The 55,727-nt window shown below is 66.0% G+C and carries 53 protein-coding genes (2 of these 53 cut by a window edge); 19 read left to right on the plus strand and 34 right to left on the minus strand.

Annotation, left to right across the window (positions count from 1 at the left end):
• The 7 genes from gshB to ACSVDO_RS19995 form a co-directional block, all read right to left on the minus strand.
• Positions 1 to 187, minus strand: the 5' portion of a protein-coding gene (gene gshB / locus ACSVDO_RS19965) for a glutathione synthase (protein ID WP_332539768.1). Its footprint begins 764 nt before the window's first position; only the first 187 of its 951 coding nucleotides appear in the window; the start codon lies at positions 185 to 187; its stop codon lies off the left edge, out of view.
• Positions 188 to 270: 83 nt separating this feature from the next.
• Positions 271 to 1,449: a benzoate/H(+) symporter BenE family transporter gene (locus ACSVDO_RS19970; RefSeq protein WP_332684369.1), complete on the minus strand. Its 1,179-nt coding sequence runs from the start codon at positions 1,447 to 1,449 to the stop codon at positions 271 to 273.
• A 62-nt stretch (positions 1,450 to 1,511) separates the two neighbouring features.
• On the minus strand, positions 1,512 to 3,380 hold the full coding sequence (locus tag ACSVDO_RS19975; RefSeq protein WP_489594223.1) for a potassium transporter Kup: 1,869 nt from the start codon (positions 3,378 to 3,380) through the stop codon (positions 1,512 to 1,514).
• A 101-nt stretch (positions 3,381 to 3,481) separates the two neighbouring features.
• Positions 3,482 to 4,777: a glutamate--cysteine ligase gene (gene gshA, locus ACSVDO_RS19980; protein ID WP_332539772.1), complete on the minus strand. Its 1,296-nt coding sequence runs from the start codon at positions 4,775 to 4,777 to the stop codon at positions 3,482 to 3,484.
• Positions 4,778 to 4,873: 96 nt separating this feature from the next.
• Complete coding sequence (locus tag ACSVDO_RS19985; RefSeq protein WP_489594226.1) at positions 4,874 to 6,340, minus strand: TrkH family potassium uptake protein; 1,467 nt, start codon at positions 6,338 to 6,340, stop codon at positions 4,874 to 4,876.
• Between the two features lie 9 nt (positions 6,341 to 6,349).
• Positions 6,350 to 7,798, minus strand: a complete 1,449-nt coding sequence (trkA, locus tag ACSVDO_RS19990; protein ID WP_489594227.1) for a Trk system potassium transporter TrkA — start codon at positions 7,796 to 7,798, stop codon at positions 6,350 to 6,352.
• A gap of 34 nt (positions 7,799 to 7,832) precedes the next feature.
• A complete protein-coding gene (locus ACSVDO_RS19995) occupies positions 7,833 to 9,113 on the minus strand; it encodes a glutamate-5-semialdehyde dehydrogenase (protein ID WP_489594229.1) in 1,281 nt (426 codons plus the stop codon).
• Between the two features lie 124 nt (positions 9,114 to 9,237).
• Here ACSVDO_RS19995 and ACSVDO_RS20000 point away from each other — a divergent pair, with 124 nt between their 5' ends.
• A complete protein-coding gene (locus ACSVDO_RS20000) occupies positions 9,238 to 9,540 on the plus strand; it encodes a hypothetical protein (protein ID WP_332539776.1) in 303 nt (100 codons plus the stop codon).
• Between the two features lie 384 nt (positions 9,541 to 9,924).
• On the opposite strand, the gene holA is transcribed toward ACSVDO_RS20000, so the two are convergent.
• Genes holA through leuS form a run of 3 tightly spaced genes read right to left on the minus strand, consistent with a single transcriptional unit; the run spans position 9,925 to position 14,198 of the window.
• On the minus strand, positions 9,925 to 10,971 hold the full coding sequence (gene holA, locus ACSVDO_RS20005) for a DNA polymerase III subunit delta (protein WP_489594231.1): 1,047 nt from the start codon (positions 10,969 to 10,971) through the stop codon (positions 9,925 to 9,927).
• A gap of 7 nt (positions 10,972 to 10,978) precedes the next feature.
• On the minus strand, positions 10,979 to 11,482 hold the full coding sequence (locus ACSVDO_RS20010) for an LPS-assembly lipoprotein LptE (RefSeq protein WP_489594233.1): 504 nt from the start codon (positions 11,480 to 11,482) through the stop codon (positions 10,979 to 10,981).
• Between the two features lies 1 nt (position 11,483).
• Positions 11,484 to 14,198: a leucine--tRNA ligase gene (leuS, locus tag ACSVDO_RS20015; protein ID WP_489594235.1), complete on the minus strand. Its 2,715-nt coding sequence runs from the start codon at positions 14,196 to 14,198 to the stop codon at positions 11,484 to 11,486.
• 326 nt (positions 14,199 to 14,524) lie between these two features.
• Between leuS and ACSVDO_RS20020 the strand changes: the two genes are divergently transcribed.
• A complete protein-coding gene (locus tag ACSVDO_RS20020; protein WP_489594237.1) occupies positions 14,525 to 15,784 on the plus strand; it encodes a mechanosensitive ion channel family protein in 1,260 nt (419 codons plus the stop codon).
• A gap of 51 nt (positions 15,785 to 15,835) precedes the next feature.
• Here ACSVDO_RS20020 and ACSVDO_RS20025 read toward each other — a convergent pair whose 3' ends face one another.
• From ACSVDO_RS20025 to ACSVDO_RS20040, 4 genes are read right to left on the minus strand one after another with little or no spacing between them, the layout of a single operon-like run.
• Entirely contained in the window at positions 15,836 to 16,279 is a 444-nt protein-coding gene (locus tag ACSVDO_RS20025) for an ExbD/TolR family protein (protein WP_489594239.1), read from the minus strand.
• Positions 16,280 to 16,289: 10 nt separating this feature from the next.
• Positions 16,290 to 16,967, minus strand: coding sequence for a MotA/TolQ/ExbB proton channel family protein (locus tag ACSVDO_RS20030; protein ID WP_489594241.1), 678 nt, complete (start codon positions 16,965 to 16,967; stop codon positions 16,290 to 16,292).
• An 8-nt stretch (positions 16,968 to 16,975) separates the two neighbouring features.
• Positions 16,976 to 17,806 (minus strand): 4-hydroxy-tetrahydrodipicolinate reductase, encoded by an 831-nt coding sequence (dapB, locus tag ACSVDO_RS20035; RefSeq protein ID WP_332539126.1) that lies wholly within the window; start codon positions 17,804 to 17,806, stop codon positions 16,976 to 16,978.
• A 50-nt stretch (positions 17,807 to 17,856) separates the two neighbouring features.
• Complete coding sequence (locus ACSVDO_RS20040) at positions 17,857 to 18,417, minus strand: outer membrane protein assembly factor BamE (RefSeq protein ID WP_332539125.1); 561 nt, start codon at positions 18,415 to 18,417, stop codon at positions 17,857 to 17,859.
• Positions 18,418 to 18,568: 151 nt separating this feature from the next.
• Between ACSVDO_RS20040 and fur the strand changes: the two genes are divergently transcribed.
• Positions 18,569 to 19,000, plus strand: a complete 432-nt coding sequence (gene fur / locus ACSVDO_RS20045) for a ferric iron uptake transcriptional regulator (RefSeq protein WP_332539124.1) — start codon at positions 18,569 to 18,571, stop codon at positions 18,998 to 19,000.
• Between the two features lie 55 nt (positions 19,001 to 19,055).
• On the opposite strand, the gene hprK is transcribed toward fur, so the two are convergent.
• The 3 genes from hprK to hpf form a co-directional block, all read right to left on the minus strand.
• Positions 19,056 to 20,009: an HPr(Ser) kinase/phosphatase gene (hprK, locus tag ACSVDO_RS20050; RefSeq protein WP_489594244.1), complete on the minus strand. Its 954-nt coding sequence runs from the start codon at positions 20,007 to 20,009 to the stop codon at positions 19,056 to 19,058.
• A 20-nt stretch (positions 20,010 to 20,029) separates the two neighbouring features.
• The gene (locus ACSVDO_RS20055; RefSeq protein ID WP_213297095.1) at positions 20,030 to 20,503 is read right to left on the minus strand and encodes a PTS sugar transporter subunit IIA; all 474 of its coding nucleotides are present in this window, start codon (positions 20,501 to 20,503) and stop codon (positions 20,030 to 20,032) included.
• 137 nt (positions 20,504 to 20,640) lie between these two features.
• Positions 20,641 to 20,988 carry a ribosome hibernation-promoting factor, HPF/YfiA family gene (hpf, locus tag ACSVDO_RS20060; protein WP_332539122.1) on the minus strand — a complete coding sequence of 116 codons (348 nt, stop codon included), beginning with the start codon at positions 20,986 to 20,988 and terminating at the stop codon, positions 20,641 to 20,643.
• 349 nt (positions 20,989 to 21,337) lie between these two features.
• Here hpf and ACSVDO_RS20065 point away from each other — a divergent pair, with 349 nt between their 5' ends.
• Positions 21,338 to 22,258, plus strand: coding sequence for a phosphoribosylaminoimidazolesuccinocarboxamide synthase (locus ACSVDO_RS20065; protein WP_332539121.1), 921 nt, complete (start codon positions 21,338 to 21,340; stop codon positions 22,256 to 22,258).
• 268 nt (positions 22,259 to 22,526) lie between these two features.
• Here the strand turns inward: ACSVDO_RS20065 and ACSVDO_RS20070 are convergent, their stop codons facing one another.
• Entirely contained in the window at positions 22,527 to 23,483 is a 957-nt protein-coding gene (locus tag ACSVDO_RS20070) for a tetratricopeptide repeat protein (RefSeq protein ID WP_332539119.1), read from the minus strand.
• A 92-nt stretch (positions 23,484 to 23,575) separates the two neighbouring features.
• Between ACSVDO_RS20070 and purE the strand changes: the two genes are divergently transcribed.
• Genes purE through ACSVDO_RS20090 form a run of 4 tightly spaced genes read left to right on the plus strand, consistent with a single transcriptional unit; the run spans position 23,576 to position 27,265 of the window.
• Positions 23,576 to 24,073, plus strand: coding sequence for a 5-(carboxyamino)imidazole ribonucleotide mutase (gene purE / locus ACSVDO_RS20075; RefSeq protein WP_332539130.1), 498 nt, complete (start codon positions 23,576 to 23,578; stop codon positions 24,071 to 24,073).
• Positions 24,070 to 25,248, plus strand: a complete 1,179-nt coding sequence (locus tag ACSVDO_RS20080) for a 5-(carboxyamino)imidazole ribonucleotide synthase (RefSeq protein WP_332539117.1) — start codon at positions 24,070 to 24,072, stop codon at positions 25,246 to 25,248. The genes purE and ACSVDO_RS20080 overlap by 4 nt, the downstream gene beginning before the upstream one ends.
• Before the next feature lie 14 nt (positions 25,249 to 25,262).
• On the plus strand, positions 25,263 to 26,255 hold the full coding sequence (locus tag ACSVDO_RS20085) for an L-threonylcarbamoyladenylate synthase (protein ID WP_489594249.1): 993 nt from the start codon (positions 25,263 to 25,265) through the stop codon (positions 26,253 to 26,255).
• A 53-nt stretch (positions 26,256 to 26,308) separates the two neighbouring features.
• On the plus strand, positions 26,309 to 27,265 hold the full coding sequence (locus tag ACSVDO_RS20090) for an SGNH/GDSL hydrolase family protein (RefSeq protein WP_332539114.1): 957 nt from the start codon (positions 26,309 to 26,311) through the stop codon (positions 27,263 to 27,265).
• A 47-nt stretch (positions 27,266 to 27,312) separates the two neighbouring features.
• Here the strand turns inward: ACSVDO_RS20090 and ACSVDO_RS20095 are convergent, their stop codons facing one another.
• A complete protein-coding gene (locus ACSVDO_RS20095; protein WP_489594251.1) occupies positions 27,313 to 28,854 on the minus strand; it encodes an alpha/beta hydrolase family protein in 1,542 nt (513 codons plus the stop codon).
• Positions 28,855 to 28,916: 62 nt separating this feature from the next.
• Positions 28,917 to 30,383, minus strand: a complete 1,467-nt coding sequence (dacB, locus tag ACSVDO_RS20100) for a D-alanyl-D-alanine carboxypeptidase/D-alanyl-D-alanine endopeptidase (RefSeq protein ID WP_442881531.1) — start codon at positions 30,381 to 30,383, stop codon at positions 28,917 to 28,919.
• A 148-nt stretch (positions 30,384 to 30,531) separates the two neighbouring features.
• Between dacB and tsaB the strand changes: the two genes are divergently transcribed.
• The 4 genes from tsaB to corA all read left to right on the plus strand — a co-directional run bounded on the left by tsaB (position 30,532) and on the right by corA (position 33,709).
• Positions 30,532 to 31,218, plus strand: a complete 687-nt coding sequence (gene tsaB, locus ACSVDO_RS20105; protein WP_489594254.1) for a tRNA (adenosine(37)-N6)-threonylcarbamoyltransferase complex dimerization subunit type 1 TsaB — start codon at positions 30,532 to 30,534, stop codon at positions 31,216 to 31,218.
• On the plus strand, positions 31,215 to 31,700 hold the full coding sequence (gene rimI / locus ACSVDO_RS20110; protein WP_332539111.1) for a ribosomal protein S18-alanine N-acetyltransferase: 486 nt from the start codon (positions 31,215 to 31,217) through the stop codon (positions 31,698 to 31,700). The genes tsaB and rimI overlap by 4 nt, the downstream gene beginning before the upstream one ends.
• A complete protein-coding gene (locus ACSVDO_RS20115) occupies positions 31,691 to 32,488 on the plus strand; it encodes a uracil-DNA glycosylase family protein (RefSeq protein WP_332539110.1) in 798 nt (265 codons plus the stop codon). The genes rimI and ACSVDO_RS20115 overlap by 10 nt, the downstream gene beginning before the upstream one ends.
• A gap of 234 nt (positions 32,489 to 32,722) precedes the next feature.
• A complete protein-coding gene (gene corA / locus ACSVDO_RS20120; RefSeq protein WP_332539109.1) occupies positions 32,723 to 33,709 on the plus strand; it encodes a magnesium/cobalt transporter CorA in 987 nt (328 codons plus the stop codon).
• 64 nt (positions 33,710 to 33,773) lie between these two features.
• On the opposite strand, the gene ACSVDO_RS20125 is transcribed toward corA, so the two are convergent.
• From ACSVDO_RS20125 to ACSVDO_RS20160, 8 genes are all read right to left on the minus strand, one after another.
• Positions 33,774 to 34,505 carry a 5'-methylthioadenosine/adenosylhomocysteine nucleosidase gene (locus ACSVDO_RS20125; protein WP_489594257.1) on the minus strand — a complete coding sequence of 244 codons (732 nt, stop codon included), beginning with the start codon at positions 34,503 to 34,505 and terminating at the stop codon, positions 33,774 to 33,776.
• Positions 34,506 to 34,568: 63 nt separating this feature from the next.
• Positions 34,569 to 36,257: a long-chain-fatty-acid--CoA ligase gene (locus ACSVDO_RS20130; RefSeq protein ID WP_489594259.1), complete on the minus strand. Its 1,689-nt coding sequence runs from the start codon at positions 36,255 to 36,257 to the stop codon at positions 34,569 to 34,571.
• A gap of 105 nt (positions 36,258 to 36,362) precedes the next feature.
• Positions 36,363 to 37,049, minus strand: a complete 687-nt coding sequence (locus ACSVDO_RS20135) for a hypothetical protein (RefSeq protein ID WP_489594260.1) — start codon at positions 37,047 to 37,049, stop codon at positions 36,363 to 36,365.
• 267 nt (positions 37,050 to 37,316) lie between these two features.
• Positions 37,317 to 38,381, minus strand: coding sequence for a class II fructose-bisphosphate aldolase (gene fba / locus ACSVDO_RS20140; RefSeq protein ID WP_332549410.1), 1,065 nt, complete (start codon positions 38,379 to 38,381; stop codon positions 37,317 to 37,319).
• Between the two features lie 171 nt (positions 38,382 to 38,552).
• A complete protein-coding gene (gene pyk, locus ACSVDO_RS20145) occupies positions 38,553 to 39,995 on the minus strand; it encodes a pyruvate kinase (protein ID WP_332549411.1) in 1,443 nt (480 codons plus the stop codon).
• A gap of 218 nt (positions 39,996 to 40,213) precedes the next feature.
• The gene (locus tag ACSVDO_RS20150; protein WP_489594263.1) at positions 40,214 to 40,993 is read right to left on the minus strand and encodes an abortive infection protein; all 780 of its coding nucleotides are present in this window, start codon (positions 40,991 to 40,993) and stop codon (positions 40,214 to 40,216) included.
• A 58-nt stretch (positions 40,994 to 41,051) separates the two neighbouring features.
• Entirely contained in the window at positions 41,052 to 42,440 is a 1,389-nt protein-coding gene (locus tag ACSVDO_RS20155) for an aminopeptidase P N-terminal domain-containing protein (RefSeq protein ID WP_332540037.1), read from the minus strand.
• A gap of 153 nt (positions 42,441 to 42,593) precedes the next feature.
• The gene (locus ACSVDO_RS20160; protein WP_489596453.1) at positions 42,594 to 43,313 is read right to left on the minus strand and encodes a nucleotidyltransferase family protein; all 720 of its coding nucleotides are present in this window, start codon (positions 43,311 to 43,313) and stop codon (positions 42,594 to 42,596) included.
• A gap of 224 nt (positions 43,314 to 43,537) precedes the next feature.
• On the opposite strand from ACSVDO_RS20160, the gene tkt reads away from it, so the two are divergent.
• From tkt to ACSVDO_RS20175, 3 genes are all read left to right on the plus strand, one after another.
• A complete protein-coding gene (gene tkt, locus ACSVDO_RS20165) occupies positions 43,538 to 45,580 on the plus strand; it encodes a transketolase (RefSeq protein ID WP_489594265.1) in 2,043 nt (680 codons plus the stop codon).
• Positions 45,581 to 45,624: 44 nt separating this feature from the next.
• A complete protein-coding gene (gap, locus tag ACSVDO_RS20170; RefSeq protein ID WP_332540039.1) occupies positions 45,625 to 46,629 on the plus strand; it encodes a type I glyceraldehyde-3-phosphate dehydrogenase in 1,005 nt (334 codons plus the stop codon).
• A gap of 200 nt (positions 46,630 to 46,829) precedes the next feature.
• Positions 46,830 to 47,804, plus strand: a complete 975-nt coding sequence (locus ACSVDO_RS20175; protein ID WP_489594268.1) for a Bug family tripartite tricarboxylate transporter substrate binding protein — start codon at positions 46,830 to 46,832, stop codon at positions 47,802 to 47,804.
• Positions 47,805 to 47,847: 43 nt separating this feature from the next.
• Here the strand turns inward: ACSVDO_RS20175 and ACSVDO_RS20180 are convergent, their stop codons facing one another.
• The 4 genes from ACSVDO_RS20180 to ACSVDO_RS20195 all read right to left on the minus strand — a co-directional run bounded on the left by ACSVDO_RS20180 (position 47,848) and on the right by ACSVDO_RS20195 (position 50,971).
• On the minus strand, positions 47,848 to 48,822 hold the full coding sequence (locus ACSVDO_RS20180) for a tripartite tricarboxylate transporter substrate binding protein (protein WP_489594270.1): 975 nt from the start codon (positions 48,820 to 48,822) through the stop codon (positions 47,848 to 47,850).
• 36 nt (positions 48,823 to 48,858) lie between these two features.
• On the minus strand, positions 48,859 to 49,734 hold the full coding sequence (locus ACSVDO_RS20185; RefSeq protein WP_332549739.1) for an amidohydrolase family protein: 876 nt from the start codon (positions 49,732 to 49,734) through the stop codon (positions 48,859 to 48,861).
• Positions 49,735 to 49,994: 260 nt separating this feature from the next.
• A complete protein-coding gene (locus ACSVDO_RS20190; RefSeq protein ID WP_332540062.1) occupies positions 49,995 to 50,498 on the minus strand; it encodes a pyridoxamine 5'-phosphate oxidase family protein in 504 nt (167 codons plus the stop codon).
• A 170-nt stretch (positions 50,499 to 50,668) separates the two neighbouring features.
• On the minus strand, positions 50,669 to 50,971 hold the full coding sequence (locus ACSVDO_RS20195) for a hypothetical protein (protein ID WP_489594273.1): 303 nt from the start codon (positions 50,969 to 50,971) through the stop codon (positions 50,669 to 50,671).
• 220 nt (positions 50,972 to 51,191) lie between these two features.
• On the opposite strand from ACSVDO_RS20195, the gene ACSVDO_RS20200 reads away from it, so the two are divergent.
• The 3 genes from ACSVDO_RS20200 to ACSVDO_RS20210 all read left to right on the plus strand — a co-directional run bounded on the left by ACSVDO_RS20200 (position 51,192) and on the right by ACSVDO_RS20210 (position 54,120).
• On the plus strand, positions 51,192 to 51,602 hold the full coding sequence (locus tag ACSVDO_RS20200; protein WP_332540064.1) for an OsmC family protein: 411 nt from the start codon (positions 51,192 to 51,194) through the stop codon (positions 51,600 to 51,602).
• A 12-nt stretch (positions 51,603 to 51,614) separates the two neighbouring features.
• Complete coding sequence (locus ACSVDO_RS20205) at positions 51,615 to 52,529, plus strand: pirin family protein (RefSeq protein WP_489594274.1); 915 nt, start codon at positions 51,615 to 51,617, stop codon at positions 52,527 to 52,529.
• A 190-nt stretch (positions 52,530 to 52,719) separates the two neighbouring features.
• The gene (locus tag ACSVDO_RS20210) at positions 52,720 to 54,120 is read left to right on the plus strand and encodes an aspartate ammonia-lyase (RefSeq protein ID WP_489594276.1); all 1,401 of its coding nucleotides are present in this window, start codon (positions 52,720 to 52,722) and stop codon (positions 54,118 to 54,120) included.
• Positions 54,121 to 54,193: 73 nt separating this feature from the next.
• Here ACSVDO_RS20210 and ACSVDO_RS20215 read toward each other — a convergent pair whose 3' ends face one another.
• Positions 54,194 to 54,553, minus strand: coding sequence for an HPF/RaiA family ribosome-associated protein (locus ACSVDO_RS20215; protein WP_332540069.1), 360 nt, complete (start codon positions 54,551 to 54,553; stop codon positions 54,194 to 54,196).
• Positions 54,554 to 54,761: 208 nt separating this feature from the next.
• Here ACSVDO_RS20215 and ACSVDO_RS20220 point away from each other — a divergent pair, with 208 nt between their 5' ends.
• Entirely contained in the window at positions 54,762 to 55,637 is an 876-nt protein-coding gene (locus tag ACSVDO_RS20220; RefSeq protein WP_332540070.1) for a gamma-glutamyl-gamma-aminobutyrate hydrolase family protein, read from the plus strand.
• 5 nt (positions 55,638 to 55,642) lie between these two features.
• Here ACSVDO_RS20220 and ACSVDO_RS20225 read toward each other — a convergent pair whose 3' ends face one another.
• A protein-coding gene (locus ACSVDO_RS20225) for an FKBP-type peptidyl-prolyl cis-trans isomerase (RefSeq protein WP_213297279.1) crosses the window boundary here: on the minus strand, positions 55,643 to 55,727 show its final stretch. The gene runs 386 nt beyond the window's last position; only the last 85 of its 471 coding nucleotides appear in the window; its start codon lies beyond the right edge, outside the window; the stop codon is at positions 55,643 to 55,645.

Raw genomic sequence — 55,727 nt, forward strand, 5'->3', positions numbered from 1 at the left:
CATCGCCCGTCAGCACGATGTCACGCACCAGCGCCGACACCTTGCTGCCGCGCTGCCAGGAAATGCTTTGCACTTCGCAGGCGGAGATCGCATGACCGCGGCGCTGGGCTTCGCGCATCATGGCGAAGGTGGTGTCCTTGTAGATCTTGAAAGATGCGAGAGGGTCGGCGATGAAAAGAAGGTTCATGGTGGTCACAACAGTTGCAGCCTCAGGGGGCAGGCCATTCGCCGCAGAATCAGGCGTTGCGGCGGGGCAGAGACAACGCGCACTCAGGCACGGCGACCATACTGTTGCACAAATAAGGCAAGGCTGCCGGCGAGCACCCCCCACAGGGCCGAACCTATGCCGAAGATCACCACGCCGCTGAGCGTGACCAGGAAAGTGATCAGCGCCGCTTCACGGTGTTTTTCCTCGGCAAAGGCCGATGTCAGCCCCGCGCCTATGGTGCCCAGCAGCGCCAGGCCCGCGATCGCTGCGATCAGTTCGCGCGGAAAGGCAGTGAGCAAGCCGGTCACCACGGCGCCGAAAGCCCCTATCAAGATATAGAACACACCACAGGCCGCTGCCGCTGCGTAGCGCCGCCGTGGATCTGCATGGGCCTCGGGCCCCATGCAGATCGCCGCCGTGATGGCGCTGAAATTGAGCGCGAACGCGCCGAAAGGCGCGAGCACCAGCGTCACCACCCCGGTCATCGTGATCAGGCGCGACACCGGCAGTTCATAGCCCGAGGCGCGGATCACGGCAATGCCCGGCAGGTTCTGCGAAGCCATGGTCACGATGAACAGCGGCAACGCCAGGCTCACGGCCGCCGACCAGGACCATTCGGGTGCAGTGAACAACGGACTGGCCAGCGACCAATGCACGGACGTCCAGGCCATATCGCCGGCAAATGCCGCAAGCGCCAGGCCCACAGCCAGTGTCCAGACCACGCAATAGCGTGGTGCCAGACGACGCGCGACCAGATAGGTCAGCAACATGCCCAGTACCAGCGGCAATGCGGTCTGCGCCGCGGCAAACGCCTGCATGCCGAAGCGCGCCAGCACGCCGGCCAGCAGCGCCGAAGTGATGGCCACGGGAATGTGCCGCATCAGGCGCTCCAGGGCACCGCTGGCGCCGACGATGATGGTCAGCAAAGCGGCGAGCATGAACGCGCCTACGGCCTGCGCCATGGTGAACCCGTCGCCCGCGAGGCCGGCCGTGGCCAGTACCGCCGCTCCCGGCGTGGACCAGGCGATCATCACGGGCTTGCGCAGCCACAAGGACGGCAGCACGGTGCACAGGCCCATGCCCAGGCCCAGGGCCCAGATCCAGGATGTGACCTGCGCGGGCGTGGCGCCGAAAGCCTGGGCGGCCTGGAACACCAGCGCCAGCGAACTGGCGAAAGCCACCAGCATGGCGACAAAGCCTGCCGCGACCGTGGAGAGGCTCGAATCACGAAAGAAATGCATGCCCGATTCTGTCAGAGCATGCAGGCCGCCGACGGTCGCCGGCGCGCCAGCGGCCGGCGCCTTTACAACTCGATCTTGGAGCCGAGTTCGACCACGGAATTGCTGGGCAGGCGCAGGAAGTCGGACACGCGGCTCGCGTTGCGGTGCATCTGCGCGAACAGCTTCTCGCGCCACGGCGCCATGCCCTGGCGCATGCCGGGAATGACGGCGTCGCGCGAAACGAAGTAGCTCGTTCCCATGGGGTCCAGCGGATAGCCCAGCCCGGACAGCTGGGCCAGCGCCTTGGGCAGGTCGGGCTCGTTCTTGAAGCCATAGTGCACGGTCACCTGCCAGCAATGGCTGCCCAGCGATTCGGCCTGCACGCGCTTGTCCATGCCCACCCAGGGGACCTCATGGTTGCGCACCGTGACAAACAGGTTCTGCGCATGCAGCACCTTGTTGTGCTTGAGGTTGTGCAGCAGCGCCGAAGGCACGGTGCCAGGCTCGCCCGACAGGAAGATCGCAGTGCCCGCGACGCGCTGCGGCGGATGCTGGACGAGCGCACCCAGAAAGCCCGACAGCTCGATCGACTCGCTGTGCAGGCGCTCGTGCAGCAGCTGGCGGCCACGCCGCCAGGTCATCATCAGCAGGAACACCGCGCTGCCTATGGCCAATGGGAACCAGCCGCCCTCGAACAGCTTGAGCAGGTTGGAGCTGAAGAACGCCAGGTCGATGACGAAGAAGCAGCCCGTGGCCGCCCAGCACAACAGCCAGGGGTAATGCCAGCGGTAGCGGATCACGAAGAAGGTCAGCAAGGTGGTGATCAGCATGTCGAGCGTGACCGCGATGCCATAGGCCGCGGCCAAGTTGCCGCTGGAGCGGAACAGCATCACCGCCATGACGATGGCCGCAAACAGGCTCCAGTTGACCAGCGGGATGTAGATCTGGCCGGCCTCCTTGGCGCTGGTGTGGCGGATTTCGAGGCGCGGCAGGTAGCCCAGCTGTATGACCTGGCGCGTGACGCTGAAGGCGCCGGTGATCAATGCCTGCGAGGCAATCACCGCGGCCATGGTCGCGAGCAGCACCAGCGGCAGCAGCGCCCAGGCGGGCGCCATGCGGAAGAACGGGTTCTGCACCGCATCGGGCTGAGCCAGCAGCAGCGCGCCCTGGCCGAAGTAATTGAGCGTCAGCGCGGGCATGGCGACACCGAACCAGGCCAGGCGGATGGGCTTCTTGCCGAAATGCCCGAGGTCGGCATAGAGGGCTTCGGCGCCCGTGACGCACAGCACCACGGCGCCCAGGATGATGAAGGCCACGCCGGGCTGGCGCCAGATGAAGCCCAGCGCATGGTGCGGGCTCAGCGCAGCAAGGATTTCCGGGTGGTCGATGATCTGCCATATGCCCAGCACCGCCAGGCATCCGAACCACAGCAGCGTGATCGGCCCGAAAAACTTGCCTATTCCCGCGGTTCCGCGCTTTTGCACCGCGAACAGCGCCAGCAGCACCAGCAGCGCCAGCGGCAGCACGAACTGGCGAAAGTGCGGCGACACCACTTCGAGGCCTTCGACCGCGGAGAGCACCGAGATCGCGGGCGTGATCACGCCGTCGCCATAAAACAGCGAGGTGCCGAAAATGCCTATGGGCAGCAGCACGGCGCGCAGCCGGGGCTGATCCTTGACGGCCTGGGAAGCCAGCGCGAGCATCGCCACCAGCCCGCCTTCGCCGTTGTTGTCGGCGCGCAGTACCAGGGTCACGTACTTGAGCGAGACGATCAGCGTGAGCGTCCAGAACAGGATGGAAAGCACGCCGTAGACATTGGCATGGGTGAAAGGAACATGGCCGGAGCCAAAGACTTCCTTGACGGCGTACAGCACGCTGGTGCCTATGTCGCCGTACACCACTCCAATTGCACCCAATGTGAGTGCTGCCAGCGAGGATTTTGGTTTGTTCACTGAACGCACCCGGAGCCGCTGCGGCGCCGGGTCTCCCTGTCATGGTGTGAGAGTCGTTGGGTCTCGCCGGCAGGCAGCATGCCCGCCGACGACGTCACGCATCAATCGTAGATTTCGGCGTCGGGGTTGGTGGCTTCGAGCTCATAGCTCGCCGCGAGCATCGCCAGTCGGCCGATCACGCCATACATGTAGAAGCGGTTGGGCGCGCTTGCGCCCGGGCGGGCGCCGAGTTGCGGCAGCTGGGTGCTGTGCTCGAAAGCCAGCGGCACGAAGCTCGAGCCCGGGGCGTTGAGATTCTCGTCCACGCCGCGCTCGGGGTGCATGCGGTAGAAGCCGCCAACCACATAGCGGTCCATCATGTAGACCACGGGTTCGGCGACCGCATTGTTCATGCGCTCCTGCGTCAGCACGCCTTCCTGGATGATCACGTCGTGCACCGCCTGGCCGTCCTTGATCACGCCCATCTTGTTGCGCGACTTGCGCGTGAGCACTTCGAGGTCCTTGGCGTCGCGCACGGTCATCACGCCCATGCCGTAGGTGCCATGGTCGGCCTTGACCACGACGAACGGCTTTTCCTTGATGCCGTATTCCTTGTACTTGCGGCGCACCTTGGTGAGCAGCATGTCGACCTGGGCGCTGAGTCCGTCCATTCCGGTGCCGTCGTTGAAGTCCAGGCCTTCGCAGTGGGTGAACATCGGGTTGATCAACCAATGGTCAATGCCCAGCAGCTTGCCGAAGCGCTTGGAGACTTCCTCGTAGCTCTGGAAATGGCGGCTCTTGCGGCGCACGCTCCAGCCCGCGTGCAGCGGCGGCAGCAGGTATTGCTCGTAGAGCTCTTCCAGAATGCCTGGCGGGCCGGCAGACAGATCATTGTTCAGCAGGATGGTGCAGGGATCGAAATCCTTGAGTCCCAGGCGGCGCTTGCTGCGGATCACGGGCTCCAGCGTGACCGATTCGCCGCTGGGCAGATTGATCACGGTGGTCTTCTTGATTTCGCGGCTGATGGAGCCCACGCGCACGTTGAGCCCGGCCATCTTGAAGATGCGCTGGAGCTGCACAACGTTGTTCAAATAGAACGTGTTGCGCGTGTGGTTTTCAGGAATGATCAGCAGGTTGCGCGCTTCGGGACAGATCTTTTCGATCGCCGCCATCGCCGCCTGCACTGCCAGCGGCAGCATTTCCTCGGTCAGATTGTTCCAGCCACCGGGGAAAAGATTGGTGTCGACAGGGGCGAGCTTGAACCCCGCGTTGCGGATGTCGACAGACGAGTAGAACGGAGGCGTGTGCTCCATCCATTCCAGGCGAAACCAGCGCTCGATCGCGGGCATGGATTCGAGAATACGCTGTTCAAGCTCGTTGATGGGGCCGGTCAGAGCCGTGATGAGATGCGGAACCATTGGTACCCTCAAGAGACGGTGGTGTATTGGATTGTAGGGATTTGGCAACGACGTCGGCATTTACCCACCACCGATGGTAGTCCCGACGGCGTTGCGTCAGCGCCGCCAAAAGGAGGGTGTCAGCAATGCCATGAAGCTCAGAATCTCCAGCCGCCCCAGGAGCATGGCCAGCGTGCAGACCCAGATCTGGAAATCCGTGAGTCCCGCATAGTTGGACGCGGGACCCACAGTTCCCAAGCCCGGGCCCATGCAGTGCACACTGGCCAAAATGGCGGTGAACGCGGTCACGGGATCAAGGTCGGTGAGCAGCAGCAGCATGCTCAGAGTGATCACCGTGGCGCCGTACACCAGCATGAAGGCCAGCACGGAGAAAATCATGCGATTGTCCACTACTGTCGATCCAAGCCGCACAGGTTGTACTGCCCGGGGGTGTACCAGGTGGGTCAATTCGCGCCGCGCCTGCTTGAGCAGAATCAGCATGCGCACCATTTTGATGCCGCCGCCGGTCGAACCGGCACTGGTCGCCACGCCCGACAGCAACAGCATCATCACCGGCAGGAAAACCGGCCAGCCGAGGTAGTCGACGGTAGCGAAACCCGTGGTGGTGGCAACCGAAATCACATTGAAGACGCCGTAGCGCAAGGCTTCCAGCGGCGCATAGACGCCCTTGACCCACAGCAGCAGCGCGGCAAACAGGCCACCGCCCACGAGCACGCCGATGGTGGCGCGCATTTCGGGGTCGCGCCAGAAGCCCTGCAGCTGGCCCTTGCGCATGGCAACGAAGTAGAGCGCGAAGTTGCAGCTGGCCAGCAGCATGAAGAACAGCGCCACGGCTTCGAGCAGCGGCGAGTCGAAATATGCAAAGCTCGCATCATGCGACGACAGCCCGCCCAGGCTCACGGTGGTGAACATGTGCATCAACGCGTCCATGGGCGTCATGCCCCCGGCCCAGAAAGCCAGGCCGCAGGCAATGGAGAAGATCGCATAGACGCCCCACAGCCCCTTGGCGGTCTCGGTCATGCGCGGCGTCAGCTTGGTGTCCTTGATCGGGCCCGCGGCCTCGGCGCGAAACAGCTGGCTGCCGCCCACGCCCAGCAGCGGCAGCACCGCCACGGCCAGGATCAGAATCCCCATGCCGCCCAGCCACTGCAGGAAAGTGCGCCAGACGTTGATGGACATCGGCAGGTCGTCAAGCCCGGTGAGCACCGTGGCGCCCGAGGTCGTCAGGCCCGACACGGCTTCGAAGTAGGCATGGGTGAATGAGATCGGCACGTCCAGCTGGTGCAGCGCGAGCATCAGCGGCAGGCAGGCGCACAGCGGCAGCACCAGCCAGACCAGGGTCACCAGGATCACGCCGTGGCGCGGCTGCAGCTCGCGGCGAAAGCGGTTGAGCCCCAGCCACAGCACCATGCCGACAATGGCCGCGACCGCGATCGACAGCGGGTACACCCGCCATATGCTTTCATGCTGCTGCCAGGAGACGGCCAGCGGCAGCAGCATGGCGAGCGCAAACATCACCAGCAGCATGCCCAGCACGCGCAGAACGGGAAACAGATCACGCATGGTGGGGCGTCAGAAGAAGGTGGCGCTCACGCGGAACAGCTTTTCCACGTCCCGTACCAGGCGCTTGTTCGGCAGGAAGAACACCACATGGTCGTTGCTTTCGATCACCGTGTGGCTGCGCGGAATGATGACCTGGGGTTCGGGGGCGCCCTTGTCCGCTTCGGCATCCTCGAGTCCGCGCACGATCAGGCCGATATGCACATCGAGCGGCAGGCGCAGATCCTCGACGCGCCGGCCGACGACGCGCGAGCTCTTGCGGTCGCCACGGGCGACGATTTCCAGCGCTTCGGCCACGCCCCGGCGCAGGCTGTGCACGGCCTGCACATCGCCGCGGCGCGCGTAGGCCAGCAATTCGCCCAGCATCGCCTGGGCCGGCGACAGCGCGATGTCGATCTGCGTGCCGTGCATCAGGTCGGCATAGGTGCGGCGGTTGATCAGCGACAGCACACGCGTCGCGCCCATGCGCTTGGCCAGCAGGCAGGACATGATGTTGTCCTCGTCGTCGTCGGTCAGCGCGAGGAACAGGTCTACATCCTCGACGCTCTCGTCGCCCAGCAGATCCTCATCGGTAGGGTCGCCCTGCAGCACCAGCACGTTGGTTGGCAGCACCGACGCGAGTTCGGTGCAGCGCTGTTCGTTCTCTTCGAGCACCTTGATGTGGAACTGGCCCGGCACCTGGGCCAGCTGGCTTGCCAGGCGCTGGCCGACGCGGCCACCACCGACAATCATGATGCGGCGCACGGGCTTGGCCTGCTGGCCGCGCGGGCGGTGCAGCGCGCTGAGGATTTCAGGCAGGTGCTCGCGCGCGGCGAGCACGAAGACCTCGTCGCCGGGCTCGATCAGCGTCATGCCGTCACAGCGCACGAAGCGATCGGGCTCGTCGGCAAAGCGCCGGTAGATCGCGACCAGGCGCATTGCCAGGTCGGGCATGCTGTCGCGCAGCTCGCCAATGCGCAGGCCCACGGCCGGCGCGCCGGCGCGCGCGCGCGCCGAAGCCAGACAGGCACGGCCGCCGGCAAACGCGCGCACCTGCAGCGACTCGGGATACTCGATGAGCTTGCCGATGTAGCGCGTCAGCGACTCTTCGGGGCAGATGATGCGGTCGACCGCAAAACCTTCCTTGCCCAGCAGCGGCGAATCGGGCGCGAAGCCCGAGGAACGCACGCGCGCGATGCGGGTCGGCACGCTGAACATCATGTCGGCGACCTTGCAGCACACCAGATTGGTTTCATCGAGCGCCGCGCAGGCAATCAGCAGGTCGGTGTCGCGCGCGCCGGCCTCGGCCAGCACCGCGGCATCGGTGCCGTTACCGACCACGCCGCGCAGGTCGAAGCGCGTCTGCAGCTCGCGCAGCCTGCGGCTGTCGGTGTCGATCACGGTGATGTCGTTTTGTTCGGACACCAGGCTTTCGGCCACGCTGTAGCCCACGCGTCCCGCACCCAGAATGATGATTTTCATGAAATTCGCTGGTGATGCCGGACGCGGGTAGTCTTCAGACGCGGACTTCGCCGTCGCCCAGCACCACGTACTTGAGCGAAGTCAGGCCTTCGATGCCCACGGGGCCGCGCGCATGGAACTTGTCGGTGCTGATGCCGATTTCCGCGCCCAGGCCGTACTCGAAGCCGTCGGCAAAGCGGGTGCTGGTGTTGACCATCACGCTGGCCGAATCGACTTCGCGCAGGAACTGCTGCGCATGGCGATGGTCGGTCGTGAGAATGGCTTCGGTGTGGGCGCTCGAATAGCGGTTGATGTGGGCAATGGCCTCGTCCACACCGGCCACGACCTTGATGCTGATGATGGGCGCGAGGTATTCCTCGCTCCAGTCCTGCTCGGTCGCGGCCACGAGCTGGGCGCCGGCCACGCCTTGCAGCAGCGCCAGGGATTCAGGACAGCCGCGCATTTCGACGCCCTTGGCGGCGAACACCGCACCGATGGCGGGCAGGAATTCGGCCGCGACCGCGCGCGCCACCAGCAGGCTTTCGCTCGCGTTGCAGGGGCTGTACTTGCTGGTCTTGGCGTTGTCGGCGACCTTGACGGCCATCGCGAGATCGCAAGGGTCGTCGACATAGGTATGGCAGTTGCCGTCCAGGTGCTTGATGACCGGCACCTTGGCTTCGCGGCTGATGCGCTCGATCAGGCCCTTGCCGCCGCGTGGAATGATCACATCGACGTATTCGGGCATGGCGATCAGCTGGCCCACGGCCTCGCGGTCGGTGACCTGCACCAGCTGCACCGCGTGCTCGGGCAGGCCGGCTTCGGCCAGCGCCTGCTGCACCAGCCGAGCCAGCGCCTGGTTGGAGGAAATCGCTTCGGAGCCGCCGCGCAGAATGCAGGCGTTGCCGCTCTTGATCGACAGGCTCGCGGCTTCGATCGTGACGTTGGGGCGGCTTTCGTAAATCATGCCGAACACGCCTATGGGCACGCGCATCTGGCCCACGCGTATGCCGCTGGGCTGCTGCTTCATGCCGACGATCTCGCCGATCACGTCGGGCATCACCGCGAGCTGCTCGCAGCCCTGGGCGCAGGTCTCGAGCACCTTGGGCGTGAGGCGCAGGCGGTCGACCATGGGCGCCGACAGGCCGTTGGCCTCGGCCGGCACCAGGTCGAGCGCGTTGTCGGCCTGCAGTGCGGCGGTGTTTTCACGCAGCAGCCGCGCCAGCGCCAGCAGCGCACGGCTTTTGGTGGCCGCCGAGGCGCGGGCCATCTGTGCCGAGGCAGCTTTGGCCTGGGCACCAAGGGTGTGTGTGTATTCCACGATATTGAGCGCGTTCATGCCGCGATTTTGACCGAGTTGGCGCGCTCTGACTGCCGGGTGGCGCAGAAGCCTCATTTCCAGGCGTGCCGCAGCCCCCGGCTTGACGGCACAATGGATGCGTTGCTTCCCAGGAGAAACGGACATGACCGTCAATACCGCACTGTTTGAACTGCATGCGCTGCAACAGGCGCTGCAGCAGCTGTCGGCCGGCAAGATCACGGCCAGCGAGCTCAGCGCCCAGGCGCGCGCCACCCCGCACCTGCTCGCGCGCCTGCCGCCGCGCTATGGCCAGGTGCTGCAAGACCTTCTTGACCGGCTCGAAGCGAGCGCGCTGTTCACCGAAGAAAGCTGCTCGTTCAGCCAGAGCGAGCTGCTGACCCATTTGCAGGGCTGGGCCGACAAGGCGCAGGAAACGCTGGAACTTACGCCGCAAGTGCCGGAATGACTGCCCTTTGCTGAAGCCCCCGTTCGTGACGACTCCGTCGAACCATGAACGGCCTGCGCTCCAGCCTGAGCACAGGACGACAAATCAATGGATTAGCGATGGGTGAATTGTGGCAAACAGCGGCATCAAGCAAATAAATACCGTTCGCCCTGAGCCCGTCGAAGGGCGTTTTAGGGCGGAGTCTGCGTTAGATAACTACCCCATAGAAACAGACTTTGCCTGCGGCATAGGCCGTACGTTCATCCTTCGACAAGCTCAGGACGAACGAAAACCAACAGAGCCTCTGCTGTTTCTTGATAACGCCTGACGAGGCGAGCCTCGTCTAATTCGCTCAGGGCGAACGAGCATACAAGAACGCCCGGCCCTCGAACTTGAAACAGCGCCTTATTTGAAGGCTTGCACCATTTCAAAGGCCAGCCGGCGCAGTGCCTGCCAGCCGTCCTGCGGCCAGCCCGGAGACTTGAGGCCTTTGACGATGCCGTCGACGGTGTGTGCCGACTGCAGCAGCTGCGCCGCGGCCTGGTCGTTCAACCGCGGCACGATACGCTCGAAGAAGCGCTCCTTGGCACCCCAGATGCGCTGCTCGCGCAGCGCCATGGGCAGCGGACGCCCGCCCGCAATCGCGTCCTTGACACGATGGAGTGCACGGATGTCCTCGGCCAGCGCCCAATGCACCAGCACTTCGGCCACGCCTTCGGCCTGCAGGCCGTCGAGCATGCGCTGCACACGCGCCAGCTGCCCCGACAGCACCGCGTCGGACAGCTTGAACACGTCGTAGCGCGCGACGTTGAGCACGGCCTGCTCTATTTGCTCGCCGTGCAGCTCGCCGGCCGGGTACAGCAGCGCGAGTTTCTGGATTTCCTGGTGCGCGGCCAGCAGATTGCCTTCGACGCGGTCGGCGAAGAACTGCAGCGCGCGCTGGCCTTCCTCGCCCGCGACCACGCGCTGGCCCTGGGCCGCAAGCCGCTGGGCGATCCAGGGCGGCAGCGCCGCGCGCTCGATGGGATCGATCTGCAGCGTGACGCCATGCGCGTCCAGCGCCGAGAACCAGGCGCCGGTCTTGGTCGCCTTGTCCAGGCGCGGCAGCATGACCAGCGTCAGCGTGCTGTCGTTGCCCTGGGCGGACTCGGCAATCTGCTGCAATGCCTGGCTGCCGTCCTTGCCCGGCTTGCCCGAAGGAATGCGGATCTCGAGGATCTGCTTGTCGGCGAACAGCGACAGCGAGCCACCCGCGGCCAGCACGGCACTCCAGTCGAAATGCGCGCCGGCCACAGTGTGGCTGCTGCGCTCGGAATAACCCGCGGCGCGCGCCGCGGCGCGGATCGCGTCGGCGGCTTCCTGCTGCTGCAGCGGCTCGTCGCCGTGCAGCGTGTAAAGCGCGCGCAGACCCTTGCCGAGGTGGGCCTGGAGCTGGTTCAGGCCAAGCTGCATGCCGCCCTCACAGTGTCTTCACGGCCGCGAGCCGGCGCAGCAGCTGCTGCACCAGATCGGTCTGCATGTTGCGGTAGAGCAGCAGCTCTTCCGCCTCTTTGGACAGGGCAATGGTTTCGTTGTAGCTGATGTCGCGCTGCTGCAGCAGTTCGGTGTCGGGAATCACATCGTCGCCATTGGGCTTGCGCAGCTTGAAGCGCAGGCGCAGGCGCAACTGCAGTTCGCGCACCTGGCCCGAGGCGTTGAGACCCACGACCACGCGCTCCTGCTGCTCGCTGATCAGCTCGAAGATGACTTCGGCGTCATCGGGCGAGCGCGGATCGCGCAGCACCGTGAGCTTCTCCGTCGAAGACGACAGCGTGCGCTCGAGTTCGCGCGCCAGCATCGAGCCGCGCGGCGCCTGGATGAACAGCGAATGGAAGGCGAACTGGGGCACGCCGCGCAGGCGGAAGCCGCAAGCCGCAAACAGAGGCACCACGGACACCAGGGAGAGCAGCGTGCGTTTGCGCATGTCAGACCACCACGTTCACCAATCGGCCCGGCACCACCACCACTTTCTTGGGGGCGGCACCTGCGGCCTGTTTCAGGAAAGCGTCGCTGGCCAGGGCCAGGCGCTCGATCTCGGCCTTGTCGGCCGTCGCGGCGACGCGGATCGAGCCGCGCAGCTTGCCGTTGACCTGCAGCATCAGTTCGATCTCGTCCTGGACCAGGGCATTGGCATCGACCTGGGGCCAGGGCGCGTCGAGCAGTTCGCCCAGATGCTGGCTGTAGCCCAGGCTGCTCCACAGCGCATGCGTGACGTGGGGCGTGGCCGGGTAGAGGCAGCGCAGCAGGATGCCGAAGCCTTCGATCGCCGCGATCTGGCCGTCGGGCGTATCCGTGCCCTTGAAGCTTTCGAGCGCGTTGATCATCTTCATCGCGCCCGAGACCACGGTGTTGTACTGCATGCGCTGGTAGTCGTAATCCACCTGCTTGAGCACAGTATGGATTTCGAGGCGCAGCGCCTGGGCGTCCTTGCCGAAGGCCACGCCCGACAGGTCGCGCGCGCTCGCACCCACGGCATCGGCCGCGGCATAGTCGCCGGCCAGCAGCTTGAAGCCGTAGTTGTAGACCCGGCGCAGGAAGCGGTAGCTGCCTTCGACGGCCGCGTCGTTCCACTCGAGCGTGGCTTCGGGCGGCGCGGTGAACATGGTGTACAGGCGGGCGGTATCGGCGCCGTACTTGCTGATCAGCTCCTGCGGATCGATGCCGTTGTTCTTGGACTTGGACATGGTGCCCACGCCCTCGTAGTCGATGGCCGTGCCCACGGGCAGCAGGCCGTCGGCGCTGTCGACCGCGGTCTTGAGCTGGGCGCCGACGATCTTGCCGGCGTCATCGAGCACATGCTCGACGTCCTTGGGCCAGAAGTATTCCTTCGCGCCCTTGGCCGTGCGGCGGCTGTAGATGTGGTTGAGCACCATGCCCTGGGTCAGCAGCTGCGAGAACGGCTCGTCGAAGGTCACCAGGCCCAGGTCGCGCATCACCTTGGTCCAGAAGCGCGCATACAGCAGGTGAAGAATCGCGTGCTCGATTCCGCCGATGTACTGGTCCATGCCGCTGCCGCGCATCCAGTACTCGGTGCCCGCACCGACCATCTGTTCGCTGTTCTTGGCATCGCAATAGCGCATGAAGTACCACGAGCTGTCGACGAACGTGTCCATCGTGTCGGTCTCGCGGCGCGCGGGCTTGCCGCAGCAGGGGCAGACCACGCCCGCATGGAAGACTTCGCTCTTGACCAGCGGATTGCCCGAGCCATCGGGCACCAGGTCCTGCGGCAGCACCACGGGCAGGTCCTTTTCGGGCACCGGCTGGGCGCCGCAATCTTCGCAATGGATGATGGGGATGGGCGTGCCCCAGTAGCGCTGGCGGCTCACGCCCCAGTCGCGCAGGCGCCAGGTGGTCTTCTTCTCGCCCAGGCCCTTGGCGGCCAGCAGTTCCGCGACCTTGTCGACGGCCTGCACATGGCCCAGGCCATCGAGCACGCCAGAGTTGACGCAGACGGCCTTTTGCTTGTCGCCGTAGGAGTCGGCCCAGGCTTCGGTCGAGAAGCTTTCGCCTTCGACAGCCACGACCTGGCGGATAGGCAGGCTGTATTTCTTGGCAAACGCGAAATCGCGCTCGTCATGTGCGGGCACGCCCATCACGGCACCGTCGCCATAACCCATCAGCACGTAGTTGCCGACCCACACTTCGACCGACTCGCCGGTCAGCGGATGGGTGACGAACAGGCCCGTGGCCATGCCTTCCTTTTCCTTGACCGCGAGTTCGGCTTCGGTGGTGCCGCCCTTCTTGCATTCCTCGATGAAGGCGGTCAGCGCGGGGTTGGACGCGGCCGCATGCGTGGCCAGCGGGTGCTCGGGCGCCACGGCGCAGAACGTCACGCCCATGACGGTGTCGGCACGCGTGGTGAACACGTACATCTTGCCGTCCTGGATCAGCTGGCCCTGGGCGTCGCGGATGTCATGCGTGAACGCGAAGCGCACGCCGCTCGACTTGCCTATCCAGTTTTCCTGCATCAGGCGCACCTTGTCGGGCCAGCCGGTCAGCGTGGCCTTGTCGTTGCCGACCTGCACGTGGTCCAGCAGCTCCTGGGCGTAATCGGTGATCTTCAGGTAATAGCCCGGGATCTCGCGCTTTTCGACCAGGGCGCCGGTGCGCCAGCCGCGGCCGTCGATGACCTGCTCGTTAGCCAGCACGGTCTGGTCGACCGGATCCCAGTTCACGACCTGGGTCTTGCGGTAGGCAATGCCCTTGTCGAGCATCTTCAGGAACAGCCACTGGTTCCAGCGGTAGTACTCGGGGTCGCAGGTCGCGACTTCGCGGCTCCAGTCGATTGCCAGGCCCATCGACTGCATCTGCTTCTTCATGTAGGCGATGTTGTCGTAGGTCCACTGCGCGGGCGGCACCTTGTTCTTCAGCGCCGCGTTTTCCGCGGGCAGGCCGAACGCGTCCCAGCCCATGGGCATCAGCACGTTATAGCCCTTCATGCGCAGATGGCGCGTGAGCATGTCGTTGATCGTGTAGTTGCGCACATGGCCCATGTGCAGCTTGCCGCTGGGGTACGGCAGCATCGAGCAGGCATAGAATTTCTTCTTGCTGTCGTCTTCGGTGACACGGTAAGCGTCACGGGCGGCCCAGTGCTCATGCGCCGCGCGCTCGAGCTCGATATGGTTGTATTTGTCTTGCATGATGGAGAGCGGGTTCCGGCAGCAGGGCGCCGGTGAAAGCCAAGGTCAACCGGGATTTTAGGCCGGACGCCACACCGCACCGCCGTGACCGGCTATCTCCCTGCGCAAAGCCCCGTGCGCCAGCGCTTGAAAAAGGGTTTTGGATGCGCTGCGCGCCGGCCCGTGCGGCTCTTGCCTATGCTGTGAAACCGTCCGGGCCGGCGCGGCTCGGCGCATGGAACTTGTGTCCCGACCTTCGGTCTCACCCCGTCTTCCCCCCCTTCCCCCGCTTTCTTGAGGAGCCATTTCTGGTGCATTGGTCATTGATTTCCGAGCTGGAGCCCTGGATGCAGTCCATCGCGGGCCTGGCCCTGCTCGCGCTGCTGGCGTTCGTCAGCCGCTATCTGGCGCAATTCTTCCTGCAGCGCGTCGTGCGCCGGGTGCGCCTGGGCCTGGCCGCGAACTGGGCCGAGATCCTGCTGCACGACAAAGTCATGCGCCGGCTCGCGCAGACCGTGCCATGGCTGGTGGTGCAGATCGGCATGGCGGGCGTTCCCCATCTTCCGCCACGGTTCCATGGCCTGCTGCTGAACCTTGCGGTCGCGGTCAGCATCGTGCTGGTGCTGCGCACCTTCAACGCCCTGCTCGATGCGATGAACGAGGCCCACGAGCGCAAGGAGCGGCTCAAGCCCTCCATGCATTCGATCAAGAACTATGTGCAGCTGGGCCAGCTGCTGGCCGTGCTGGTCGCGGCCGTGCTGATCATGGCGACGATGCTGGACCGTTCGCCGCTGCTGCTGCTGTCGGGCCTGGGCGCGCTGTCGGCCGTGCTGATGCTGGTCTTCAAGGACACCATCCTGTCGTTCACCGCGGGCGTGCTGCTCGGCTCGAACGACATGATCCGCGTCGGCGACTGGGTCGAAATGCCCCAGGTCGGCGCCGATGGCTTCGTGATCGACATCGCGCTCAACATCGTCAAGGTGCAGAACTGGGACAAGACCATCACCACCATTCCCACCTGGAAGCTGATGAGCGACAGCTTCAAGAACTGGCGCGGCATGTCGCAGTCGGGTGTGCGCCGCATACGCCGCGCGCTGCGCATAGACGCCGACACGATTCGCGTGCTCGACGCGACGCAGCTCGAGCAACTGTCGCGCATCGCTCTGCTCAAGGACTATCTCGCCGAAAAGCGCGCCCAGACAGCGGCACTGCCGGCGTCCGCCATGGCACAGTCGGCGCCTTTCCACCCGCTGCAGCTCACCAACCTGGAGCTGCTGCGCGCCTATGCCTATGCCTATCTGAACGTGCACCCGGGCATACAGCACGACACCTACCTGCTCGCGCGCACGCTCGAACCCACGACCGAAGGCGTGCCGCTGGAGCTGTACTGCTACACCTCGACGTCGATCTGGGTCGAATACGAAAACATCCAGGGCAGCATCTTCGACCACCTGATAGGCGTGCTGCCCGAGTTCGGCCTGCGGCTGTACCAGCGGCCTTCGGGCAGCGATGTGCTGTCGGGGCTGCGTCCGCTGGCGCAGGGCAGCCAGGCGCAGGGCCTGGGGCCGCGCGAGGGGCCGCCAAGGCAGGCGGATCAAGGGCTTTGACGCCAAGCGCGCGTTCATCCTTCGACCAGCTCAGGACGAACGGATAGCCGTCTAGGGCTGCGCGGTCTGCGCCGGCTCGGCGACAAAGCCTATGCGCGTGAGCCCGGCCGCATGGGCCCAGCCCATCACCGCCACCACCCGGCCATAGGGCACGGCGGCATCGGCGCGCAACTGCAGTTCGGCCTGGGGCTGGGCCGCTCCCAGCGCCGCGAGGCGTTCGCGCAGCGCGGTCTCCGGCAGTTCCTCGCCATCGACCCATAGCCGTCCCTGGGCGTCGACTTCGAGCGCAATCGCTTGCGGCGGCGTAGGCGGCGCGACCGGCGTCGTGCCCTGGGCCTGGGGCAATTGCACGCGCAGCGCGGCCGCCAGCACGGGCGCGGCAAGAATCAGAATGACGACCAGCACCAGCATCACGTCGACCAGCGGCGTGACGTTGATACCGCTCAGCGGCTCGGGAGAGGAGCCGGTGCGACGGTCGAAGCGGCCGAATGCCATGGCGCCAGCGTCAGGCAGCAGGCCCGGCGGCTTCGCCAAAGACGGCCTGCAGATCGTGGGCAAAGCCTTCGAGATCGGCTTCGATGCGACCCGCGCTGCGGCCCTGCAGGTTGTAGCCCAGCACTGCGGGAATCGCCACGGCCAGACCGGCCGCGGTCATCACCAGCGCTTCGCCCACCGGCCCCGCAAGCTGGGCGATGCCGATTTGCTGGCTGTCGGCCAGCAGCGTCAATGCATGGTGAATGCCCCAGACCGTGCCCAGCAGGCCGACAAATGGCGCCAGCGTGCCGACCGAGGCCAGCAACACCTGGCCCCATTGCAGAGGGGTGCTGCCGGCCTGAAGCGCGGCGCGCAGGCCGCGCGTGAGCTGGCCCGAGGCCGCGCCTTGCTGGGCCAGCGGCAGGCCCGCGTCGGTGGAGGCAATGGGGGGATGCTGGGCGGCCAGCGCATCGACCAGCGGCAGCACCAGGCCGCTGCGGTCCAGCGTCGCGACCTGGGCGCGGGCCTGCGCCAGCGTGGGTGCGCGCCAGAATGCTGCCACACACTGCGGCACCTGGCGGCGGCTGCGCGCCAGCAGCCAGGCCTTGTAGCCCATGACCACCCAGCTCGCGACCGACAGCAGCAGCAGCAGCAAGGCCGTGGCCTGAGTGACCGCGTCGCCTTGGGTGAGCCAGAGCCAGCGGTCCATGGTTTGGATCAGCGCAGGCCGAGCACGTCGAACATGTCGAACATGCCCTGGGGCTTGTCCGCGAGGAAGCGCACGGCGCGCAGGCTGCCCTGGGCGTAGGTTTCGCGGCTCGAGGACTTGTGCGTGATTTCAATGCGCTCGCCGATACCGGCAAACAGCACCGTGTGGTCGCCGACGATGTCGCCGCCGCGCACCGTCGCAAAGCCTATGGACGAGGGGTCGCGCGCGCCGGTATGGCCGTAGCGCTCGTAGACCGCGCATTCGGCGAGGTCGCGGCCCAGCGCGTCGGCGATCACTTCGCCCATCTTGAGCGCCGTGCCCGAAGGGGCATCGACCTTGTGGCGGTGGTGGGCTTCGACGATTTCGATGTCATAGCCCGTGGACAGCGCCTTGGCCGCCATTTCGAGCAGCTTGAGCGTGACGTTCACGCCCACGCTCATGTTCGGCGCGAGCATCACCGCGACCTGCTTGGCGCCTTCGGCCAGCGTCTTCTTGTCTTCATCGCTGAAGCCGGTCGTGCCTATCACCAGCTTCACGCCCAGGTCCTTGCAGACTTCGAGGTGGGCCAGCGTGCCTTCGGGGCGCGTGAAATCGATCAGCACCTGGGCCTGGGCCAGTCCTTGGCGCAGGTCGGACGTGATGACCACGCCGCTGGCGCTGCCCAGGAAGGCCGTGGCATCGATGCCCAGCGCCGGGCTGCCCGGCACGTCGAGTGCGCCCGCGAGCACGCAGTCCTCGCTGTTATGGATGGCTTCGATCAGCATGCGGCCCATGCGGCCGGAAGCGCCGGCAACGGCAATACGATGGCGCCCGGCGGCGGGCGAGGAATTCGCGGTCATGGTGGTAATCCTGGGAAAGCGGCCGGCAGCGCAGGCGGCCGGCACAAAAATCAGCGGCCTGGCGCTTCGAGCGGCGGGTACTGCTTGGTGGCGTCCGCGGGCGCGAGCACTTCGGCATCGGCGGCCGACGGGGCGGCCGCGGGGAAGCGCGCGAGCTGCTCCGGCGTGGCCTCGAGCTGCGGCACCTTGCCGCCGGCTTTCTTCGAGCCCAGGGTCGCGACGAAGTCGGCTTCGGACGGCATTTCATCGCCTTCGTGGCGCACCAGGCGGTCGCCTTCGAAGAACACCGTCAGCTTGCGGGTCTGGATTTCTACATCCTTGCGCTTGAGCGTGAACACATATTCCCAGCGATCCGCGTGGAACACGCTGGTCAGCAGCGGCGTGCCGAGGATGTCGCGCACCTGCTGGCGGCTCATGCCGGGCGCCAGGGCCTCGACCTGTTCACGGGACACGAAATTGCCCTGAACCACTTCGACCTTGTAAGGAGTGATTGCGCTGGCAGCGCTGGCGATGCGCTGGCTCGCGCTGTCAAGGCTGCTGCAGGCAGCCAGGACGGCAACGACCACAACAGTCAGCGCCAGACGGGCACTGCAACGGGCTTGGACATGCATGGGTATGGCTTAGGGGATATGATTCAAATCATTGTAGCGGCTGGTCCTTCCAGTACTCGACATTCTCCACACCCTCGGTGCGAGGGCCATTTCTGTTGCCTGTGCTGCGCCGGTACCGGATATGCTCGCAGGCACTCCCAAAGACCCTGTCATGACGAATATCGACGAACTCAAAAGCACGGGCCTCAAGGCCACCCTGCCCCGCCTCAAGATTCTGGAAATTTTCCAGAAAGGCGCGCAACGCCACATGACTGCCGAAGACGTGTTCCGCGTGCTGCTCGACGAGCGCTCCGACATCGGCCTGGCCACGGTCTACCGCGTACTGACGCAGTTCGAACAGGCGGGCATTCTGATCCGCAGCAATTTCGAAAGCGCCAAGGCGGTCTACGAACTCAACGAAGGTCAGCACCACGACCATTTCATCTGCACCGTCTGCGGCAAGGTCGAAGAGTTCTACGACGCGGAAATCGAGAAGCGCCAGGTGCAGATCGCCAAGGCCAAGGGCTGGGTGATCCATGACCACGCGATGTCGCTGTACGGCCAATGCACGACCTGCGCCAAGGGCGCTCCCGGCCACCGCTGAAACAGTCACACACAAAAAAGGCGCCTTTCGGCGCCTTTTTGCATTGGGCTGCATTTCAACCCTTGCCCTGCTCCATCGCGCGGCGATGGCGGTCAATGAATTCCTGGTAGGTGTCTATGCCCCGCAGCTGCAGAATGGTGTTGCGCACCGCGGCTTCGACCAGCACGGCGATATTGCGCCCCGCAACCACCTGAATCACGGCCTTGAGCACGGGCACGCCCAGCACGTCCTGGGTCAGCGGCTCATACGGCATGCGCTCGTATTCGCGCTCCAGCGTTTCCTTGCGCACCAGGTGCACGATCAGCTTGAGGCGCATCTTGCGGCGCACCGCGGTCTCGCCAAAGATGGCGCGGATGTCGAGCAGGCCTATGCCGCGCACTTCCAGCAGGTTCTGCAGCAGCTCGGGGCATTTGCCCTCGATCGTCGCCTGGTTGATGCGATACAGGTCGACGGCGTCGTCGGCGACCAGGCCGTTGCCGCGCGAAATCAGTTCGAGCCCCAGCTCGCTCTTGCCCAGACCCGACTCGCCGGTGATCAGCACGCCCATGCCCAGAATGTCCATGAACACGCCATGCATGGTGGTGCGGTCGGCGAAATGCTTGGACAGGTAGGCGCGCAGCACGTCGATCACGAACGCCGAGTTCTCGTCGGTCGAGAACATCGGAATCTGCGCCTGCTCGCACATGGACAGCAGCTCGGGCGGCGCGACCTGGCCGTCGGCCAGCACCAGCACCGGCGGCTGCAGGGTCACGATGCGGGTGACGCGGCGCTGGCAATCCACGGAGGTGGACTTGGAGAGGTAAGCGATTTCGCGCTCGCCGAGCACCTGCAGACGATAAGGGTGGATGTAATTGAGGTAACCGACCAGGTCGGCACCGGAGCGCGCCGAGCGCACGGCCATTTCATCGAAACGCCGCTCCGAAGCCCCCAGGCCCGCAACCCACTCCCAGCGCAGGGAGGTACGGAACGCCTGAAACAACAGGTCGGCGCTGATTGCATTCGGTCGCATGGAGGGGACCGGTCAGGTGATCAGGACAGCGGCGCTGCCGTCGACTGCCAGCGGGCCAGCATCTCGTGCAGCAGCTCGGCGTCGTCGCAGGCCTTGATTTGTTCGCGCAATCCGGTGTCGCTGAGCAGTTCGGCGATCTCGGACAGGATTTCCAGGTGCTTTTGCGTCGCCGCTTCGGGCACCAGCAGGAAAATCAGCAGGCCCACGGGCTGCTCGTCCGGGGCATCGAAGCCAATCGGATTGGCCAGTTGGAAGACGGCCGCCATCGGCGCCTTCAAGCCCTTGATGCGGCCATGGGGAATGGCGACACCATGACCCAGCCCGGTGGAGCCCAGGCGCTCGCGCGCGAACAGGCTGTCGGTGATCAGCGCACGGGACAGACCATGCAGACTTTCAAACAACAGCCCGGCTTCTTCGAAAGCGCGTTTCTTGCTGGTGGCGTCGACGCTCACGAGGACTTGAGCGGCAGGCAGGATGGAGGCTAGACGGTTCATGGTGTTAGGGAGGAATTATGCACGCTCCGCTCCAACGGTGCCGCGAATACCCGAGGCACGTGAAAAAGCCGCCTTGCGGCGGCTTTTGCTGTCAGATGGCTCCTATATTTCGCCAACGTGGCGACAGGGACGACATATCAGGCCTGGGCGAGCACCATTGCGTCACGCTTGGGCGTATCGAAACGCCCTGATTGCAAGCGTGTCTTGTGCTCCACGACCTTGCGGTCCAGCTTGTCGACCAGTGCATCGACGGCGGCATAGAGATCGAAGTGCGCACTCTGGGCAAACAGGTCACTGCCCTTGACGCGTACCGTACATTCAGCGCGCTGGCGTTTGTCTTTTTCCTTTTGGTTCTCCACGGTCAGCAAAACCTTTACATCCACTACCTGATCGAAGTGTCGAAGAATCCGCTCGAGCTTGCTCATCACATAGCTGCGCAATGCCGGGGTCACCTCCAGATGGTGACCACTGATAATCAAATTCATACGAAAGCCTCCTTGCCCAAGGTAAAGAAAGCCCCTGCCAGCAACACTGTCACTGGCCGGGCTTGCAAGCTTGAATGCGCATTCGTTGCTTGGGTTCACTATGCGCCCAGCACCAACCAAATGCAAACCGATACCGGTATTCCGCAGTAGGTTTTGGGTCGGCTTTGCCCAAATGTCGGAAAACCACGCACAATCGTTGGAGTTGATGCACTACGCCCGGCCGGCCTGCTTTCACCGCGCCGCGCGCCGCGCGCGGATGCAAGAGGAACAAGACCGGCCCCGGGCCTTAAAATCCTGTCAGGTAAGGACCCGCACCCTGCCCAGGCCTTGATCGCAACCATTCGTACCCATGAACCAGTCCAGCCTTTCCGCTCTGCACACCTCTGCCCTGACTTCGCTGCCCCTGCTGGCGCGCGGCAAGGTCCGCGACAACTACGCCGTGGGCGACGACCGCATCCTGATGGTCGCCAGCGACCGCCTGTCGGCCTTCGACGTGATCATGGGCGAGCCCATTCCCGGCAAGGGCGTGCTGCTGACGCAAATGGCCTTGTTCTGGTTCGACAAGCTGGGTCACATCTGCCCCAACCACCTGACGGGTGAATCGCCCGAGAGCGTGGTGACTCCGGCTGAACTGCCCCAGGTGCAAGGTCGCTCGATGCTGGTCAAGCGCCTCAAGCCCATCCTGGTCGAAGCCGTGGTGCGTGGTTACCTCGCCGGCAGCGGCTGGCAGGAATACCAGGCCACCCAGTCGGTCTGCGGCGTGCCTCTGCCTGCCGGCCTGACCAATGCCGCCAAGCTGCCCGAGCCCATCTACACGCCCGCGGCCAAGGCCGAAATGGGCGACCATGACGAGAACATCACGTTCGAGCGCACGGTCGAAATGGTCGGTGTGGAACTGGCCACGCGCATCCGCGACCTGAGCATCCAGATCTACAAGGAAGCCGCGGCGATCGCGCTGACCAAGGGCATGATCATTGCCGACACCAAGTTCGAGTTCGGCCTGACCGACGACGGCGAACTGGTGCTGATGGATGAAGTGCTGACGCCCGACAGCTCGCGCTACTGGCCCGTCGAAGGCTATGCCGACGCGCTGGCCGCAGGCACCAACCCGCCGAGCTACGACAAGCAGTTCGTGCGCGACTGGCTCGAACAGGCCAAGGTCAACGGCAAGGCCTGGGACAAGACCGCGCCCGCACCGCGCCTGCCCCAGGAAGTGATCACCAAGACCGCGGCCAAATACCGTGAAGCCTTGGATCGCCTGACGGCCTGATTCTTCCTGCGCGTCTCAATGAACCGGCCCTTGTGGCCGGTTTTGCTTTTGTGGTTTTTTGAGGGCAGGCCGTTCATCCTTCGAGTTCAGGATCAGGGCTCACAGGGGTTTTCCGAGACACGGGTGAAGTCGACCGTTAGCGAGCGCCCGCCGCCCCGTTCGTGGTGAGCTTGTCGAACCATGAACGGCCGTTTTCATACCTGGAGCGCAGGCCGTGCATCCTTCGACGCGGCCGGCGAGGCAAGCTCAGGACGAACGGGGCAAGAGATCAGTTCAATGCCATGCTCAGCTTGCGCCGATAGCTGTTGAGCATGGCCGTGGTCTCGTCTTCCTGGTGCGCCGACTTGCCCATCAGCTCGATGCCGCCGGCGGTCTTGCCCGGCACGCTGGCGTCGGCCTTGGGCTTGGCTGGCGTCAGCAGCTCGAGCACACCGACATACAGCTTGCGCGCCGCGTCCTGGTTCCAGGTCTTGTCGCGCATGATGATCTCGAGGAGTTCGTCCATGGCTTCGGTCCACTGGCCTTCGGCGACCAGCACCCGGGCCTTGTCGAAGCGGGCTTCGAAATCGCGGCGGTTGGCGGCGATCAGCGCGTCGAAATCCTCGAGCGGCCAGTTGCCGCGCTCGTTGGTGTCGACAAACTTCAGCGCGTCGAGCCAGCGCGACAGCGCGTCGAAGCGCAGCGCCAGCGGAATGCGCTTGAGCGGCTCGCGCAGCAGGGCCTCGGCTTCCTCGAAGCCACCGGTGGCGATCAGCAGGCGCAGGTAATCGAAGCGCGCATCGTCATTGCCCGGATCGGCGGCCAGCGCATCGGCGAGCTTTTGCAGCGCCGCGCCGGTGTCGCCGGCTTCGAGCAGCTGCTGGGCTTCGTCGACATCGGATTCGGCCGCGAGCGTGGCTTCGGAAGGCAGGTGCTTGTCGAGGAAGGCGCGCAGCTGGCCTTCGGACTGGGCGCCCATAAAGCCGTCGACAGGACGGCCGCCCATCATCAGTACGCAGGTCGGCACCGAGCGGATACCGAACATCCCGGCGAGCTGCTGCTCCTGGTCGGAATCGATCTTGACCAGCTTGAAACGGCCGGCATAGTCGACCTCGAGCTGGTCGAGCAACGGGCCCAGGGTCTTGCAGGGACCGCACCAGGGGGCCCAGAAGTCCACCAGCACAGGCACGTCCATCGAGGCGGCAACCACCTCGGCTTCAAAATTTTCTATAGTGACATCGATCATGGCGCGAAGCCCTTTGACGGGCCGGTGGATAAGGGAAAAGTAAAATCACGGGTTCCACTTTGGACGGCGGCTGCACAGTCGCCCCGCTTGACATGAAACCCATTCAAATCGGCGTAGTCATGGGCTCCAGCAGCGACTGGGACACCATGCAACACGCAGTGCAGATTCTCCAGCAATTTGGCATCGCCCATGAAGCGCAGGTCGTCTCGGCGCACCGCATGCCAGATGATATGTTCGCCTATGCCGAAGCGGCTGCAGGCCGAGGCCTCAAAGCCATCATCGCCGGTGCGGGTGGCGCAGCCCACCTGCCAGGCATGATCGCGGCAAAGACCCCGGTGCCCGTGCTGGGTGTTCCGGTTGCCAGCCGCCACCTGCAAGGGGTCGACTCGCTGCACTCCATCGTGCAGATGCCCAAGGGCGTGCCCGTGGCAACCTTCGCCATCGGCCAGGCCGGCGCGGCCAATGCGGCGCTGTTTGCGGTCGCACTGCTGGCCAATGAAGATCCGGCACTGCGCGCCAAGCTCGAAGAATTTCGCGCAGAGCAGACCGCCGCAGCGCGCGCAATGACCTTGCCGCCGGTGGCGGCATGAGCGCGGCAAGCGTGGTGAATGCGCCGATCCTGCCCGGCGCCACGCTGGGCGTGCTCGGCGGCGGCCAGCTCGGACGCATGTTCGTGCATGCGGCGCAGTCCATGGGCTATTTCACGGCCGTGCTCGACGCCGACCCGACCAGCCCCGCGGGCCTGGTGAGCCACCACCATGTGCGCTCGGGTTACGAAGACCCTCAGGGCCTGGCCGAACTGGCCCGGCTCAGCGCGGCCGTGACCACGGAGTTCGAGAACGTTCCCGCGGCTGCATTGCAGACGCTGGCGCTGACCCGTCCGGTCGCGCCCGCGGGCGAAGCCGTGGCCATCGCCCAGGACCGGGCAGCCGAGAAAGCGCATTTCTTGCGCTGCGGCGTGCCCTGCGCGCCCTATGCGGAAATCACCACGCCCGCGGAGCTCGCGGCCGTGAGCGCCCATTTGCTTCCCGGCATCCTCAAGACTTCGCGCATGGGCTACGACGGCAAGGGCCAGGCGCGGGTGCGCACCGCCGCCGAACTCGCCGCCGCCTGGGACGACATGGGCCGCGTGGCCTGCGTGCTGGAAAAGATGCTGCCGCTGGCGCATGAATGCTCGGTCATCGTGGCGCGCGCACGCGACGGCAAGATCGTCAATCTGCCGGTGCAGCGCAACCTGCACCGCGACGGCATCCTGGCCGTAACCGAAGTTTATGAAGGCAATGTGCCGGCCACGCAGGCGCAGCAGGCCGTGGCCGCGGCCCAGTCGGTGGCCCAGGGCCTGGACTATGTAGGCGTGCTGTGCGTCGAGTTCTTCGTGCTCGAGGACGGCAGCCTGGTGGTCAACGAGATTGCACCGCGCCCGCACAACAGCGGACATTACAGCCAGAACGCCATGGACGTCTCGCAGTTCGAACTGCAGGTGCGCTGCATGACCGGCCTGCCGCTGGTGCAGCCGCGCCAGCACAGCGCCGCCGTGATGCTCAACCTGCTGGGCGACCTGTGGTTCAAGGACGCGACGACGGCCAGCACGCCGGCCTGGGATCAGGTGCTGGCCCTGCCCGGTGCACACCTGCACCTCTACGGCAAGGCCGAAGCCAAGCCCGCACGCAAGATGGGCCATCTGAACATCACGGCCGCCACGCCCGAGCAGGCGCGCGCCGTGGCCTTGCAGGCCGCTGCCATCCTGGGCATAGCGCCCTTCTGAGCCAAGGGCCCGCGATGATCCTCCCAGGGAACCTGCCCGCATCCATCGACGAGGCAGCGCATGCGCTGCAGCGCGGTGCGCTGCTGGGTCTGCCGACCGAAACGGTCTACGGCCTGGCCGCCGACGCCGACAACGACGCGGCCGTGGCCGCGATCTTCGCGGCCAAGGGCCGGCCCAGCAACCACCCGCTGATCGTGCATGTGGCCGATGCCGCGGCCATCACGCGCTTCGCCAAGGAAGTGCCACTGTTCGCGCAGCAGTTGATCGACGCGTTCTGGCCCGGCCCGCTGACGCTGATCCTGCCGCGCCGCGCGGGCATGGTTGCGGCAGCCACGGGCGGCCAGGACAGCGTGGGCCTGCGCTGCCCCTCACATCCGGTTGCACATTCGGTGTTGCAAGCCTGTGCGCAATTGCAACCACCTGTGTGGGGCGTGGCCGCGCCCAGCGCCAATCGCTTCGGCCGCGTGAGCCCGACCACGGCCGCCCACGTGCAAAGCGAATTCGGCGACGATCTGCTGGTGCTCGATGGCGGCGAATGCGAAGTCGGCATCGAATCGACCATCGTCGACTGCACGCGCGGCGTGCCGGTGCTGCTGCGGCCCGGCGCGGTCTCGCGCGCCGACATCGAACGCGCCTGCGGGCTGCGGCCGCTGTCGAAGGAAGAACTGCCGGCCCATACGCCGCGCGCCTCGGGCACGCTGCTCGCGCATTACGCGCCCGACGCCAAGGTCAGGCTGATGGATGCCCAGCAGCTGCAGTCCGGGCTGAACCTGCTCGGCAACGACGCCGCCCATCTGGGGGTGTATGCTCGGAGCCCTTTGCAGGTGCACTCTCAGGTGGAACTGCGCCGCATGCCCGAAGATGCCACCGCCGCAGCACAGGAGCTGTTCTCCATGCTGCGTGAATTCGACACTGTTGGCGTGCGCCTGCTCTGGATCGAAACACCGCCTGCCACGCCCGCGTGGGAAGGCGTGCGTGACCGCCTGCAGCGCGCCGCGGCCGCCTAGGGCCTGGCCCGCGCCTCGTTAAACTCTTGTCCATATCCCTTCTGGAGAATCTCATGGCAGCAAATTGGATGCGTCGGACCGCTTTGGTCACCGCCTGTGCAACGGCGGTACTGCTTGCGGCCTGCGGCTCAAGCACCACGGAATCGGCGATCACGCCCAGCCGCTTCATCGCCTTCGGCGACGCCACCGCCGATGCCGGCCAGAGCGGCAACAGCTACACCGTCAACAACGGCTCGGTGAACAACTGGACCCGCTATGTAGCTGCCCAATATGGCCTGGACCTCAAGGCGTCCAACCAGGGCGGTCTCAACTACGCCTTCGGCAACGCACGCATCGCGGCCACGCCCGACGCCGCCGGCAAGTCCTCGACGCCTACGCTGGCGGCGCAGATCGACACCTTCCTGGCTTCGGGCAGCGCGCTGCAGAAGAACGATGTGGTGCTGCTCAGCGCCGGCGTGAGCGACATGATCGTCGGCCTGTCGGCCGTGATCGCTGGCACGCAGACTGCGGCCCAGTTCGAATCCTCGGCACGCGCACTCGGCACGCAGTACGCCGACCAGATCCGCCGCCTGACCAACGCCGGCGCCAAGCAGGTGGTGTTCTCCGGCACCTATGACCTGGGCAAGTCGCTCTGGGCCATCGAACGCGGCCAGGTTGCCGCCGCCGAAGCCGCGAGCAAGGCTTTCAATGAAGGCCTGCTGATCGGCCTCAACGACCTGGGCAACTCCGTGCTGTACGTTGACCTGGCCTACTACGTCAATCTGTACACCTTCTCGCCCAGCTCCTACGGCTTCTCGAACGCCACCACGCCCGTGTGCACTTCGGTGGATTCGGGCCCGGGCATTGGCATTGGCAGCGGTCAGATCAACTCCGAGAAGTGCACGGCCTCGACGCTGATTGCCGGCGCGAATCCTGATGTCTACCTGTTTGCCGACAAGGTCTACTTCACTCCCGCAGCCTACCGCCAGTTCGGCACCTACGCCTACGACAAGCTGCGCGTGCGCTGGTAAGAAGCCCCGCATCGCTGCGCGCACCAACCGACCTGCGGGTCGGTTTTTTATTGCCCGGAAGCGATGACGCGATCGAAGAAGCCGCGCGCCGCGAGGTGGCAGAACGGCGGCACCAGCACGCCGTGGTACAGCGTCAGCGTGGCCGCGGGCCCGCCCTGGGCCGTGGCCCCCGCCTTCGACAACGCGAATCCCGCCTTGACTGCGGCGAACGGGTCGTCGACGCCGCTCACGGGCGCATCGACATCGAGCACGCTCAGCAGGCCGGGCGCCATGGCCGCGGGTGACGGCGCCGACCAAAAGGCCTGCATCACGCCCGTATTGAGGCCGAAGAACACCGTCGGGTCGGCCTGGCCGCCGCACAGCAGCAGGGGCCGCGCGGGCACCCAGTCGCGCAGGTCGTTCGCCCTGAGCGCCTGGCGCATCGGGTGGCCGGGCGCGGCCGCGGGCCGGCCCGTGGTCCATGCGGGCACCACGCCGTCGGGCCGTGCGGCCGCATCCTGCAGATAGGCCAGGCGCTGGCCATTGGCCACGAGATGGTCCAGGCCAAAGCCCAGCGCGAACAGCGGCGCCTGCGCCGGCGGTGTGGTCGGCGGCGTGATGGCTTCGAGGCCGGGCGCGGGCGCGCTGCTGCTGAACAGCGCGCTGACCGGCAGCCGGCCCTGGGCCCAGAGCGTGGCCAGCGGCACTTCGGCCGGCAGCAGCGTCGCCATATGCGGCGCATAGCGCGGTGCATAGACTTCATCGGGCTGACGGTAGAGATTGCCATAGGCCTGCTGATAGGCGGTCACCAGCAACGGCGTGAACACCGTGCTGCCCAGCGGCACGCGGCCCAGGAAAATGGCCTCGCCATAGCTGGCCAGGGCATAGGGCCCGGACATGGGCGCCGACGCCGTCACGCGCTCGCCTGCGGCCTGCAGCGCGCGCTGCGTCGCCAGCGCCACATGGCCGCCCTGGGAATTGCCCGAGAGCAGCAACTGGCCGCTGTCGCGCGCCGAAAGCGCGGGCAGCGCCTGGCGCGTCGCCGTGAGCGCGTCGATCATGTCCTTGGACTGCTGGTCGGCGACGAGATAGGGGTGATAGGGCAAGCGCGACCGGTCATAGCCCGCGTAGTTGGGCGCGACGACGATGTAGCCATGCGCGGCGAAGGTCGCCGCGAGCTGCAGCCCGGAAGCCGCGCCGGGAAGGGCCAGGTCGCTGATCTCGGCCTGGTTGTAGGCGCGCTGCGGGTCGGTGCCATGGCCGTAGAGCAGAATGGGCCGCGGGCCCGAACAGGCAGCCTCTTCACCCCGGGGCAGCATGAGCGCCGCCGTCGCGTTGGTGGCCTCGTCCCTGGCGCCCACCGTGTGGTATTCGATCGAGTGCACCTGCACGCCGCAAACCGGTGCGCCGGCCACTGCGAGCATCTCCCGCCCTGTCGGCGTGGCCGAAAGCTGGGCGCCCAGATCGGGCGCCGATGCCGCAAAAGTGCGTGGCGGCGGGTTCTGCAGCAGCGCGCCGCGCGCGCCGCCGGGGTCAGGGTCATTCGCGCCGCCACAGGCCGCGAGTGCCGCGGCAACGATCGCCGCCATCCAGATTGCTGTCGATTGCATCCCCATGCTGCGCCTCCTGATTGTGGTTTGACGGTCCGCCAACACGACGGCCCGTCACCACCTTATCGGGGCGCGAGGTCGGCGACCACCCATTCCACCAATGCGTCCAAGGCCGGCCGTGCGGCCGCCGCTCGGCTGTCGTTGACCAGCGCGACCAGCACATAGCGCCGGCCGCTGGCCGCATGCACATAGCCCGCGATCGCCGATGCATCGCGCAGACTGCCGGTCTTGAGGTGGGCCTGGCCGCTGGCGCGCGCCTGGTTGCGGCGCAGCGTGCCGTCCACGCCGAGAACCGGCAGCGAAGCGAGGAACTCAGGCATCACGGGCGAGCCCCAGGCAACCTGCAGCATGCGCCCCAGGCCCTGGGCCGTGACGCGCTCCTCGCGGCTCAGCCCCGCGCCGTTCTCGACGATGGGCAAGGCCTGGGCGCCGACCCTGCGCTGCCACCACTGGCGCAGCGCGGCCTGCGCGCTGTCCCAGCTGCCCACGCCGTCACGCTGGCGGCCCATGGTCAGGAAAACCTGCTGCGCCATCACGTTGTTGCTATATTTATTGATGTCCCTGACAACCTGGGACAGCGCTTCCGACTCGATCACCATGGCCGGCTCCAGCCCCTGCGGCACGCGGCCGTCGCGCACCCCGCCGCTGAGCTGGCCACCGAGTTCGCGCCACATGCCCTCAATGGCCCGCGCCGCGAACTGCGCGCCGTCGACCGGTGCCACGGCCCAGTTGCGCGCACCGCAGGCGGCCGGATAGCTGCCCGCGAAGTCCATGCGCCCGGGAGCCTCCAGACTGGCCTGCAGGCGCAGATGCCAATCGCCGCAGGGGGTTCCTTCGGGCGCGAGCGGCACGCTGGGCTGCAGCGCCATGCCGGCCAGCGGCGGGTCGTACTGGATGCGTGCCAGCCCCCCCTTCACATCCGGAAGAAAACCCATCACCAGCGACTTGTAGTTGACCAGCAGCGCATCGGGCGACACGTTGTAGGGGCGCAACGGCTCGCCATCGAACAATGCCGGGTCGTGCGCGGCCAGCGCAAACGCCGAGCGGTCAAGAATGATGTCGCCGTCGATCGCGCGCACGCCCATGGCCTGCAGCCGGCGCAGCGCCAGCCACAGCCGCTCCATCACCAGCCGCGGATCGCCCTGGCCCTGGATGTAGAGCGGACCGCGCAGCACACCGGCCTGCAACGGACCGCCGAAGTAGAACGGCGTGCGCCAGGTATAGGCCGGGCCCAGTTGGTCCAGCGCAGCAAATGTGGTCACGAGCTTCATCACCGAAGCGGGGTTCATGGGCCGCTCGGGCTGCCAGGCCAGGCGCGGCGCCGCGCCTCTGGCCGCCTCGACATCCACCACCAGCACCGACAGCGCGTCGGACGGCAACTGGGCTCGCGCCAGCGCGGCCGTGACCGCAGGCGGCAGGGCCGGCTGGGCCTGGGCGCTGCTCCACAGCATCAGGGACAGAGAAATACCAAGAACGGCGCGCGCGCGCTGAGGAGCGCGCCAGCGCGCCAGGACAAACTGCAAAGACATGCCGACCAGTTTAGGGCCTGCCACGCGCCGCGCTGGCGGCGGGCTTTAGCGGCGCGACGCGCAAGGAGCGCCGCCGGCACCGATAATCGAGGGCTTGCGCAATTGCGCGTGGCCGCCCACGCCTTGCCGCCCTCTACGGCACTCCCCCATGAACCTGCTTGCCTTCGATACCAGCACCGACACCCTTTGCATTGCCGTCCAGCGCGCCGACGCGCTCTGGCAGCACCGCGGGCCCGGCGGCGCGCAATCGTCGGCCCAGCTGCTGCCGGCCATCCGCCGGCTGATGGACGAAGCCGGCCTCGAGTTCAAGGCGCTCGACGCCATCGTCTTCGGCCGGGGACCGGGCTCGTTCACCGGGCTGCGCACCGCCTGCGCGATCGCGCAAGGGCTGGCGTTTGGCGCGGATGTGCGCGTGCTGCCCGTCGATACGCTGCTGGCCGTGGCCGAGACCGCGCGCGCCGAACATGGTTGCTGCGATGTCTTGGCGGTGCTCGATGCGCGCATGAACGAGGTCTATCACGCGCCCTACAGCTACCGTGATGGCGTCTGGCAGGCCGCCGGCGATGCCGGCGTGTGCGCGCCCGAAGCCCTGCAGGTGCCTGCGGGCTGGAGCGTCGTCGGCAACGCCCTGGCCGCCTATGGCGAGCGCCTCGCTCCGGAGGCCCTGCATCTGGCTGCGCTGCCGACCTCGGCGGCGCTGCTGCGCCTGGCGCCCGCGCTGCTCGCAGCACATGGCAGCCTGCCGGCAGCGGCGGCACTGCCCTTGTATATTCGGGACAAAGTGGCGCAAACTACGGCTGAACGTGCCGCTGCACGCCTTGCCGCCACACCATGAGCCCAGCCAGCCAGCCAGTCCCCCAGGAAGCCATACGCTTTGCGCCCTTGACCGCAGCCTGGCTCGATGTCCTGTTGCCGATCGAAAATCAGGCCTACAGCCACCCGTGGACGCGCGGCAACTTCATTGACGCGCTGGCCGCGGGCTACGAAGCCCAGATGCTGCTCGACGCCGATGACCGGTTGCTGGGCTACTTCGTCGCCATGACGGTACTCGACGAAGTCCATCTGCTCAACCTCACGGTCGCGCCCGCCCACCAGGGCCAGGGCTGGGCCAGGATCATGCTCGACGGCCTGGCGCTGTGGTCGCGCCAGCGAAAGGCGATCTGGCTGTGGCTCGAAGTGCGCGCGAGCAACGCGCGCGCGCGCGGCATCTACGAAAAGCACGGCTTCCAGCAGATTGCCGAACGCAAGAACTATTACCCGGCGGCCGACGGCCAACGCGAGCACGCCATCATCATGAGCCGCAAGCTATGGCCCTGAATCTCGACGCGCGCCAACGCGCCATGCTGCAGGAAATGGGCATCACGGTCTGGCAGCCCGCGCCGCCCGAAGCCGCACCCGCGCTCGCTGCCGTGGCAGAACGTCCCGCGCCGGCACCCGTGGCCCAGCGCCCGCAGCCTGCGCCGGTGATGCCACGCCCCGCGGCCCCGGTCCGGCCCGCGCCAGCCCCGCAGCACGCGCCCGCGAGCGAAAGCGCCGCGGCCGCGGGTTGGCGCCTGCACCCTGCACGCCCGGTCTATGGCCCGGGCACCCATACCCAGAATACCCAGGACCCTGCCGACGGCGGCTGGCTGATCCTGCTCGAACACCCCACGGCCGTGAGCCTGGCCGCTCCTGCCGCCGCACCCGAATCCACGGGTACGGTGCTCGAAGGCGATGCCGCAAGGCTGCTCGACAACATGCTGCGCGCGCTGCGCCTGCACCGGCATCCGCGCGTGTGGAGCGCGGCGCTGGAACGCGACGGCGCCCAGGCATCGGCTGCGGCTGCTGCAGGCGACTGCGCACCGCTCGACTCCGGTCTGCAGGCGATGGTCAGGCAACTGCAGCCCGCGCGCATCCTGGTGCTGGGCCTGGCAGCGGCGCGCGCCGTGCTGGGCCGCAGCGATGCGCTGGGCCGGCTGCGTGCCGAGCCCCATCAGGTCGCGGGCCTGCCGGCGGTGGTCACCTACGACCCGAGCTACCTGCTGCGCGCCGCGCATGCCAAGCCCGCGGCCTGGGCCGACCTGTGCCGTGCGCAAATGCTGGGACAGACCATTACGCCGCGATGAAATCCGCGCCTGCACCCTTTCGGCGCGGGCTTTTCTGCGCCGCGCCGCACGTGCGCAATGCCATAATTCCCCACTTCAAGATAACTGGAGATCGCTCCGTGGAAACCTACCCTAGTTGGTAGCTTTCAACTCCCATCGTATTTGCCGTTCGCGCCTGCTGCGCGCGCCGCTGCGGGGGTTGAAAGCATGACCTCTTTCACCGCCGCACGACGAAAAATGACATGGGAGTGAGCAATGCTCAACATCTTTACGTTGGCCAATGGCCGCCTGGTGCAGGAAGAAATCGACTCGCTCGAGGACCTGGCCAAGTTCCAGCCTATCTGGGTCGACCTTGAATCGCCTACGCTCGAAGAAAAGCGCTGGATCAAGCAGCACTACGGTCTGTCGATTCCAGAAGACGCGATGGACGAAGACATCGAGGAATCGGCGCGCTTCTACGAAGAAGACAATGGCGAGCTGCATATCCGCAGCGACTTCTTGATCGATGACGACGAAGACCCGCGCTCGGTGCGCGTCGCTTTCATCCTGAACCAGCACAACGCCGAGCTCAAGAGCCGCGGCGTGCTGTTTTCCATCCACGACGAAGATGTGCCGGTGTTCCGGCTGCTGCGCATGCGCGCGCGCCGCGCGCCCGGCCTGCTCGAAGATGCCAAGGAAGTGCTGCTCAAGCTGTTCGACGCCGACGCCGAATATTCGGCCGACACGCTCGAACGCATCTACGATGCGCTTGAAAAAGTCAGCACCCAGGTGCTGTCCGGCGAAGTCGATGACGCACGCGCCAGCGAAGTGCTGTCGGCCATCGCCCACCAGGAAGATTTGAACTCGCGCATCCGCCGCAACGTGATGGACACCCGCCGCGCCGTGAGCTTCATGATGCGCAGCAAGATGCTCAACGCCGAGCAGTTCGAGGAAGCCCGCCAGATCCTGCGCGACATCGAATCGCTGGACAGCCACACGGCCTTCCTGTTCGACAAGATCAACTTCCTGATGGATGCGACCGTCGGTTTCATCAACATCAACCAGAACAAGATCATCCGCATCTTCTCGGTGGCCAGCGTCGCGCTGCTGCCGCCCACGCTGGTCGCCAGCGCCTACGGCATGAACTTCAAGTTCATGCCCGAACTCGACTGGACGCTGGGCTATCCGTTCGCGCTGGTACTGATGGCCGCCAGCGCCGTCGGGCCGATGCTGTACTTCCGCAAGCGCGGCTGGCTGAAATAACCCCGCCTGTGCATGCAGGGCTTCGACAAGCTCAGCCCGAACGGTGCTTGTGCTGCGCGGAGGTTCAAAGCCGCTGCAGGAACCCCGTAAGAATTTGCTGCGCGTAGCGGCTGGCGACATTGCGCACGAAGTCGGCGAAGTCGACCGACGCACTGTCGTCGGCGCGGTCGGAGATGGTGCGCATGGCGGCGAACGGCACGCCGTAGTCGTGGCAGGTCTGGGCCACGGCCGCGCCTTCCATTTCGACGGCCAGCACGGAATGGCCCGCGGCCTCTAGCCCCGAGCGCAGCGCCTGGGACGCGAGCGCCGTGCCGACGAACTGGTCGCCGCTGACCACCAGGCCCTGGTGGGCGCGCGCCGCGTGGCCCACGCAGTCCTGGCTGGCCGCATGCAGCGCGGCGCTCATCACCGGATCGCAGGCCAGACGCGTGCGGCCATAGCCGGGCAGCTCCCAGCGCGGGAACAGCGGAGACGCGTCGAAATCATGCTGCAGGTATTCGCTGGCCACAACCACGTCGCCGACCTGCACGCCCGCGCCCACGCCGCCGGCCACGCCGGTGAAGACGATGCGCGTGACGCCGAAGCGCTCTATCAATGCAGCGGCCGTCGTGGCGGCGGCGACCTTGCCTATGCCCGAGAGCGCGCAGACCAGATCATGGCCGGCGCCCGCTGCGTCAGCCTGCCAGCGGCCCTGCCAGAACTGACGGCCCGCATGCCGCGTGCCGCGCACGCCTTGCAAACTCTCAACCCAACCGGCCTGCTCTTCGGGCAAGGCGCTCAAAATGGCAATCGTCATGTGTATCCAGGCAACCGCCGTGTGCGGCAAGGCCTCGATTGTGCGGCGCAACGCCGCCGCCGCTCAGGCGGCGCTCTTATTTCCCCGCAGTTCGCGGCGCAGTATCTTGCCCACGGGCGTCTTGGGCAGCTCGGTACGGAACTCGATCACGCGCGGCTGCTTGTATCCCGTGAGGTTGGAGCGGCAGAAGTCGCGCACCACCTGCTCGTTGAGCGACGCATCTTTCTTGACGATCACCAGCTTCACGGCCTCGCCCGTCTTCTCGTCGGGAATGCCGACCACCGCGCACTCGAGCACGCCCGGGCATTTGGCGACCACATCCTCGACTTCGTTCGGGTAGACGTTGAAACCGCTGACCAGCACCATGTCCTTCTTGCGATCGACCACCTTGAAGAAGCCGTTTTCATCGAAGGTGCCGATATCGCCCGACTTGAAGTAGCCGTCGGCGGTCATGGTCTTGGCGGTTTCGTCGGGCAGTTGCCAGTAGCCGGCCATCACCTGCGGGCCCTTGATGGCGATCTCGCCCGGCAGGCCGGGCTCGGTCACGTCGTTGCCGGCGTCGTCGATCAGCTTCATGTACGTGCTCGGCAGCGGCACGCCTATGGTGCCCGTGAACTGGCTCACGGTGACCGGATTGCAGCTGACCGATGGGCTGGTTTCGGACAGGCCGTAACCTTCACAGATAGGGCAGCCGGTCTTCTCCAGCCACAGCTGCGCGACCGCGCTTTGCACCGCCATGCCGCCGCCCACGGACACCTTGAGGTGCGACCAGTCGACGGTGTTGAAGTCGGGGTGATGGGCCAGGCCGTTGAACAGCGTGCTCACGGCGGGGAAACTGTGGAAGCGGTGCTTGGACAGCTCCTGCAGCGTGGCCTTGAGGTCGCGCGGATTGGGAATAAGGATGGTCTTGCCGCCGGTGCGCATCGACAGCATCATGTTCACCGTGAACGCGAAGATATGGTAGAGCGGCAGCGCGCAGACGCTCGTGGGCTGCTCCCCTGTGGGCACCTTGCTCATGGCCGGCTGATTCCAGGCTTCGGACTGCAGCACGTTCGCAATCACGTTGCGGTGCAGCAGCACCGCGCCCTTGCTGACACCTGTGGTGCCGCCCGTGTATTGCAGCAGCGCGATGTCATCGGGCAGCAGTTGCGGCGCCTGGAAACTCAGATGCGCGCCCTTGGCCAACGCATCGTTGAAGCGCACGGCGCCCGGCAGCTGGAACGCGGGCACGAGCTTCTTGACCTTGCGCACCACGTAGTTGACCAGCGCGCCCTTGACCAGGCCCAGCTGGTCGCCCATGGCGCACAGCACCACATGCTTGACGGCCGTGGCCGCGATGCAGGCCTGCAGCGTGGTCGCGAAGTTCTCGATGATGATGATCGCCTTGGCGCCCGAGTCCTTGAGCTGGTGCTCCAGCTCGCGCGCGGTGTACAGCGGGTTCACGTTGACCACCACGTAGCCCGCGCGCAGCACGGCGGCGACGGCCACCGGATACTGCGGCACATTGGGCATCATCAGCGCCACGCGATCGCCCTTGGTCAGGCCCAGGCCCTGCAGATAGGCTGCCAGGATGCGGCTTTGCACGTCAGTCTGGGCATAGGTGACTTCCTTTCCCATGAAGCTGTACGCCACCCGGTCGCGGTACTTGGTGAAGGCCTCTTCCATCAGGGCCACCAGCGACGTGTATTGGGTCGCGTCAATTTCCGCAGGCACCCCTTCGGGATACGCGCTCAGCCAGGGACGATCACTCATAGTCTTTGTGCCTCCAGTATTTTTTGCCAACGCTGAAGGCATTGTCAGCCGAGGCCCGCAAGCTCGCAGCCTGTAATTACCCTAGGCCGCAGGCCTGGGCCAGGCTCAGACCGAGCCCGGAAACGGCGGCAGCACCAGCGCGCCGTCGAGCGAAGACAGGCTGTCGCGCGCCGCGCTGGCCACGGCCAGCGCCCAGTCGCGCTGCATCCGCGACTGACTGCCTTTTTCAGGCTGCAGCAGACGCTGGTCGGCGAGGATCTGCAGCTCCACCATGCCGCCGTCCTCGGTCGCGAAGCGGTAGCTCAGATGGCTGTAGGGCAGCAGCGGCAATTGCTGCCGGCTCTCGAGCCAGGCCTGGGTCTCGGGCTTGCTGCGCTTGAGCCATTGCTGGGTCTGGGCATTGCGGCGCAGCCGCAGGCAGTCCATGCGGTCAGGGCTGCCGGCGGCTTCGTCGAACAGCAGCACGTCGAGCTCGCGCGGGCAGTTGATGCCCCAGGCCACGGGCTTCCAGAACAGATTGGAGGCATTGGTGCGCACCAGCACCACGGCCAGCGGCTCCTGCTTGGCGCCGCGCAGCACCAGCGCGCGGCTGCGCAGCGCAATCTTGCCGCTCGCGGTCGGCAACGGCGCCCAGGCTTCATCGGCCGGGCCCAGATCGGTCCAGGCCCCCGCAGGCAAGGCCAGCTGCGCGCGGCCCGCGGTGTATTGCACCGAAGCCGCGCCATGCGGCTGCGCGGCGCAGCCCGCGAGCAGTACCACCACCGCTGCACTCCAAAGCGCAGAGCGCACCATCGGCCGTCCCATTCTCTTCATTGCGAGTCCTCCCTGCGCATAGGCACGCACGTGCATGTCGGCCTGTGTAATTTGTCAGCAAACGCCATGCTGCACGCTGACCGGGAAAAACGCAAACGGATTGGCGTCAAAAAGCGCAAAAAAGCACCCGCCCAAAGGCCATTGCAGGGCCTTGGCGCTGCAAATGGATGCTTGCGCCCGCGCAGCGGCAAAAAAAAGCCCCCGGGCCAGGAGCCAGGGGGCTTTGCAATGGCCGGTGCCAGTGCTTCAGTTCACGACTTGCTTGAGCGTGCCATCGGCGTACATGCCGGCGACGATCTGCAGGTTGTGGCCCTTGATCTTGCCGGCCTGGCCTTCGCAGCCGAACTCGACATAGCGCTGCTTGCAGATCTGCTTGGCGGCTTCGCGCGCTGGCTTGAGCCATTCGCGCGCATCGAACTTCTCGGGGTTCTCGAACAGGAACTTGCGCACCGCGGCCGTCATCGCCAGGCGGATGTCGGTGTCGATGTTGATCTTGCGCACGCCGTACTTGATGGCTTCCTGGATTTCTTCCACGGGCACGCCGTAGGTTTCCTTCATGTTGCCGCCGTACTGGCGAATGGTGGCCAGCAGCTCCTGGGGCACGGAAGACGAGCCGTGCATCACCAGATGGGTGTTGGGCAGGCGGGCGTGGATGTCCTTGACGCGCTGGATCGACAGGATGTCGCCTGTGGGCTTGCGCGTGAACTTGTAGGCGCCGTGGCTGGTGCCGATGGCGATCGCCAGGGCGTCGAGCTGCGTGGCCTTGACGAACTGCGCGGCCTCTTCAGGGTCGGTCAGCATCTGGCTGTGGTCGAGCTTGCCGACCGCGCCAATGCCGTCTTCTTCACCGGCTTCACCGGTCTCGAGCGAGCCCAGGCAGCCGAGTTCGCCTTCGACCGTGACGCCCACGCGGTGCGCCATTTCGACGACCTTGCGGGTCACATCGACGTTGTAGTCGAACGAAGCCGGCGTCTTGCCGTCTTCCATCAGCGAGCCGTCCATCATCACCGACGAGAAGCCCAGGTCGATCGCGCCCTGGCAGATCGCTGGCGACTGGCCGTGATCCTGGTGCATAACCAGGGGAATGTGCGGGTACTGTTCGATGGCGGCCTGGATCAGGTGCTTGATGAAGGCTTCACCAGCGTACTTGCGCGCGCCGGCACTGGCTTGGAGGATCACGGGTGCGCCGACTTCGTCGGCCGCAGCCATCACCGCCTGGACTTGCTCCAGGTTGTTGACGTTGAAAGCAGGAATGCCATAGCCGTTTGCAGCAGCATGGTCGAGCAGTTCGCGCATCGAGACGAGGGACATGTCGTGGATCCAATTCAGGGTGGGTAAACAGCCAGCGCCTGTCGCGCGCGGCCGCACCGCGCCACGGCAGGAGCCCGGGCCAAGCGGCCGTAACCGCTGTGTAACCCGGGATTTTATCCCGACTGAAAAACCCGCACCAGTGGCGTCGATGTCGAGCTAGTCAGGCCGGGCTCAGCTCGCGCGGCAAATCTGCAGCATGTTGGTGCCGCCGGGCTGGCCCATGGGCAGGCCGCAGGTGATCGCGTAGACATCGCCTTGCTGCACGATGCCGCGCGCCTTGAGGTGGGCTTCCGCCTGCTCGAGCGCGGTGTCGCGGTCGGCCGAGGTGTCCATCAGCAGCGGGCGCACATTGCGGTACAGCGCCATGCGCCGCTGGGTGTGGACCTTGGGCGTGAGCGCGTAGATCGGGATGTGGATGCGCCGGCGGCTCATCCACAGCGCGGTCGAGCCGCTGTCGGTCATGGCCACGATGGCCTTGGCGCCCAGATGATGGGCCGTGAACAGCGCGCCCATGGCGATGCTCTGGTCTATGCGGCCAAAGGTGCGGCCGGTGAAATCGGCATCGCGCTCGACGTCTTCCGCGGCTTCGGCGGCGGTGCAGATGCGCGCCATCTCTTCCACGGTTTCCAGCGGGTACTTGCCGGCGGCGGTTTCGGCGCTGAGCATCACGGCGTCGGTGCCGTCGAGCACGGCATTGGCCACGTCGCTGACTTCGGCGCGCGTGGGCACGGGGTTGGTGATCATGCTTTCCATCATCTGCGTGGCCGTGATCACGACCTTGTCCATCTCGCGCGCCATGCGGATCATCTTCTTTTGCAGCGCGGGCACGGCCGCATTGCCGACTTCGACCGCCAGGTCGCCGCGCGCGACCATGATGCCGTCGGAGACGCGCAGGATGTCTTCGAGGTGGGGAATCGCTTCGGCCCGCTCGATCTTGGCGATCAGGCCGGGCTTGTGGCGCCAGGGCGAGCCCGCGACGTTGCACAGCTGGCGCGCCATTTCCATGTCGGTGGCGTTCTTCGGGAAGCTCACGGCCACGTAATCGGCCTGGAAGCCCATCGCGGTCTTGATGTCTTCCATGTCCTTGGCGGTCAGCGCGGGCGCCGTCAGGCCGCCGCCCTGCTTGTTGATGCCCTTGTTGTTGGACAGCTCGCCGCCGAGCTTGACGGTGGTGTGCACCTCTTCGCCGCGCACCGAGTCCACGGTCAGCACGATCAGGCCGTCATTGAGCAGCAGCAGGTCGCCGGCCTTCACGTCGCGCGGCAGCTCCTTGTAGTCCAGGCCCACGCCCTGCAGATCGCCGGGTTCGGTGCGCGAAGCGTCGAGCACAAACGACGCGCCGGGCTCGAGCATCACACGGCCTTCGGCGAACTTGCCGACCCGGATCTTGGGGCCCTGCAGGTCGGCCATGATGGCCACTTCGCGGCCCGCGCGCTGGGCGGCGGCGCGCACCATCGTGGCGCGGTCGATATGGTCCTGTGCAGTGCCGTGGCTGAAGTTCAGTCGCACCACATTGACGCCGGCACGCACCATGCGCTCTAGCAGCTGGGGATCGCTCGAGGCGGGGCCCAGGGTGGCAACAATCTTCGTGGCGCGGGTCAACGGCTTGGTCATAAGGCTTTCGCGGGAGAGGGATCGGATTTCCATTCTCACACGGAAGCGGTTACATACCGGGTACGAAATAACGCCCTCACGCTTGCTCGCTACGCGTAGCTGCGCTTGGGGGGCAATGCCCCCCATCTCGTTTTGCCTTGGGGCGGCCCGGCGGCAAAACCCGGCCCCCACGCTTGCCCACTTCGTGTGGTCGCTTGGGGGGCAAGCCCCCGCAAGGCCTACAGCACCGGGCCGATCAGCCCATGCGACATCACATAGGTCAGCACATGGGCCAGGATCGCGGCCTCGAGGCCGAAGCGCCAGCAGAGGAAGCCGCCCATCAGCCCATAGACCAGCTTGCCCAGCAACACATGCAGCAGCAGCAGACCCGGCAGGGGACCGAGCAGCCACCAGGCAAGCAGCCAGTGCGTCGCGGCCCAGAGCAGCGAGCACAGGATCACCGCCACCCAGCCCTGCGTCGCAGACGGCGGTGCATCGGTACGCCCCGCAAGACGCCAGACCCCCCAGAACACGCAGGCCAGCATGCCCCAGCGCACCAGCAGTTCGTTGGTCACGCTGCCGTAGAGCAGCTTGGCCAGCAGCGGCATGGTGTAAAGCGGCTCAGCCGCCTTGACGCTCTCCGGCCAGGCAATCGCCAGCGTCACCAGCCAGGCCGCGCCCGCGACCCCTCCGGCCACGCCCGGCAGCCAGAGGCGGCGCAGCGCCTCGCGTGGCGAGCGCCCCGCAACCCAGGTGGTCAGAATCGGCGCCGCCAGCCCCACGCGCGGCGCGAGCACCACGCCCATGCCCACGGCCAGTGCCAGCACCGATGACAGCACCAGCAACAGCCCCACACCCGGCTGGCCAAACGGCGGCGGCACGGGCTGGGCATAGCGCCAATGCGGAACGATGGACCACACCATGGCCGACATGCCGGGCATTCCCAACAGCCAGAGCACCGTGAAAATGCGCCACTGAAGGCGCGGTGGTGCGGAAAGCGAGCTGGAAGCGTCGGACATGGGAGCAGTCAAGAAAAATGGAAGCACATGCCGTGGCGTGTGCCGGTGCTGGCATGGTTCACGCCAGATCGCGCATCAGCGCTTCGATCTCATCGGCCTTCACGGGCACATCGCGCGTGATCAGCTCGCAACCCTCCTCCGTGACGATGGCGTCGTCCTCGATGCGGATGCCGATATTGTGGAACGCCTCGGGCAGCTCGGCGCTGGCGCGCAGATACAGGCCCGGCTCTATCGTGGTGCACATGCCCGCACGCAGAATGCGGCTGGGGCGCTGGCGCAGCGTTTCGCCCGTCAGCGGGTCGCGCCGTGCGGGGCCGGTATCCTGGGCCCCGGGTTCGATGTAGCTGCCGCAGTCATGCACGTCCATGCCCAGCCAGTGGCCGGTGCGGTGCATGTAATACGGGAAATAGGCGCGCGTCTCGATCACGTCCTGGGCCGTGCCCACGCGGCTCGCGTCGAGGATGCCCAGGTCGAGCAGACCCTGCGACAGCACGGCCAGCGTCGCATCGTGCGGATCGCTGAAGCGTCGGCCCGCGCGCGTGACCGCCACGGCCGCTTCCTGGCTCGCGAGCACCAGGTCGTAGACCGCGCGCTGCGCGCCCGTGAACTTGCCATCGGCGGGGAAGGTGCGCGTGATGTCGCTGGCGTAGCCGTCGAGTTCGCAGCCCGCATCGATCAGCACCAGTTCGCCGGCGCGCACCAGCGCCTTGTCGGCCTGGTAATGCAGCACGCAGGCATTGGCGCCCGCAGCGACGATGGAGCCATAGGCCGGGTATTGCGAGCCATGCTGGCGGAATTCGTGCAGCAACTCGGCGTCAAGGTGGTATTCGCGCACTTCCTCGCCCGCACGCAGCATGCGCGCCGAGCGCTGCATGGCGCGCACATGGGCGCCGGCGCTGATGCGCGCCGCACGGCGCATGATGTCCTGCTCGTGCGCGTCCTTGACCAGGCGCATTTCGTCGAGCAGCGCGCACAGATCACCCTGGTGGGTCGGCGACTGCACGCCCATGCGCACGCGGTTGCGCACCTGGGACAACCAGGTCTCGACCTGCGCGGCGAGTCCGGTGTGGGTGGCGAACGGGAACCACACGCACTCGGTGTTGTCCAGCAGGCGCGGCAGCCGGGTGTCGATCTCGTTGCTTGAAAAGGCCTGGTCCACGCCCAGCGTCGCGACCGCGCCTTCGGGGCCCAGGCGATAGCCGTCCCAGATTTCGCGCTCGAGGTCCTTGGGCTGGCAAAACAGCGTACTCTGACCATCGCCCTTGAGCACCAGGCAGGCGTGGGGTTCGGTGAATCCGGTCAGATAGTAGAAATAGCTGTCATGCCGGTAGAGAAAATCCGTGTCGCGGTTGCGCGCGCGCACCGGTGCAGTGGGGATGATGGCCACGTCCTGGGGGCCCAGCTGGGCAGCCAGGCGCGCGCGGCGTTGGGCATAAACAGAGATCATGCCGGCTATCGTACTGCGCAGTTGCTTGTAAATGTATCCCCTAAATTAACGGTTTGACCACTATTTGCAATCTAGCGTGCAGCGGGCCTCCTCTGAAATCAGGTTTTTCCTACAAGAACCCGGCGATTCCGGATGCCGGCAACCGTGTCAAGCTCAGGCCGCGTTCAGGCGCTGCAGGCGCGCGGGCGTTCCCACATCGGTCCAGCGGCCCGAATACACCGATGCGCCGACCCGGCCCGCAGCCATGGCGCGGCGCAGCAATGGTCCGAGCGCCGCGCGCTCGCCCGCGGGGTTGCCTGCGGGAATCGCGCACCAGGGCGCGCTGAACAGTTCGGCACGCAGCAGCGCGATCGTGCTGTAGGTCCAGCGCGGCCGCGGGTCGCCTTCGGGCAGATCGAGCGCCAGGCCCTGCTCGGACAGACCGAAATCGCCTTGGGGATGGTGCTCGGGATTGGCCACCAGCCACAGGTGGGCCAACTGGTCGCTGGCCGTGAAAGCAGCAGCCGCCGCCGCATCGAACCTGAAGTCGGGCGCAAACACATCGCCGGCCGCAAGCCAGAACACCGGGCCGAGCCGGGGCAGCGCGCGCGCAATGCCACCCGCGGTCTCGAGCGCCGAGCCCTGGCCCGACGGGTCTTCATCGGAATAGACCAGTGGCAATTGCACACCGGGGGCGTCAAACACGCTGCCCAGGCGCTGCGGAATCTGCGCGCCCAGCCAGCCGGTATTGATCACCGCGCGCGGCACGCCGGCAGCGGCAAGCGCCTGCAGATGCCACTGCAGCAGCGGCTGGCCCTGCACTTCGAGCAGCGGCTTGGGGCAGTGATCGGTCAGCGGCCGCATGCGCTCGCCGCGGCCCGCGGCCAGCAGCATCGCGGGCGGCTGGAGCGCGGCTGCGACAGAGGGCGGGACCGCCGTCGAAGGCACGGAAAAAGAGACAGAAGACATGCGCTGAAAGCTCCGAAAATGCAGGCCGGTCAAGGGTTTGACCATGGGCTGCACTGTAGTGCATTGCCCCGCGATACGGCTCAAAACGGGCTGCCGCTTAAAATATCCGGCTTCCCCTGACAAACACCCTCCTTTTTCGGAGCGCCCTGATGGCCAACACTCAACAAATGGCGAATGCGATCCGCGCACTCGCAATGGATGCCGTTCAACAAGCCAACTCCGGTCACCCCGGCGCCCCCATGGGCATGGCCGATATGGCCGTAGCCCTGTGGAGCCGCCACCTGCAGCACAACCCGGTCAACCCGCATTGGGCCGACCGCGACCGTTTCATCCTGTCGAACGGCCATGGTTCGATGCTGATCTATGCGCTGCTGCACCTCACCGGCTACGACCTGCCGATGACCGAGCTGAAGAACTTCCGCCAACTGCACAGCAAGACCGCGGGCCATCCTGAAGTGGGCGTGACCCCGGGCGTGGAAACCACCACCGGCCCGCTGGGCCAGGGCATCACCAATGCCGTGGGCTTCGCGCTCGCAGAAAAGCTGCTGGCTTCGGAGTTCAACCGCAAGGGCCACGAAATCGTCAACCACCACACCTATGTATTCATGGGTGACGGCTGCCTGATGGAAGGCATCTCGCACGAAGCCGCGGCGCTTGCCGGTGCCTGGAAGCTCAACAAGCTCGTGGCGCTGTACGACGACAACGGCATTTCGATCGACGGCCAGGTCGCTCCCTGGTTCATCGACAACACCGCCCAGCGTTTCGAAGCCTACGGCTGGAACGTGGTCGGCCCCGTGGACGGCCATGACGTCGGCGCCGTCGACGCCGCGATCGCCCACGCCAAGCAAAGCGCGACCAAGCCCACGTTGATCATCTGCAAGACCAGCATCGGCAAGGGCTCGCCCAACCGCCAGGACACCGCCAAGGCCCACGGCGAACCCCTGGGTGGCGAGGAAATCGGCCTGACGCGCGCGGCGCTGGGCTGGTCGCACACGCCGTTTGAAATCCCGGCCGACGTCTATGGCGACTGGGACGCCAAGGCCGCCGGTGCCAAGACCGAAGCCGCCTGGAACAAGAAGTTCGCGGCCTACGCCAAGGCCTACCCCGAACTCGCGGCCGAGTTCACGCGCCGCATGGCCGGTGACCTGCCGAAGAACTTCGCCCAGGTCGCGGTCAACACCGTGGTCGACACCATCGCCAAGGGCGAGACCGTCGCCAGCCGCAAGGCCAGCCAGATGGCGCTCGAAGCCTTCACCGCGTCCCTGCCCGAAATGCTCGGCGGCTCGGCCGACCTGACCGGCTCCAACCTGACCAACACCAAGAGCACGCCCGCGCTGCGCTTCGACGACCTGGGCAACGTGGTCAAGAACGAGTACGGCGTCGGTGGCCGCCACATCAACTACGGCGTGCGCGAATTCGGCATGGCCGCGATCATGAACGGCATTGCGCTGCATGGCGGTTTCATCCCCTACGCCGGCACCTTCCTGACGTTCAGCGATTACAGCCGCAACGCCATCCGCATGGCCGCGCTGATGAAGCAGCGCGTGATCCACGTGTTCACGCACGACTCCATCGGCCTGGGCGAAGACGGCCCCACGCACCAGTCGATCGAGCACGCCGCGAGCCTGCGCCTGATCCCCGGCCTGGACGTCTGGCGTCCGGGTGACACCACCGAAACCGCGGTCGCCTGGAGCGCCGCGCTGTCGCAGCGCAACAAGCCCACGGCCCTGCTGCTGAGCCGCCAGAACCTGGCCTATGCGCGCAAGCGCGACGCCGGCGACATCAGCCGCGGCGCCTATGTGCTGAGCGAGCCCGCCGACATCGGCCTGACGCAGGCCGCCCAGGCCGTGATCATCGCCACCGGCTCGGAAGTGCAGCTGGCGCTGGCCGCGCAGAAGCTGCTGGCCACCAAGAAGATCGCCGTGCGCGTGGTTTCCATGCCCAGCACCACGACCTTCGACCGCGAAGACGTCAAGTACAAGACCAAGGTGCTGCCCGCCAACCTGCCGCGCGTGGCGGTGGAAATGGGCGTGACCGACTTCTGGTGGAAGTACGGCTGCGCGGCCGTGGTCGGCATCGACACATACGGCGAATCGGCGCCAGCGGGCGTGCTGTTCAAGCACTTCGGCTTCACCGAGGAAAATGTCGCGGCAACGGTCCAGGCCGTGCTGCGCCAGCAGAAGAAGAAGTAATCGTCCAGTAACAGGTTTTCGTCATTTCACTTCAAGAGGCAAATATGACCATCAAAGTAGGTATCAACGGGTTCGGCCGCATCGGCCGCATGGTGTTCCGCGCCGCCGTGCAGAACTTTGGCAGCGACATTGAAATCGTCGCCATCAACGACTTGCTCGAACCCGATTACCTGGCTTACATGCTCAAGTACGACAGCGTGCATGGCCGTTTCCAGGGCACCGTGGCCGTCGAAGGCAACACTCTGGTGGTCAATGGCAAGCCCATCCGCCTGACGCAGGAACGCGACCCCGCCGCCCTGAAGTGGAATGAAGTCGGCGCCGACATCGTGATCGAAGCCACGGGCCTGTTCCTGACCAAGGAAACTGCACAAAAGCACCTCGACGCAGGCGCGAAGAAGGTCATTCTGTCGGCTCCTTCCAAGGACGACACCCCGATGTTCGTGTTCGGCGTGAACTGCAAGACCTACGCCGGCGAAGCCATCATCTCCAACGCTTCGTGCACCACCAACTGCCTGGCCCCCGTGGCCAAGGTGCTCAACGACAAGTGGGGCATCAAGCGCGGCCTGATGACCACCGTGCACGCTGCCACGGCAACGCAAAAGACCGTCGACGGTCCGTCGAACAAGGACTGGCGCGGCGGCCGCGGCATCCTGGAAAACATCATTCCCTCGAGCACTGGCGCCGCCAAGGCCGTGGGCGTGGTGATTCCCGAGCTGAACAAGAAGCTCACGGGCATGTCGTTCCGCGTGCCGACTTCCGACGTGTCGGTGGTCGATCTGACCGTTGAACTGAACAGCGAAGCCACCTACGCCGAAATCTGCGCCGAAATGAAGGCCCAGTCCGAAGGCGCGCTCAAGGGCGTGCTGGGCTACACCGAAGACAAGGTGGTTGCCACCGACTTCCGCGGTGAGTCCTGCACCTCGGTGTTCGACGCCGAAGCCGGCATCGCGCTGGACAAGACATTCGTCAAGGTCGTGAGCTGGTACGACAACGAATGGGGCTACTCGAACAAGTGCCTGGAAATGGTGCGCGTTGTGGCTTCGAAGTAAGAAGCAAGAGCGTTCATTGCACTGACGAGTGCAAAGAACAGCAAAGGCGCCAGTCCCGTGAGGGGCTGGCGCCTTTTTTCATGGGCCAAGAACGTTTTGCGCATTTGCTCATGCGAAAGAATGCGTTGGCCGCATAAGTGCGCGTCCATAGACTGGCTGGTTCAACGGCTTGGCCGTCCGCTACCCACCGTCTCACCCCCATGCATCTGTCTTCCCCGACCCGCCGCCGCCTTCTCGCTTCCACTGCCCTCGCCTGGGGCGTCAGTCTGGCGGGTCTGGCCCATGCGGCCGACCGCACCATCCATATCGTCGTGCCCTTCGGCGCGGGCGCCGTGCAGGATACCGTGCTGCGCGCGTTCAGCAACGAGCTGGGTCAGGCACTGCAGGCGAGCATCGTCATCGAGAACAAGCCCGGCGCGGGCGGCACCCTTGGCACCCAGGGCGTGGCGCGCGCCAAGCCCGACGGCAACACGCTGGTGATGGCCGCCGCCAGCCACCATTTCACGGGCTACATGTATCCCAAGCTGGGCTTTCACCCGGTCAACGACTTCGAGCCCGTGGCCCTGGTCGCGTCGTCTGGCTATGTGATTGCCGCGCCCGCGGGCAAGGAACGCACGCTGGCGCAATGGGTCGCGGCCGCCAAGGCCAGCCCCACGCCCTGGAACTACGCTTCGGCCGGCAACGGCAGCGCATCGCACCTTGGCATGGCCTCGTTCCTGGCACAGGCTGGCGTCGAGCAGCAGCACATTCCCTACAAGTCGACCGGCGACGCGGTGCGCGAGCTGCTTGCCGGCCGCGTGCAGGGCGTGACGGCCGCGACCACGGGCCTGATCGCCTTCAAGGACGACCCGCGCGTGCAACTACTGGCCTACACGGGTCCCAAGCGCTCGCCGTTCCTGCCCGACCTGCCCACGGTGGCCGAATCGGGCTTTGCGGGCTTCCAGTTCGACACCTGGTACGGGCTGCTGGCTCCGGCCGGCACGCCCGCAGCCGAAGTGCACAGGATCAACGCCGCGGTCAACAAGGTGCTGGCCGACCCGGTGGTGCAGGAGCGCGTGCGCAAGCTCGGCGCCGAAGCCGCGACCGACACGCCCGCGGGCTTCAAGCAGCTGCTGGCCAGGGATTGGGTCAATGCGGGCAATGTGGTGCGCGTGTCCGGCGCACGCGTCGAATAAGGCCGGCAGCGCGGGCGCGGCGCCCGCCGCACGCCTGGTCGTATCAGTCCAGCTTGATGTTGCGCGCCTTGACCACGCCTTGCCAGCGCGTGCTTTCCGCCTTGATGAAGGCGGTGAAGTCCTGGGCGCTGTTGCCCACGGGATCGAGGCCGGCGCGCATCAGGCGCTCGCGCACGCCGGCGTCGGCAACGGCTTCGCGCGTGGCCTTGCCCAGGCGCTCGACGATGTCCCGGGGCGTGTTCTTCGGCAGGAAGATGCCATTCCATTCGAGCACCTCGAACTCGGGCATGCCGCTCTCGCGCAGCGTGGGCACGTTGTCCAGGCCCTGGACCCGCTTGCGCGAACTCACCGCGAGCGCGCGCAGCTTGCCGCCGTTGAGGTACTGCAGCGTCGACGCGGCATTGCCGAAGTACATGTCGACCTGGCCGGCCATCACATCGGTCAGCGCGGGCGCGCCGCCCTTGTAGGGCACATGCAGCGTTTCCATCCTGGCCTGGTCGTTGAACATTTCCGCGGCCAGGTGGGAGCCGGTGCCGGCGCCGGCCGAGGCATAGGTCAGCTTGCCCGGCGACTGCTTCGCCGCGGCGACCAGTTCGGCCACGGTCTTGTAAGGCTTGTTGTTGCCGACCACCAGGATCTGCGGCGCCGTCGCCACCAGCGATACCGGGATGAAATCCTTCATGGGATCGTAGGGCAGCTTGCGCAGCGCGCCGTTCACGCCGAAGGCCGAGGCATCGTACAGAACGGTATAGCCGTCGGGCAAGGCCTTGGCCACGCTGTCCGCACCAATGACGCCGCCCGCGCCGGGCTTGTTCTCGATGACCACCGGCTGGCCCAGGATCTCGCCCATGCGCTGGGCCACGATACGCGCCGTGTTGTCGGCGCCGCCGCCCGCGGAGTACGGCACGACCATGCGTATGGGCCGCTCGGGCCAGGCGGCCCAGCTGGCCAGCGGCAGCAATGCGGCGGCCAGGACGAGAACGCGGCGGCCGCGCAGCAAGGGGGATTGGTTGAACATGGTTGTCTCCTTCATAGGTATGGAAATCCGGGTCGGTCAGACGGGGCCGAAGCCGTAGAGCGCCGCCGGGTTGTCGACGAGTACGCGCTGGCGCACTTTTTCATCGCCACTCCAATGCGCGAGCAGGTCGAACAGCTCGGCGTCATCGGGCTTGCATTCGGTCTCGGTGGTGTGCGGCCAGTCGCTGCCCCAGACCAGGCGCTCGGGCGCGGCCCGCACCCAGGCGCGCGCCACGGCATCGGTATCGGCATAACCCTGGCCGTGGGGCCGGCGCGTGTCGAGGTAGGCGCCGGACAGCTTGACCCAGGCCCGGCCCTGGTCAAGCAGGCTGCGGATCAGCGCAAACGCCGGATGCGCCGTGCCCTGAGGCAGCGGCAGGCGTCCCAGATGATCGAAGACCAGCGGCGTGGGCAGGCGCTGCAGCATCGGTCCATGGGCCAGCAGCTGGTCGGCGCTCCAATGCAGCTGCAGATGCCAGCCCCAGGCGTGCACGCGCTGCGCCAGCGGCTCCACCATCTCGAAGCCCACGGCCGCATGCACCGCGGTATGCAGGGAAAAGCGTATGCCGCGTATGCCGCCGTCGTGCAGCGCCTGCAGCTCGGCATCGGTGATGTCGGGACGCACCACGGCCACGCCGCGGGTGCAATCTCTGCCCAGTTGGCGAATCGCATCCAGCGTCACGCTGTTGTCCGTGCCGAACGGCCGGGGCTGGACGACGACCGTGCGGCTGGTGCCGTTCAGGGCCTGTATGCGGCGGTAGTCAGCGACCGTCGCCTGGGGCAGCACCGCGGCGACATGCGCAAAGCGCGGGTCGAGGATGTGCATGTGCGCATCGCAGGCACCCGCAGGCGCCGATGTCGCGGGCCGGCCGCGCGCGCCACTGTTGGGCAGCGGCGTGCCGCAGACGCTCATTTGCCCTCCTGCAGGCGCAGGCAGTCGATGCCATCGCATCGCACGAAATGGCCGGCGCGCGCCGGCAAATCAGCAGGAAAAAGGGGGGTTGAGGCAGCGGCAATGCAGTTCATGCCCCAGTGTAGGCATGGGCATCTGCATAAATAAACCGCTGCTTGCTACGATCATTTGATAGAAAAACTATCTTCCCGGCCGCGGAATTCTTGTCCGCAGCCCGGGCGGCGCGACCGGCAGCAGCCGACGACGCGCCTCGAGCAGGTTTACATGCGAATGGTCTTGTGCTCGCCCATGCCCTTGGGTTGCTCGCCCGTGACAGCGGCCTTGGCCATCTTGAACAGCTGCACCAGCTGGTTTTCCTTCACGTCCCAGTACTCAGCCGCGGTCACCGGAGCGACCAGCACCGTCAGGTTGGGGTCGTCGACGCCGCCGGGGAACCAGGCCTGGGCGGCCGTGGACCAGAGCTTTTCCTTGAGCACGCGGTCTTCGCTCAGATGCGCATTGCTGCTGATCGAGACATAGCTGTCTGCGCCTGGATCGGCAAAGCTGATCTGGATGTTGGCGTCGCGCGTGACGCAATGCGCGAGATCGGTCTTCTTGTCCAGCAGGAAGTAGAAGTTCACATGCTCGTCCATGCCTTCCTTGTTGGCCATGGTCATGGGGCAGGCCTGCAGAGTGCCGTCTTCGTGGCGGTGGGTGATCATCGCGAAGCGAATCCCCTTGACCAGTTTCCAAAGGGTTTCGCGTGGATGGGTGTTGTCGGCCATATGCATCTCCTGGTGAACGGGTGAAGCTCCCACTCTAGCCATCGCATCGCCGGCGGTATGTCGGAGAACGGCCCCTGCGCCTGTCCCGCCAACCTGCCCCAACGGCTGGCGGCAGACAACAAAAAAGCCCCTTGCGGGGCTTTTCATCTAACGCAGGCATGGCAATCACCTCAAGCTTCGGCCTCGGCATTGACTGCGGCGACAACGGCCGCCGGAGTCACCCCGTGGAGCTCGATCGCGCCCTGCGACACATAAAGCTCGAATTCGTCCTTGGCCAGAGTGACCGTCACGGGCTGGCCTTCCGATTCCCACGACACCACCAGGCTCGCCAGCGCGGTATCTACCTGGACCGTCTGGCCCAGGGGAATGTCTTCGAGGGCGCCGTCTCCGACACGGTGCTGAACAAGACCAACGATGCGCGCCTGGAAGTGCTCGGGCAAGGCAACGCCAGGTGCAGTGGTGGGAGTGGTCATGTAAATCTCCTGAAAGAGGTGAAGAGCGCCGGGTCCGAGCGCGCCATGCAGATGCAACGGCTGGCACGGACCCAGGAATGGATTCAGCGATCAATTTAACGCCTTTGCGCGACGCGCCTTGTCAGCCATACGCTTCTTCGAAGCCACCGACAGCGACTATGCTCAGGCCTGCCCCTGCACCATCCGCAAGGCCGCGCCTTGCTTGAAAGAAAGCTCATCCATGGCCGATAGCGTATTTTCCGCCAGCACTACCTTGCCCTACCGCGTCACGCTGACCGACCCCTCGGGTCACAGCTGGCACGCGGACGAACCCGCCGCGCTCGGCGGCGGCGATAGCGCGCCCAGCCCGATGCAGCTGCTGCTGTCGGCGCTGGGCGCCTGCACCACCGTCACGCTGCAGATGTATGCCCAGCGCAAGCAATGGCCGCTGCAGGCCGTGCATATCGTGCTGCAGCTCAACCCCGACGGCAAACCCGCGAGCGGCAATGAGCTCGCGCGCAGCATCACGCTCGAAGGCCCGCTCGACGCTGACCAACGCAGCCGCCTGCTGCAGATCGCCGAGGCCTGCCCCGTGCACAAGCTGCTCACGGGCGAAGTGCGCATTGCCACCGAACTGACCGACCCCACCTGAAGGAGAACGCCCATGTCCGCCCCATCTTCCGCTCCCGAGCTGCTGTCGACCCGCCTGGCCGATGTCGGCGGCATTCCCGTGCACCGCGCCGTGCCCCAGCGCGCGCTGCGCAAGGTCGGCGCCTGGTGCTTTCTCGACCATCTGGGCCCTTCGGTCCAGCATGGAGACCGCAGCATGCAGGTCGGCCCGCACCCGCACATCGGCCTGCAGACGTTCACCTGGATGATCGAAGGCGAAGTGCTGCACCGCGACAGTCTGGGCTCGGAGCAGGTCATTCGCCCGGGCCAGATCAATCTGATGACGGCCGGCCGCGGCATCGCCCACTCCGAGGAAAGCCTGGGCAGCCCGCGCATGCACGCGGCCCAGCTGTGGATCGCGCTGCCGGGCGACCAGCGCACCATGGCGCCGCGCTTTCAGCATTACCCCGACGTGCCGCGCTGCACGCAGGACGGCCTGGAGATCTGCGTGCTGGCCGGCGAAGCCCTGGGCCAGGTCTCGGCAGTGCAGGTGCACAGCCCGCTGGTCGCGCTCGACCTGAACCTGCGCGCGGATGCGCCCGGCCCGGTCACGACCGAGCTCGCGCTGCGCGCCGATTTCGAATATGCGGTGCTCGGTCTCACGGGCGAGGTCGTGGTCGATGGTCAGGCCGTTGCACCCGATGAACTGCTGTTCCTGCCTGCGGGCCGCGCTACGCTGGAACTGCGCTGCACGCCTGGCACGCGGCTGCTGCTGGTCGGCGGCGCGCCCATGAACGAGGAAGTGCTGGTGTGGTGGAATTTCGTCGGCCGCACGCAGGAAGAAATCGCCCAGGCGCTGGCCGACTGGCAGGCGGGCCCCGAGGGTTCGGAGCGCTTCGGCGCGCGCGTGGCCTCGCCGCTCGCGCCGCTGGTGGCGCCGGCGCTGGAAGGCCGGCTGCGCGGCGGCTGAGGCCGCACCGGGTCTATTTCACGAGGTTATGCACCAAACAGGTGCAATCCATGCGCGCACCGACGGATAATGCCCGCTGGCCGGCATGCGGGCAACAAGCCCCATGCCCGGCCTTCCACGCCAACGCCGCCTTGCTCCAAGGCGGCGTTTGCACGTCCTGCCTGCACTTTTACCTTCTGAAAGCAGATCCATGCGTCAAGAACACGACTTCATCGGCATCAAGACCATCCCTCCCGACGCGTACTGGGGTGTCCACACCGCGCGCGCGGTGGAGAACTTCCCCATCACCGGCCACAGCGTGGCCCACATGCCGGAACTCATTCGCGCCTTCGCATTCGTCAAGAAGGCCGCAGCCCACGCCAACCTGGCCCTGGGCGCCATTCAAGAACACCAAGCCCACGCCATTGCCCAAGCCTGCGACGACCTGATCGCCGGCAAGCTGCACGACCAATTCGTGGTCGATGTGATCCAGGGCGGCGCCGGCACCTCCACGAACATGAACGCCAATGAGGTGATCGCCAACCGTGCGCTCGAGCACCTGGGATTGCCCAAAGGCCGCTACGACGTGCTGCATCCCAACGACCACGTCAACGCCTCGCAAAGCACCAACGATGCCTACCCGACCGCGCTCAAGCTCGCGACCTGGTTCGGCATCCAGCACCTGCTCGCCGCCCTGGCTGCCCTGCGCGGCGCGTTCCAGGCCAAGGCCGACGAGTTCGCCCCCCTGCTCAAGATCGGCCGCACACAACTACAAGACGCCGTGCCGATGACGCTGGGCCAGGAATTCGGCGCCTTTGCCGCGATGATTGCCGACGACGAGAAGCGCCTGCGCGAATCCGCGTACCTGATGACAGAAATCAACCTTGGCGGCACCGCCATCGGCACCGGCATCAACGCGCCCGTGGGCTATGTGGATGCGGTCATCCCCAAGCTCGCCGAACTGTCGGGCGTGCCCGTGACCCAGGCCGCGAACCTGATTGCGGCCACGGCCGACACCGGCGCCTTCGTCGACATTTCGGGCATCCTCAAGCGCATCGCCAGCAAGCTGTCGAAGATCAGCAACGACCTGCGCCTGCTGTCCTCTGGCCCGCAGGCCGGCATTGCCGACATCCAGCTGCCCGCACGCCAGGCTGGCTCGTCCATCATGCCGGGCAAGGTCAACCCCGTGATCCCCGAAGTGATGAACCAGGTCTGCTTCGAAGTCATAGGCAACGACGTCGCGATCACCATGGCTGCCGAAGCCGGCCAGCTGCAGCTCAATGCGTTCGAGCCGCTGATGGGCTGGGCGCTGCACAAGAGCCTCACGCACCTGGCGCGCGCCTGCCATACGCTGCAGGTGAACTGCGTCGAAGGCATCACCGCCAACGAAGCGCTGCTGGCCACGCGCATCGCCGAATCGGTGACGCTGGTGACGGCGCTGAACCCGCTGATCGGCTACGAAAAATCGGCGGCCATTGCCAAGGCCGCCATTGCCAGCGGCCGGCCGATCGCCGAAGTCGCCGAGAGCCTGGGCATCATGGAGCACAGCGAAATGCAGCAGCTGCTGGTTGCCGACAAGCTGACACGGGCCGGCGCACTGGTCCCGGCGTAATCCACAGCCATGAAAAAAGGGCGCCTCATTGGGCGCCCTTGGCTACATGGAAGTGCCGCCGCGGCGGCAGCGATCAGGCTTCGTCGGGTTGCTCCTGGGTGCGAATGGTTTCGCGCCCGTTCTTGTCCTTGAGACGGCCCAGGTCGGTTTCGACCGCGCGCATCAGTTTTTCCGTCGCCGCGGTGACGGCATCGGCCATTTTTTCAGCTTCGGCATTCACTGCGATCGGCTGACGCCCATTGACCCGGGTCTCCAGTACGCAGCGCTTGAGACCGCCCTGGGTCTTGCGCGCATCGGTGTCGGACAGAAAGACTTCCACCCTCGTGATGTACTCCTTGAAACGCGTCAAGCGCGTCTGGAGCTCACTCTGCACCCACTTCGACAGAGATTCGCCCCCTGCTACGAGGTTGTCCGTGTGCACCTGGATTTGCATGCCTGTCTCCTTTGGCCTGGTTGGTTCGGTACCCATCCTAGCCCCAAAACGGCCCGCCGTCATTGTCCTGACATCTGGTAGTGAATGAACACGTAACGAGACATCGGCTGCGCGCACAATGGTCGAGGTTGGACGGCGCGCATCGGAACGCCATAATCCAGCCATCCGCAGCGACCCGGCGCTTTTGCCTCGCACCAGCCTCCAAGCCATGTCCCAGCCAGCTTCGCGACGCCTCAAAATCGGACTGTCGGCCTGCTTCTCGCATGCCGACCAGGAACGCTCCCTGTTCACCGGCAAGACCCTGCAATACGTCGAGCAATCGATCGCCCACTGGATCATGTCCGCGGGTGCGATGGTGGTGATGGTGCCCTGCCCCACGGGCGAGACCGCGCGCGGCGACGTGACGCTGGCGCACTATGCCGACTGGCTCGATGGCGTGGTGATGCATGGCGGCGCCGATGTCTGGCCGGGCAGCTACGGCGAGGAACCGCTGCGCCCCGAATGGCTGGGCGACCGCGTGCGCGACCTCTACGATTTGGCGCTGGTCGAGGCCTTTTCCCAGGCCGGCAAGCCGATCTTCGGCGTCTGCCGCGGCCTGCAGCTGATCAACGTGGCGTTCGGCGGCACGCTCTACCAGGACCTGCTGACCCAGGTGCCGGGCGCGCAGGTGCACCGCGACGCCAAGCAATACGACCGCCACGCCCACGACATCGCGCTGGTCTCGGGCTCGCGCCTGGCCCAGCTGTATCCGGGCCAGCAGCGCGCGCGCGTCAACAGCATCCACCACCAGGGCATCAAGCAGATCGCGCCCAACTTCGAGGTCGAGGCCTGGAGCATTCCCGACCACATTCCCGAAGCCATACGCCGCAATCCGCGGCATGCGGGCGGCTATATCGCGGCCACGCAGTGGCACCCTGAATTCCGCAGCGCCGACAACAGCACGCTCGACGATTCGGCGCTGCTCAGCGATTTCCTGCAGGCCTGCAGCCGCAGCCGCACCTTCCCGTTCCCGGGCCACAGCCCGTTCCAGATCCGCGACCGCGCCGCACGGCTGCTCAAGCGGGCGCTGCTCAGACGCCGCTGATCACCTCAATGGTGGTGGCCGTGGCCGCCATGCACATGGCGGTGGGTGATTTCCTCGGCCGTCGCGGGGCGCACTTCGTTGACCTTGCAG

The sequence above is a fragment of the Comamonas sp. DB36 genome (assembly GCF_057914905.1).

Coding starts and splice junctions, on each gene's coding strand:
- tkt (WP_489594265.1), top strand. CDS start 43,538: ATGGCCAACACTCAACAAATGGCGAATGCGATCCGCGCACTCGCAATG.
- pyk (WP_332549411.1), bottom strand. CDS start 39,995: ATGACCAAGCCGTTGACCCGCGCCACGAAGATTGTTGCCACCCTGGGC.
- ACSVDO_RS20160 (WP_489596453.1), bottom strand. CDS start 43,313: ATGCTGCTGGCCGCGGGCCGCGGCGAGCGCATGCGGCCGCTGACCGAT.
- ACSVDO_RS20125 (WP_489594257.1), bottom strand. CDS start 34,505: ATGACGATTGCCATTTTGAGCGCCTTGCCCGAAGAGCAGGCCGGTTGG.
- rimI (WP_332539111.1), top strand. CDS start 31,215: ATGAGCCCAGCCAGCCAGCCAGTCCCCCAGGAAGCCATACGCTTTGCG.
- ACSVDO_RS20155 (WP_332540037.1), bottom strand. CDS start 42,440: ATGATCTCTGTTTATGCCCAACGCCGCGCGCGCCTGGCTGCCCAGCTG.
- ACSVDO_RS20080 (WP_332539117.1), top strand. CDS start 24,070: ATGAGCGCGGCAAGCGTGGTGAATGCGCCGATCCTGCCCGGCGCCACG.
- ACSVDO_RS20115 (WP_332539110.1), top strand. CDS start 31,691: ATGGCCCTGAATCTCGACGCGCGCCAACGCGCCATGCTGCAGGAAATG.
- hprK (WP_489594244.1), bottom strand. CDS start 20,009: ATGCGACCGAATGCAATCAGCGCCGACCTGTTGTTTCAGGCGTTCCGT.
- ACSVDO_RS20150 (WP_489594263.1), bottom strand. CDS start 40,993: ATGTCCGACGCTTCCAGCTCGCTTTCCGCACCACCGCGCCTTCAGTGG.
- ACSVDO_RS20010 (WP_489594233.1), bottom strand. CDS start 11,482: ATGCGCAAACGCACGCTGCTCTCCCTGGTGTCCGTGGTGCCTCTGTTT.
- ACSVDO_RS20175 (WP_489594268.1), top strand. CDS start 46,830: ATGCATCTGTCTTCCCCGACCCGCCGCCGCCTTCTCGCTTCCACTGCC.
- ACSVDO_RS20205 (WP_489594274.1), top strand. CDS start 51,615: ATGTCCGCCCCATCTTCCGCTCCCGAGCTGCTGTCGACCCGCCTGGCC.
- fur (WP_332539124.1), top strand. CDS start 18,569: ATGACGAATATCGACGAACTCAAAAGCACGGGCCTCAAGGCCACCCTG.
- ACSVDO_RS20135 (WP_489594260.1), bottom strand. CDS start 37,049: ATGGTGCGCTCTGCGCTTTGGAGTGCAGCGGTGGTGGTACTGCTCGCG.
- ACSVDO_RS20025 (WP_489594239.1), bottom strand. CDS start 16,279: ATGGCATTCGGCCGCTTCGACCGTCGCACCGGCTCCTCTCCCGAGCCG.
- ACSVDO_RS20210 (WP_489594276.1), top strand. CDS start 52,720: ATGCGTCAAGAACACGACTTCATCGGCATCAAGACCATCCCTCCCGAC.
- ACSVDO_RS20200 (WP_332540064.1), top strand. CDS start 51,192: ATGGCCGATAGCGTATTTTCCGCCAGCACTACCTTGCCCTACCGCGTC.
- ACSVDO_RS20190 (WP_332540062.1), bottom strand. CDS start 50,498: ATGGCCGACAACACCCATCCACGCGAAACCCTTTGGAAACTGGTCAAG.
- purE (WP_332539130.1), top strand. CDS start 23,576: ATGAAACCCATTCAAATCGGCGTAGTCATGGGCTCCAGCAGCGACTGG.
- ACSVDO_RS20020 (WP_489594237.1), top strand. CDS start 14,525: ATGCAGTCCATCGCGGGCCTGGCCCTGCTCGCGCTGCTGGCGTTCGTC.
- ACSVDO_RS20195 (WP_489594273.1), bottom strand. CDS start 50,971: ATGACCACTCCCACCACTGCACCTGGCGTTGCCTTGCCCGAGCACTTC.
- leuS (WP_489594235.1), bottom strand. CDS start 14,198: ATGCAAGACAAATACAACCATATCGAGCTCGAGCGCGCGGCGCATGAG.
- tsaB (WP_489594254.1), top strand. CDS start 30,532: ATGAACCTGCTTGCCTTCGATACCAGCACCGACACCCTTTGCATTGCC.
- ACSVDO_RS20180 (WP_489594270.1), bottom strand. CDS start 48,822: ATGTTCAACCAATCCCCCTTGCTGCGCGGCCGCCGCGTTCTCGTCCTG.
- ACSVDO_RS20085 (WP_489594249.1), top strand. CDS start 25,263: ATGATCCTCCCAGGGAACCTGCCCGCATCCATCGACGAGGCAGCGCAT.
- ACSVDO_RS20000 (WP_332539776.1), top strand. CDS start 9,238: ATGACCGTCAATACCGCACTGTTTGAACTGCATGCGCTGCAACAGGCG.
- ACSVDO_RS20070 (WP_332539119.1), bottom strand. CDS start 23,483: ATGATCGATGTCACTATAGAAAATTTTGAAGCCGAGGTGGTTGCCGCC.
- ACSVDO_RS20130 (WP_489594259.1), bottom strand. CDS start 36,257: ATGAGTGATCGTCCCTGGCTGAGCGCGTATCCCGAAGGGGTGCCTGCG.
- holA (WP_489594231.1), bottom strand. CDS start 10,971: ATGCAGCTTGGCCTGAACCAGCTCCAGGCCCACCTCGGCAAGGGTCTG.
- ACSVDO_RS19995 (WP_489594229.1), bottom strand. CDS start 9,113: ATGAACGCGCTCAATATCGTGGAATACACACACACCCTTGGTGCCCAG.
- ACSVDO_RS20215 (WP_332540069.1), bottom strand. CDS start 54,553: ATGCAAATCCAGGTGCACACGGACAACCTCGTAGCAGGGGGCGAATCT.
- dacB (WP_442881531.1), bottom strand. CDS start 30,383: ATGTCTTTGCAGTTTGTCCTGGCGCGCTGGCGCGCTCCTCAGCGCGCG.
- ACSVDO_RS20040 (WP_332539125.1), bottom strand. CDS start 18,417: ATGCATGTCCAAGCCCGTTGCAGTGCCCGTCTGGCGCTGACTGTTGTG.
- gap (WP_332540039.1), top strand. CDS start 45,625: ATGACCATCAAAGTAGGTATCAACGGGTTCGGCCGCATCGGCCGCATG.
- fba (WP_332549410.1), bottom strand. CDS start 38,381: ATGTCCCTCGTCTCGATGCGCGAACTGCTCGACCATGCTGCTGCAAAC.
- ACSVDO_RS20055 (WP_213297095.1), bottom strand. CDS start 20,503: ATGAACCGTCTAGCCTCCATCCTGCCTGCCGCTCAAGTCCTCGTGAGC.
- gshA (WP_332539772.1), bottom strand. CDS start 4,777: ATGGTTCCGCATCTCATCACGGCTCTGACCGGCCCCATCAACGAGCTT.
- ACSVDO_RS20065 (WP_332539121.1), top strand. CDS start 21,338: ATGAACCAGTCCAGCCTTTCCGCTCTGCACACCTCTGCCCTGACTTCG.
- hpf (WP_332539122.1), bottom strand. CDS start 20,988: ATGAATTTGATTATCAGTGGTCACCATCTGGAGGTGACCCCGGCATTG.
- ACSVDO_RS20220 (WP_332540070.1), top strand. CDS start 54,762: ATGTCCCAGCCAGCTTCGCGACGCCTCAAAATCGGACTGTCGGCCTGC.
- ACSVDO_RS20185 (WP_332549739.1), bottom strand. CDS start 49,734: ATGAGCGTCTGCGGCACGCCGCTGCCCAACAGTGGCGCGCGCGGCCGG.
- ACSVDO_RS20090 (WP_332539114.1), top strand. CDS start 26,309: ATGGCAGCAAATTGGATGCGTCGGACCGCTTTGGTCACCGCCTGTGCA.
- ACSVDO_RS19985 (WP_489594226.1), bottom strand. CDS start 6,340: ATGCGTGATCTGTTTCCCGTTCTGCGCGTGCTGGGCATGCTGCTGGTG.
- ACSVDO_RS19970 (WP_332684369.1), bottom strand. CDS start 1,449: ATGCATTTCTTTCGTGATTCGAGCCTCTCCACGGTCGCGGCAGGCTTT.
- corA (WP_332539109.1), top strand. CDS start 32,723: ATGCTCAACATCTTTACGTTGGCCAATGGCCGCCTGGTGCAGGAAGAA.
- ACSVDO_RS20030 (WP_489594241.1), bottom strand. CDS start 16,967: ATGGACCGCTGGCTCTGGCTCACCCAAGGCGACGCGGTCACTCAGGCC.
- dapB (WP_332539126.1), bottom strand. CDS start 17,806: ATGACCGCGAATTCCTCGCCCGCCGCCGGGCGCCATCGTATTGCCGTT.
- ACSVDO_RS20095 (WP_489594251.1), bottom strand. CDS start 28,854: ATGCAATCGACAGCAATCTGGATGGCGGCGATCGTTGCCGCGGCACTC.
- trkA (WP_489594227.1), bottom strand. CDS start 7,798: ATGAAAATCATCATTCTGGGTGCGGGACGCGTGGGCTACAGCGTGGCC.